A 56,093-nucleotide genomic window follows, 5' to 3' on the forward strand; every position below is an offset into this window, starting at 1 on the left:
TGATGTGTATAAGTGACAGGTTCAAAAAACTACAAGAATCATAACATAAAATACTTGCAAATCTATGCAATCGTTTGCAAAAACGATTAATGCTTTTCATTCTATTTTTTTGTAAGCGCAAACATTTTCATTGACTTATCAATTTAATTAACTTATACTGTTATTAACAGGTATATACTTACATTAATCTTATGATTGTTAAGATTAATATAAAAAATGTTTTAGCTAAAATGTAACTCTTTAGATTGTTTGATTTTCCAAACAATCTAACTTTCCTCAATTTAGAAAGGGGGAGACATTATGCTTTGGGCTATTATCGTAGGAGGCTTTATCGGTCTTATTGCAGGTGGAATCACTAAAAAGGGAGGTTCCATGGGAATAATCGCTAATATCTTTGCAGGTTTAGTAGGTTCATCTGTTGGACAATCACTTTTCGGTGCATGGGGACCTAGTCTAGCAGGAATGGCATTAATTCCATCAATCTTGGGAGCGGTCATTGTTGTTGCAGTAGTATCATTTTTCCTAGGGAAAAAAGAATGAACTTGAATCTTTTTGACAGGAATAGATCACAGTTCAAATTCTGTTGATGAAAGGATTCAATATGTCAAAAACCAAAAAAATACTTTACCTTATTTTATGTATTTTAATCTTGACAATTTTGATTCCTATTTTGCTAGATTATCATAAAGTCAGTGGCTTAGGACTTCATTTAGTTGATTGGAAACAAATTTCCTTTTTAGACTTTTATCTTTCAAGATATATTTTCTGGGGTGCTCTAGTACTTTCAGCTGTAGTGTTGTTTCTAATGCTTGTTATACTCTTTTATCCTAAACAATATTTAGAGATTCAATTACCTGATGTCGATGGTGAACTAAAATTAAAAAATTCAGCTATTGAAGGATTTGTTCGTTGTGTGGTTGCTAATCACAATTTTATAAAGGATCCTACTATTAAGGTAAACAGTCGTAAGAATAAATGTTTAGTTCACGTAGAAGGACAAATGCTTCCATCAGACAACATTATTAAACGAACTCAAATAATTAAAGATGAGATTGCTGATGGATTGACACAGTTTTTTGGAATGAATCATCGTGTAAAACTGTATATTTCTGTAAAAGAATACAAGCCAAAACCACCACGTAAAAAAACTGTTAGTCGTGTAAAGTAAGGAAGTAAAAAATGGAATGGTTTAAAAAATACCAATATCCATTTCTTTCCGGATTAGCGGGTGCTATCTTAGCTTGCTTCATCCTATCCTATGGTTTTTTTAAGACTTTGTTTGTCTTGATTTGCGCCATTCTAGGAGTTGGAATTGGATATTATATTCAACAAAAACAATTATTTAAATAGTAAAGGAGATTCATATGTCAAAAGTAGAAAAAAAAGTAGAAGAAGTAAAAGGCGAATTGACCTACGAAGATAAAGTCATTCAAAAAATTATTGGTCTTTCTTTAGAAAATATTCCAGGTTTGCTGGCTATTGATGGAGGCTTTTTCTCAAACCTAGCTGAAAAACTTGTCAATACTGATAACGTTGCAAGCGGAGTCAATGTTGAAGTTGGTAAAGAGCAAGTTGCTGTTGATTTGAACGTAATTGTCGAATATCAAAAGAATGTTCCTGAACTATACAAGAAAATCAAAGAGGTTGTTGTTTCAGAAATTTCTAAGATGACTGATTTGGAAGTGGTTGAAGTTAATGTAGATGTTGTTGATATCAAGACTAAAGAGCAACATGAAGCAGACTCAGTAAGCCTACAAGATCGAGTAACTGGAGTTGTTGAATCAACAAGTGAATTTACTTCCGATAAGTTTGAAAGCGCAAAACAGGGATTGAGTGATGGCTTCTCGGCTGCAAAGGAAAAAGTTAGTGAAGGCGTTGAAGCTGTCTCAGAAGCGACTGCTAAATCAGAACCAAGAGTTCACTAAATTCTTTTATGCCTAAAAAAGTTTAAAAACGTTCATTTTCAATAATCTAATTTTCCAATGGAGGGTAACACTATGTCAGTAGAAGAAAAACTTAACCAAGCTAAAGGCGCTATTAAAGAAGGTGTCGGAAAAGTAACTGGTGATGAAAAAACTGAAAAAGAAGGAGCTGCTGAAAAAGTAGTTTCAAAAGTTAAAGAAGTTGCCGAAGATGCCAAAGATGCTGTTGAAGGAGCAATCGAAGGCGTTAAAAATATGGTTAAAAAGGACGATAAATAGTTCTAAGATTAATTGATTTTTCACACAAAGTCTTAAAAACTACTGTATGAAAAAGATAGGGATGTCATATCCTATTCCTAATAACTCATTTATACTGATTACATTCAATTTATCTACAAATCAATATCTTTAAAAGATTACTCAAGTGGAAAATCAATCCTCTTTTGAACAATCTAAGTTCTTTACATATTCCTTTCAATATTTAAAACAATTCATTAATGTAGGTTGACACTATGTCAGTAGAAGAAAAACTTAACCAAGCTAAAGGCGCTATTAAAGAAGGTTTCGGAAAAGTAACTGGTGATAAAAAAACAGAAAAAGAGGGTGCTGCTGAAAAAGCAGTCTCAAAAGTGAAAGAAGTTGCCGAAGATGCCAAAGATGCTGTTGAAGGAGCTATCGAAGGTGTGAAAAATATGATTAAAAAGGACGATAAATAGTTCTAAAATCGATTGATTTTTCACTTAAAACATGGAAATTGCTCTACAAGAAATTTAAGGTTGTTTTACTCCTAACTACTCACTTTTAAAACAACACCAAAAACTATGACAAATCCTTAACATTACGATATTACTCAGGTGAAAAATCAGTTTTCTTTAGATTAATTAAAATTCCTTTTTAATTCTATATACATATTCTTTCTCATACATAGTAAAAGCACTCTAATTTCTATAGTTTTATCCAAGCTATAGACGCTAGAGTGTTTTTTATAACATTTTGAAGAATTATTTAATGATTGGGGAGATTTGTATTTATCTAGTGTATATAAAAATCAGCAAAGTATAAGTGCTGACGTCATCCCGAATAGGGAATGGCAAACGTTTGCATTACTTGTGAATGTTTTCACCACCAAAACATCGCATTTTCAGTGAATTACTTGATTTTCATAAGTATTAGTTTTATAATCAAAGTATAGAAAACGCTTTCAAAAATATCTCCGAGTTTTTGTCCTACTTGAAGTGGTTCGGCTAACAGCCGACTTCCATTCTAGAAAGGAGTATTGTTTTGAGTCAATGTGATATTCTCATTATAGGGGCAGGTCCTGGTGGTTATGTTGCTGCTGAAGAAGCTGCCCGTTTAGGTAAAAAGGTAACTGTCATTGAGAAAAACTTCATAGGTGGCACCTGTTTGAACGTTGGATGTATCCCATCCAAAGCCTATCTTGAACATGCCCATTGGCTATTAGCTGCTAAAGAAGCCTCTCAGTATGGAGTGACAGTTTTAAATGATAATCTTGATTTTCAAAAACTTGTTGCTCGCAAAGATCAAGTCGTAGCAACACTACAGTCTGGTATTCAATCAAGTTTTAAACAATTAGGGATCACCTATATTGAAGGTGAGGCAGCTTATATTTCTGATAAAACCTTCCAAGTTAATGGTGAAAGAGTCTCAGGTAAGTCTGTTATTTTGGCGACGGGGAGTCATCCATTTATTCCTCCTATTTCTGGTATTAACGATGTTGACTATTTGACAACAGATAGCTTTTTCAACTTAAAGGAACTTCCTCAACGTTTGGTTATCATTGGTGGGGGTATTATTTCCGTTGAGTTAGCTTTTGCTATGGCTCCACTAGGTGTGGATGTGACAGTAATAGAGGTTGCACCAACAATTTTGGCAACTGAAGATGACGAAGCACGTTCCATTATTAGAGAAAAGATGGAGCAACTTGGAATTACTATACTGGAAGGAGTTAGCATAGATAGAGTTGAAGAAAATGCTGTAATTCTAGCAAATGGCAAGTCCTACTCTTATGATAACTTACTTGTAGCAACAGGGCGTAAGCCAAATATTGAGTTAGCCCAAATGATGGGCTTGGAGCTGACCGAAAAAGGCTTTATTAAGGTAGATAGTTATTACGAGTCATCTCAATCAGGTGTTTATGCGATTGGGGATTTGATTCCTGGATATATGTTAGCTCATGTTGCTAGTAGCGAGGGAATCAAAGCTGTTCGAGCCATTTGTCGTCAGGCTGAGGAACCGGTTGATAATTCAAGTGTTCCACGGTCGCTCTTTACAACGCCAGAGATTGCTTCCTTTGGCTTGTCAGAAGAGGAGGCGGTACAACAAGGATATGATATATCAGTTGGTCAACTTCCTTATGTTTATAATGGTCGAGCCATTGCGTCTAATTCAGCAAAAGGTTTTGTTAAAATTGTCTCTGAAAAACGCTATCACCTACTATTAGGTGCCGTTATCGTTGGCCCACATGCAACTGATATTTTACAATCCTTGATTGTCTTGAAAGATGCTGAAGGAACACTTGATCAGCTTGATAAGACAATTTTTGCACATCCAACAATTTCTGAGTTGGTTCAGGAAGTTGCAAGACTGATTTTAAGGTCCTAAGGTCGATGGATAGGTTTAGCACAGCCATTCTCATTTTTTCAAATCTATATATCTGTCAATAATATTTGTTTTTTATAAAGCTCTCTATAGAAGGAGGAAACAATATGACACATTATCAAGAATTGCCACAAGCCCTAATGAAAGAAAAACATCAGGGACAAACCTTAACCAAGGAAGAAGTTAAGGTTCAGACTGCCCATGATCTTGGTGTGGAAAATGTTTCAAAAGAAGAGGCTAAATCCATGTATAAGACTATGTGGGATATTCGAAATTTTGAAGAAAATGCACGACATTTCTTTTCAATCGGTCAAATTCCAGGATTTGTTCACCTTTACTCAGGTGAGGAAGCTATTGCGACTGGAGTATGTGCTAACTTGACTGATAAAGACTACATTACTAGCACACATCGAGGACATGGACACTGTGTGGCTAAAGGTGGAGACCTTAAAAAAATGATGGCTGAAATCTTTGGTAAGTCTACTGGGCTTGGTAAAGGTAAGGGTGGCTCTATGCATATCGCTGACTTGGATAAAGGAATCCTTGGTGCTAATGGTATGGTAGGAGGAGGCTTTGGTCTTGCGACTGGAGCTGCTATGCGCAACAAATATCTAAAGACTGATGATGTTGCTGTGTGTTTCTTTGGTGACGGAGCTGCCAATGAAGGTAATTTTCATGAGTGCTTAAACATGGCCTCTATTTGGAATCTACCTGTGGTATTTGTAAATGAAAACAACCTTTTTGCAGAATCAACACCACAATGGTATTCATCAGGTTCTCCAACAATTGCTGAACGTGCACAAGCTTACAATATGCCTGGAGTTCGCGTTAATGGTAAGGACTTATTTGCTGTTTATCAAGTGGCTAAAGAGGCCGTTGAACGTGCGCGTCGTGGAGATGGTCCAACGTTAATTGAAGCTATTACTTATCGTAACCATGGCCATTTCGAAGGAGATGAGCAAAAATACAAAGCACCAGATGGAATCGAAAAAGAATGGGCAGATGTGGATGCCTTGGAAGTATTTCGTGACCTGGTAACTGAAAAGGGTATCCTTAGCCAAGATGAATTGGATGAGATTGTTGCCCAATCACAAAAAGATGTTGAAGATGCAATCCACTTTGCTCAAGAGAGCCCAATTCCAAAAGAAGAAGCTCTCTACGAAGACGTATTTGCAGACTGATTGAGGAGGATTCATAATGACTAGAGAAACATTATTTATGAAAGCCATCAATGAAGGGCTCGATCAAGCCATGGAAAGAGACGAGCGAGTTGTTCTCCTAGGAGAGGATATCTCAGGTGGTGTTAATGTTGAACACTTAGAAAATAATAACGAGGATGCCTGGGGCGGTGTCATGGGTATCACACGAGGATTGATGCCGAAATATGGCAGGGAACGTGTTATTGATACTCCGATTTCTGAGCACGGCTATTTATCAGCTTCGGTGGGGATGGCGCTTACGGGACTAAGACCTGTACCAGAGTTGATGTTTAATGATTTTATTGGATTCTGTTTTGATGCCCTATTAGGACAGGCTTCTAAGATGCGTTACATGTTTGGCGGTAAAGCTAAAGTTCCCATGGTTGTTCGTACTATGCACGGGGCAGGAGCTTCAGCTGCTGCGCAACACTCTGGATCCTATTACGGTTTATTTGGATCGATTCCTGGTATTAAGGTGGTCGTTCCTGCTACCCCTTATGATGCCAAAGGATTACTCCTAGCATCAATAGAGGATGATAATGTAGTTATCTTTTCTGAAGACAAGACTTTATATGGACTAAAAGGGGAAGTGCCAGAAGAATACTATACTGTACCAATTGGTAAGGCTGCCGTTCGTAGAGAAGGTAAGGATTTAACAATTGTGACAATTGGTAAGATGTTGTATGTAGCCTATGAGGTCACAGACCGCTTGGCAAAAGACAACATTTCTGTAGAAGTGATTGATCTTCGTACAGTTGCTCCATGGGATGAAGAAACAGTGTTAAATTCCGTGAAGAAAACTGGTCGTTTAATTATTGTGGATGAGGCCAACCCACATAACAATACTGCAACTGACATTGCATCTGTCGTTTCAGATAAAGCTTTTGATTATCTTGATGGACCAGTGAAATGTGTTTGTGCTCCAAATACTCCTGTTCCATTTGCGACAAACTTAGAACAAGCCTATATCCCTGATGCGGATAAGGTTTTGAAAGTAGCTGATGAATTGATTCAGGACTTGAAAGGATAGGAGGGCACTTATGGCAACAGAAATTTTAATGCCCAAGCTCGGCCTAACCATGACTGAAGGACTCATTCAAAAGTGGTTGGTCCAAGTTGGTGATACAGTAACAAGTGGTCAGCCTTTATTGGAAATTAGTTCTGAAAAATTGACTAGTGAAGTCGAATCCCCTGCTTCTGGGGTTGTTCTAGACATTGTGCATGGTGAAGGTGTTACAGTTAAATGTAAGGAAGTCGTTGGATGGGTTGGTCAGGAAGGAGAAGATGTAGGAACCCAAGAGGCTCCTGCACAAGAGGAAGCTCCAACTGAAGTCGCTAAAGATTCAACACCGTCTAGTCCTAAATCTACTACAGCACCTATAGCTCGTACTGGTGGGGAACGAATTTTTATTACACCGGTGGCTCGTAAGATGGCTGCTGAGAAAGGCTATGATATCTCCCTTATTAAAGGGACAGGTGGAAATGGTCGTATTACAAGACGTGATGTAGAAGCTTACCAACCAAGTCTTGTTGTTGATAAGGTCGTTGAACCTCTACCACAAGATATGACCTCAGGTCAATACGGTGAGGGACTCCAAGGCATGCGTAAGATTATTGCCGAACGTATGATGAACAGTCTTCATTCTTCTGCTCAAGTGACACTCCATCGTAAGGCTGATTTAACTGAGCTTTTGAAATTCCGTAAAGAACTTAAGGCCAAGGTCCATACTCCACTTGAAAATGGTGAACTAGGTATCACAACTCTATTAACTAAAGCAGTAACCAAAGCTTTGAGAGATTTTCCAGCTTTGAATGCTTGGTATGGTGGCGGAATTCATAAGATTCACGAACGCATTCATATTGGTATGGCAACAGCTTTGGATGATGGTTTGGTTGTTCCTGTGATTCAAGACGCAGATCGTATGACTTTAGCAGATCTTGGTCAAAGCATTAAGACTTTGGCTAATCAAGCTCGAAAAGGTACACTTGCATCTGACCTATATAGTGGTTCTACTTTCTCAATTACGAACCTAGGGGGGGCAGGTGTAGAATACTTCACACCAATCCTTAATTCCCCAGAGGTGGCAATCCTTGGTGTAGGAACAACTCAACAAGCTTTAGCATTTAATGAGGAGGGAGAGGTTGTTCAAAAAGACTATCTTCCATTGAGTCTGAGCTTCGACCATCAAGTCATCGATGGCCTTCCAGCTGCTGAATTTTTAGCAAGAGTTGTTTCTTATCTTGAAGATCCTTATCTCCTTATCTTCTAACAGAAGTATCCATTTGTAAGATGCAATTGTGGACGAATAGGACTTACTAGAGGTATAAAAGTAAAGTAATTGTTGATGTTCCGCAACCTAGTATGGAGAGAAGACTAAATTAGTCTTCTCTTTTCGTGTTGCTAAGGGGGAGAGCTTTTCTTAAGTCAAGTGGGAATTTGTCTATCAATTTCCTAATGTCTTTTAATAACAATATACAAAACCCATTTGTGATTTTGCCTTTCTTCAATCTTTGAAAAGCCAATACTTGTTAATAACTGACTCAATTCATGGCTTGTCCCATCAGTCCCAATCAGTTGTATATTCTCATGCATGGGTGTAAAATTTACTATATAAAGATAAAGAGGAGCAAGTTATGGAATTAAAAGATTTTACAGAACAAGAACAAAAGCAAATCGAGAAAGGTTTGAGTACGGCTGAGATTTCTGATAAGGAAGCGGCTAAGAAGTTGCTCGCTCTCGTACCACAAGAATGGATTAAACGCATTCCTTTCTTTGTCAGAGGGCATGCGACGACTAAGACAGTCGAGCGTGTAGCCAAGCAATACCCTGAACTCTATGCCGTGGCGAAACGTCAAGGAGACCTTCCTGAAAAAGAAGGAGAAGAGCTCCGCAAGATTATGACAGACATCTTTGAAGAAAAGATGAACAAACACAAGATTAAATAAGATTTTTAAAGACAATGTGTTTATTTCTACAATTACGAATCAACCTTCCATAAAAAAGAGATACTGTCAATTTTACCATCCCGTTACGGAGGAAAAATGAGCAAATTTATTTCAAAAAAATCAGTCGCTATCTGGTATGCACTGACTGCCCTCCTTGCTACATTTATAGTAGGGCAAGTTATCCTTTGGTGTTTCCCAGATGGAAAGAGCACAGGTGACTCTCTACTGTTTATCCTAATGAACTGTATTCCCCTGATTATGGCGGCTATCTTTTCTCTTGTGTTGAGTGAAGTCAAATCTTTGGGCGATTTTTTCAAAAAGGTCTTTCTTCAAAAAGAAAGTCACCTATCCTGGATCCTAGCTTTCATCATCCCCGTCATCTATTATGGGATTTCAATCCTGCTCATGAATGTTCGCTTTACTGGGAACTCCCTCTTAGCCTTCTTCCTATATCTCCCCTGGACCTTTTTATATGGCGGTCTGGAAGAAGTCGGTTGGCGTTGGTTTTTACAAGAACATCTTTACTTTAGTAAGCACTTTATAACTAAAATGATGGTTCTTTCCATTATCTGGTTCCTCTGGCATATCCCTATCTATCAACTACCTTGGATTACAGCAGGCTCGTCCAACTATCTCATCTTTTACCTGATGATTTTAGGGAATACCTTTCTTTTGGGAGCTCTTAAAGAGTACTCGAGAGGAGCTGTTCCTTGTATCCTCGCTCATATGCTGATCGATAGTCTGGCTGTCCTTATGCTGGTTCAGAGTTCACTCACTCAGATTGTCCTTCTTGTTATTTTCGAAATTCTAGTAGCCTTTTGGCTGGTGGCCATGAGAAAATCATAGAAATAGACTTCAAGCTCTCACCTGATTTAGGTGAGAGCTTTTCTTTCCTATCTGTTGACATAATGATATAGTGTCATTTTTAGGAGGTGACTCGTTTGGCTTCATCATCTAAAGACTAAAAAAGAAGGCCAAGAGTTGCGTGAAATCATGACAGCCATCTTTGAAGAAAAAATGAACAAACACAAGATTAAGTAATGTTGTATGAAAAGAGGTATAAGTCCGCAAACTTACACCTCTTTCTTATCTTTACTTCTTATTTGATTTGGATAGGCTGATGGCAACCATTGTCGCACACAGGAAAAATGCAGCTAGTAACCCTTTTGTAGTAGTCGTCATGAAAGGTTTATCAAAGACATAATAGTTATAGACAGCAAATCCCAGTCCAATAAGAGTTACAATAATCGACACAACAAATAGCGTCACCCATAATCTTCTTTGAGTCATCGTCAACCTCCTCTTTGTATCCGTTTTCTTTCTGCCTATAGTATAACATAAAAAACCTTAGCTAAATTCCATAGAGCGGTTCGGCTAAGGTTTTTCATTTTATTTCGTCAAGATAACCGTATCATTTGGATCGTGGTCATCATCTTCAATAGTCAGTTGATTACCATCGAGTTTATAGTGTTTGGTGTCGTCACCGATTGTTAGACTTTGATTGTCAGAGTTAACTGTCACAGGCTTGCTTTCCTTCTCGCCATCTGCCTCGTCCTCTTCCCAAGTTCCAGTATTTCCAGAGATGGTAAGAGTAATGCGATCATTTTCGTCAGTCCCTTTATAGGTGCCATCTAGCCCTTCAGTTTGTTTAGAGGCTTCAGAGCTTTGTGAAGATGAAACCTTACTTGAACTTTGTTGGGTGCTAGCAGAGCTTTCAGGTGTTTGAGCTTTCTGGTTTGAGCAGGCTGCTAAAAGACCAAGAACTGCCATAGAGGCAAGAGAAAGTGTGAGTTTTTTGGACAATGTCATAGGCTTGTCTCCTTTCTTTGATACCTTAAGTATAGCAAACGCTTACAAACAAACCAAGCAAAAAACCTTTTCTGAAAATACTTGAAAATTACTCTTTCGGATTCTTAAAAGCATAATATATTATCCCTATTTAAACTATGCTATACTGATAAAAAAGCAAGAAGGAAGGTTCCTAATGACAATTACCAATCCACGTCGCCAGTGCGAGCGACTTTGGGCAGCCAATAAGTATCTGGTGCTCAGCCATTCGAACAAGATTTACTTGGAAATCCGTAACTATCTCAAGAATGAAGAGGTTAGTTTGGATCAGGTTCAAGCCTACATTGATCAAGCACTTGACCTTCCTGAAAATCCTGGTCAAGTCGTCAATGCCTTCCAACATATCTGGGGGTATTTTAAGAAAAAGGCGACTGCCAGCGAAAAGGAAATGTTTATGTCCCAACTGGATAGCTATGCGGCAGGCCAAATTCCTCAGCATGGTTTGGTGGAATCCGTCAAAGAGCTCCTCAGCAAGTATCCTAATCGCTATCTGGAGGAGTCAACCTTAATTAATGGGGGTTCAAAATGAGACTGTGGCATCAAGACTTGATTGCAAAACTACCCCGTCAGCAATTATTAGGACAACACCGAGAATGTTGTGCCCTTCGTGGCAAGGGATGGCAACGCAAACACGCTACGGTTAACTATGTTTTTGACTATTCTCCATATCGCCTGTTTAAATACCATGAACTTATTATGCAAGAAATGACGAAACGTGGCTATCGTGTCAGCCCTGAGTGGTTAGACAAGGAGTATCGAGGTAAGCAGATGCCAGCCTACGACAAGCTTGAAGCGGAGACATTACCAGCCATCATTTATCCTGAGCATGATACCGCCTATTTACAGGAATGTCTGGACAATCTCAAGCAAAAAGGAATCATCATCTAAAGGAGGAAAACGATGCATTTATTTAAGTGGCTAGCACCTAAAAAGAAAGTAGAAGAAGGCCTTGTCATGCGTATATCGACAGCGGATCAGGTGGACTATGCGACGATTACAGCCCCAAGTGACAGTGATATCTGGGATGCCTTGGTGCAACTTCCAGTATCCTACGATAGTCTCTATCTCACTTATAGCGAAAAAGGGTCAATGAGTTTTATCTTTGTTGAATCCGAGGATGACAAGTATCGCTTGGAACACGACACACCTGAGCTAGGATTAGAATTGACCAATGTCGCACGTGTATCCCAACAAGTTGCCAGAGACATCCTTATTCGCTTTTCTAAAGAGCACACAGTGATTTTGGATGACCATTGGAAACAAGAGAAAGTAAGGTAATCCTATGGCCTACCTCACCCCAGAAACCAGACGAAAACGACGAAAAGCCTTTTGCTTAATCATTGAAATCATTTGTCTGGTTCATTTTGCAATCATTGTCCCGCGAGACCGGATTTTTACTCCTGAAAAATGGGCTCAAACACCAGCTCCTATGCGACACAAACTCATGTGGAGCTTTCACCGTCAGTATCAGCTTGAGGGCATGACGAGAAAAGAAGTTGAGAAACTCTTGGGCAAGGGGAGTAATCTTCAAGGAAGTGTTGAGTACAAGCTGAAGGACGATTGGATTGGTGGTTGGCGTGTTTACCATATTGACTATAAGCAAGACCGTGTGATTCGTGCCAAAGAAACCTGGCAAGACTGGTGAAAATGGGCTTTTTCTTCCCCTAAAAGTAGTATAATCATGGTGTAAAGGTAATCGTTTTCAAAAGAACGAAGCTGTCTTTTGATTAGAAATGGAGGACAAACTCATGACCCTATTTATGTCTAAACTGATGAGCGGTATTATGGAACTGCTCATAGTCTCTGTCATTCCTTTTATCACTTGGTTAATTTGGAGCAGGAAAAAGGTCGGTTTCTTTGACTGGATTGGGTTGAAGAAATTTGAGAGTCAGAAGAAGAGGCAATTACTACTGACCATTTTGGGTATTAGTCTAGTTTTTCTTCTTTTTTCAATTATCGTCTTCGCTTGGTTCGACTCTAGCCAAACGGCCACAGCAGATTTTTCTGGAAAGGGAATTGGAGCTCTTCCTGCTATTCTAGCCTATGCTATCTTAGGGACTGCCTTGCCAGAAGAAATCTTCTTTAGAGGTTTTCTATTAAAAAGGATGCAAGGAAAACTAGGATTTCTAGGAGCAAATCTGGTTCAGTCTCTCTTATTTGGTCTCATCCATGCACTTATGTTTATCCAACTAACTGGTTACCTTAAGGCTTTTGCCATTTTGGTCTTTATCAGTCTCATAGCTTACGTTTTTGGTGCTATCAATGAGATAAAAGCAAGTGGGTCCATTCTTCCTAGTGTCTTTATCCACGCCTTGGCCAATACGGTTGTAGGGTTGCTCTTTGCCTTCTCCCTCATTTAGATAAAATTATATAGAAGAAAGTTAACATGGATGAATTAAAAGATATCAAACTTAAAAACTATCAAACTTAAAAACTATCAGTACCTAAATGAGGTTGCTATCAAGGGGGAAACGCTTTTCACGGGCTCCTCTCTCATGGAGCTTTTTCCCATTTGTGAAATCGCTAGGAGTAGAGGTATCGACGATATCATCTACAATCGGGGCATCAGTGGTTTGAATACGGATGAATTTCTCCAGCATATCCATCCCCTACTTTTGGATCTGCAACCGAGTAAGGTTTTCATCAATATCGGTACCAATGACATGACCGAGGAGCCTTATGGAGATCAGTAGTTCCAACATATGACGGCAAATATCAGCCAAATTCTGGAGCAAACACTTGCTATTTTGCCCCATACCAAGATTTAACTGATGGCTTTTTACCCAGCCAATCTACATCTGCCTTGGCAGACACCGGCATCTATCCAGTGGATGAAACTGCGGACTCCTGAAAATCTTGACCGTTGCAACCAGGCTCTTGAGGAAATTGCCAAAACCTATGGCTGCCACTTCATTAATTGTAATGCTGATTTGGTTGATGATAGAAAAGAGCAGAAGGCTGAGCACACCTATGACGGCGTCCACCTTTATGCCAAAGCTTACTTAAAAGTCTTTGAAGTTCTGGAGCCATATCTCCTGCATTAAGAAAATATGAGAGAATTTCCAGTTCTTACTCGCTTTTTTCCCTTGATTACAGTACAATAGACGTCAAAAGTGAAAAATTGAAATGAGGTATCCCTATGTGGAAATGGTTTAAACGACTCCTTGTCCTCGTCATTGTGCTCTTTTTTGCAGTGGCGGCTCTACTTATTCCGGACAAGATCGATAGTCAGGACCAATTAAAAAATGTATCAACACAAACATCCCTTGCTGATTTAGCCCAGGCTGGTATTGGTGGGGCGTCCCTTTCATCAGGCGGGGTTTCAACTGAGATTAATCTTGACAGTAATCAGTTTCGTCAAATCCTAAAAGCAAGCATGGCTGATTCTAATGACGAGACCTTGCAAAACAGTAGCGTAGAGTTGAATGATTCCTATCTAACAGCTAAGGTTCCCGTATCTCTTGGGCCTATCGGATCAACATTTAGCCTTGATTTTACGGTCAGCACTAACAAGGAAGTCATCCTACTAGATTTGGCAGGTGCCCACCTGGGTCGCCTTCCAGTTCCAAAATCACTGGTTCTGCCTTACCTCAAGAAGAGCATTGCCCAGTCCAGCAGTGGTATTCGCATGGTTAATGACCAAATTCAGCTCAAGCTTCCAGAAATCGGCTATGAAATTGAGCAAGCCTCTGTGACCAATAGCAAGATGAAGGTTAAACTTAACATTCCGATTTCCTTGCCAACAAGTTGGTAATCCATAATGAATCTTTCAAAACAAGTCCAGACTATGGACTTGTTTTTTGATACCTTCACTTCTAAACTAAGAAAGTTAAAAAATTCTTGAAATAATAGCTTTAAATCCCTCAACCCCCTAGAAAATGAGCTTTTCCTATGCTATCATAAGATTGTAAAATTGATAAGCGTCTGACACTCATTGAAAAAGAGTTATTTCACTGAGTTAAAGAGTTTTAGGATAGTAGTTAGGAGGAAAAAATGGACGCTTTAAAATATATCACACCCAAATTTTTCACTACCATCAGGAATTATTCTAAGGGCCAGTTTCTTAAGGACTTAATCGCAGGAGTCATCGTGGCTATCATTGCCCTGCCCTTGTCGATTGCCCTTGCCATTGCCTCTGGTGTCAATCCCGAACAAGGTCTTTACACAGCAGTAGTTGCAGGCTTTTTTATTTCCTTCTTAGGAGGTAGTCGAGTTCAGATTGGTGGACCTACCGCAGCCTTCGTTGTCATCATCTATGGCATCATTGCCCAGTATGGTATGGCTGGTTTGACCCTTGCCACGCTCATGGCGGGACTCATGCTTATTATCATGGGGCTCCTGCGTTTTGGTGACCTGATCAAGTTCATTCCCAAAACCATCACACTTGGTTTTACCTTGGGGATAGCTGTTGGGATTGTGGCTGGACAGGTTAAAGATTTCCTGGGCCTTGAGATGAAGTCCGTGCCAGCTGAGTTCTTAGAAAAACTTCTAGCTTATGGGAAGCATCTTTCAAGTATTAGCTGGCCGACACTTGCAATTGGTATCTTGGCCCTAGTCATTCAAATCTTTTGGCCACGCCTTTCTCAGAAAATTCCGGGGTCTTTGGTTGCAATTATTGTGACTACAGCCATCGTAGCTTTTGGTCATCTGCCAGTCAAAACCATTGGTGATCTTTACACCATCAAAGCAGGACTTCCAAGTTTCACAGTTCCTGACCTATCATTTTCTTTGATTCGTCAAATGATGTCGCCAGCCTTCACCATTGCCATACTAGCAGCCATTGAATCCCTACTTTCTTGCGTTGTTTCAGACGGGATGATTGGTGGTAATCATCGCTCTAATGCTGAATTGATTGGCCAAGGTGTTGGGAATATCATGTCAGCCCTCTTTGGCGGGATTCCTGCAACGGGTGCCATCGCCCGTACCGCAGCCAATGTCAAAAATGGAGGACGGACACCAGTAGCGGGGATGGTTCATGCCCTTACCTTGCTTCTGATTTTACTCTTTCTCATGCCTTATGCCTCATTGATTCCTATGACCTGTTTGGCCTCAATCCTAATGATTGTCTGTTATAACATGAGCGGTTGGCGTACTGTTGTTCGTATGATTCAACGTGCTCCTAAGAGTGACGTAGCAGTCCTTATCGTAACCTTTATCTTAACCGTTTTCTTTGACCTAGTGGTTGCCATCGAATTTGGTATGGTCCTAGCAGCCTTCCTCTTCCTCAAACGCATGTCAGACGTGGCTCAAATTCGTCAGTGGGTGGACAAGGGGAATCTAGAAGATCCTATATTGTCTGAGGACAGCGACTTGAAACAAGTTCCTAAAAATGCAGTCGTATATGAAATCTTCGGTGCCCTCTTCTTTGGTGCAGCCAATAATTTCTTGAATGTTATCAATGACGACGGTAAGAATGTCCTTATCCTACGCATGCGCAACGTTCCAGCCATGGATATCTCTGGTCTGGATGCCCTTGAGGAAACGCTTGCTATCTGCCAAAAACGTGGCATGACCTTGCTTCTTTCTCACGTTAACGCCCAACCCTACCGAGTTCTCGAAAAATCAGGCTTCATCCAGACTATCGGACCAGATAATATCTGTGAGTCGACGGACCAAGCCCTTGAAAAAGCAGTAGCCCTAGCAAAAGAAGGTTAGACAAATCCATTTTGCACAAGAAGAAAAAGCCAGTTCAACTGAACTTGGCTTTTTAAAATAATAACAGTGCTAACAAAATAATGTTGTGAATTTTCAGATATTATTGTAAAATATTAGAAAAAAGCATAAGGAGATTCTTAAATGAGCGACTTAGTTTTAGGACTTGATATCGGTATAGGTTCTGTTGGTGTAGGTATCCTTAATAAGGTGACGGGAGAAATTATCCATAAAAACTCACGCATCTTCCCAGCAGCCCAAGCGGAAAATAATGTAGTACGTAGAACGAATCGTCAAGGAAGACGATTGACACGACGTAAAAAACATCGTAGAGTTCGTTTAAATCATCTATTTGAGGAAAGTGGATTAATCACCGATTTTACGAAGGTTTCAATCAATCTTAACCCATATCAAATACGAGTTAAGGGCTTGATCGATGAATTGTCTAATGAAGAATTATTTATCGCTCTTAAAAATATGGTGAAACACCGTGGGATTAGTTACCTTGATGATGCCAGTGATGACGGAAATTCATCAGTAGGAGACTATGCACAAATTGTTAAGGAAAATAGTAAACAATTAGAAACTAAGACACCGGGACAGATTCAGTTGGAACGTTACCAAAAATATGGTCAATTACGTGGTGATTTTACTGTTGAGGAAGATGGAAAAAAACATCGCTTAATTAATGTCTTTCCAACATCAGCTTATCGTGCAGAAGCGCTAAGAATACTACAAACCCAACAAGAATTTAATCCACAGATTACCGATGAATTTATTAATCGTTATCTCGAAATTTTAACTGGAAAACGTAAATATTATCACGGACCAGGTAATGAAAAGTCTCGGACTGATTATGGTCGTTATAGAACGAGTGGAGAAACTTTAGACAATATTTTTGGTATTCTAATCGGGAAATGTACATTTTATCCAGAAGAGTTTAGAGCAGCAAAAGCATCCTACACGGCTCAAGAATTCAATTTGTTAAATGATTTGAACAATCTAACAGTTCCAACAGAAACCAAGAAGTTGAGCGAAGAACAGAAGAATCAAATCATTAATTATGTCAAAAATGAAAAGGCAATGGGTCCAGCGAAACTCTTTAAATATATCGCTAAGCTACTTTCTTGCGATGTTGCAGATATCAAGGGATACCGTATCGACAAATCAGATAAGGCTGAGATCCATACTTTCGAAGCCTATCGAAAAATGAAGACACTTGAAACCCTTGATGTTAAGAAAATGGTAAGAGAGGAACTTGATAAATTAGCCTATGTCTTAACATTAAATACGGAGAAGGAAGGTATCCAAGAAGCGATAGAGCATGAGTTTGCTGATGGGACCTTTAATCAGGAGCAAGTTGACGAATTGGTTCAATTCCGCAAAGCAAATAGTTCCATTTTTGGAAAAAGCTGGCATAATTTTTCTGTCAAACTGATGATGGAATTAATTCCAGAATTGTATGCGACGTCAGAAGAGCAAATGACTATCCTGAAACGACTAGGAAAACAAAAAACAACTTCGTCTTCAAATAAAACTAAATATATAGATGAGAAACAACTAACTGAAGAAATCTACAATCCTGTTGTTGCTAAGTCTGTTCGCCAAGCTATAAAAATAGTAAATGCAGCAATCAAAGAGTATGGTGATTTTGACAATATTGTCATCGAAATGGCCCGAGAAACGAATGAAGATGATGAAAAGAAAGCTATTCAAAAGATTCAAAAAGCCAACAAAGATGAAAAAGGTGCAGCAATGCTTAAGGCTGCCAACCAATATAATGGAAAGGCTGAATTACCACATAGCGTTTTCCATGGACATAAGCAATTAGCGACTAAAATTCGCCTTTGGCACCAGCAAGGAGAACGTTGCCTTTATACTGGTAAGACAATTTCAATCCATGATTTGATAAATAATCCTAATCAGTTTGAAATAGATCATATTTTACCTCTTTCGATCACCTTCGATGACAGCCTTGCCAATAAGGTTTTGGTTTATGCAACTGCTAACCAAGAAAAAGGACAACGAACACCTTATCAGGCTTTAGATAGCATGGATGATGCATGGTCTTTCCGTGAATTAAAAGCTTTTGTACGTGACTCAAAAGCACTTTCAAACAAGAAAAAAGAATACCTTCTTACAGAAGAGGATATTTCAAAATTTGATGTTCGAAAGAAATTTATCGAACGAAATCTTGTAGATACAAGATACGCTTCAAGAGTTGTCCTCAATGCCCTTCAAGAACACTTTAGAGCTCACAAGACTGATACAAAAGTTTCCGTGGTTCGTGGTCAATTCACATCTCAATTGAGACGCCATTGGGGAATCGAGAAGACTCGTGATACTTATCATCACCATGCTGTCGATGCATTGATTATTGCTGCTTCAAGTCAGTTGAATTTGTGGAAGAAACAAAAGAATACCCTTGTAAGTTATTCAGAAGATCAACTACTTGATATTGAAACAGGTGAACTTATTAGTGACGATGAATACAAGGAATCTGTATTCAAAGCTCCTTATCAACATTTTGTTGATACATTGAAGAGTAAAGAGTTTGAAGACAGTATATTGTTCTCATATCAAGTGGATTCTAAGTTTAATCGTAAAATATCAGATGCCACTATTTACGCAACAAGGCAGGCTAAAGTAGGAAAAGATAAGAAAGACGAAACTTATGTCTTAGGGAAAATTAAAGATATCTATAGCCAGACTGGCTATGATGCTTTTATAAAGATTTATAAGAAAGATAAGTCAAAATTCCTTATGTATCGACACGATCCACAAACCTTTGAGAAAGTTATCGAACCAATTTTAGAGAACTATCCTAACAAGGAGCTGAATGAAAAAGGGAAAGAAGTACCTTGTAATCCTTTCCTAAAATATAAAGAAGACCATGGCTATATTCGTAAATATAGTAAAAAAGGCAATGGTCCTGAAATCAAGAGTCTTAAATACTATGATAGTAAGTTAGGTAATCATATTGATATCACTCCAAAGAATAGTAACAATAAGGTTGTCTTGCAGTCAGTTTCTCCATGGAGAGCGGATGTCTATTTCAATAAGACTACTGGAAAATACGAAATCCTTGGATTGAAATATGCTGATCTAAAATTTGAGAAAGGGACAGGAACATATAAGATTTCCGAAGAAAAATACAATGACATTAAGATAAAAGAGGGTGTAGATTCTGATTCAGAATTTAAGTTCACACTATATAAAAATGATTTGTTGCTTATCAAAGATACGGAAACAAAAGAACAACAGCTTTTTCGTTTTCTTTCTCGAACCATGCCTAATGTGAAACATTATGTAGAATTAAAACCTTATGATAAACAGAAATTTGATGATAATGAAGAGCTTATCAAAATTTTAGGAATTGTTGCTAAAGGAGGACAATGTAAAAAAGGGGTAAGTAAACCCAATATTTCCATTTACAAAATAAGAACGGATGTCCTAGGGAATCAGCATATCATCAAAAATGAGGGTGATAAGCCTAAGCTAGATTTTTAATATTAATTGTTAAAAAGTGTTGCAATTATAGTTATCATATACTATAATTATCGTGTAAGGGACGCCTTACACAGTTACTTAAATCTTGCAGAAGCTACAAAGATAAGGCTTCATGCCGAAATCAACACCCTGTCATTTTATGGCAGGGTGTTTTCGTTATTTAAAAAGGAGAAGAAATGACTTGGAGAGTCGTACATGTTAGTCAAAGTGAGAAGATGCGCTTAAAACTTGATAACTTGTTAGTGCAAAAGATGGGACAAGAGTTTACGGTGCCACTTAGTGATATTTCGATAATTGTTGCTGAAGGTGGGGATACAGTTGTTACCCTTCGATTATTAAGCGCCCTAAGTAAATATAACATTGCCTTAGTTGTTTGTGATAACGATCATCTACCAACAGGGATTTATCATTCACAAAATGGGCATTTTAGAGCTTACAAGCGATTGAAAGAACAGATGGACTGGTCTCAGAAACAAAAGGACAAGGCATGGCAGATTGTGACATACTATAAAATTAATAACCAAGAGGATGTCCTAGCCATGTTTGAAAAAAGTCTGGACAACATTAGACTACTTTCAGACTATAAAGAGCAGATAGAACCCGGTGATAGAACCAATAGAGAGGGCCATGCTGCCAAGGTCTACTTTAATGAACTCTTTGGTAAACAATTTGTCAGAGTAACCCAGCAAGAAGCAGATGTCATAAATGCTGGCTTAAACTATGGCTATGCTATCATGAGGGCTCAGATGGCTAGAATAGTGGCGGGTTATGGTTTAAACGGTTTGTTAGGTATCTTCCATAAAAATGAATACAATCAGTTCAATTTGGTTGATGACTTAATGGAGCCATTTAGACAGATTGTAGATGTTTGGGTTTATGATAATCTACGAGATCAGGAATTCCTTAAGTATGAGTATAGGTTGGGATTGACAGACTTACTCAATGCTAAAATCAAATATGGCAAAGAGACATGCTCAGTGACAGTTGCTATGGATAAGTATGTTAAAGGCTTTATCAAATATATTTCGGAAAAAGATAGCAGTAAATTTCACTGCCCAGTGGTATCAAGTTTAGAGTGGAGAAAATAAGATGAGGTATGAAGCGTTGAGGTTATTATGTTTTTTTGATTTGCCAATGGAATCCAAGGATGAAAAAAGAATCTATCGAAATTTTCGTAAAGAATTAATTTCAAATGGGTTTGAAATGTTACAATTTTCGGTCTATTATCGCACTTGTCCTAATAGAAGCTTTGCAAATAAATTTTATAAGAAGCTAAAGATGAGCAATCTACCTGCTGGAAATGTAAGACTTTTGGCGGTTACTGAAAAGCAATTTTCAGAGATGACATTAATCATAGGTGGCAAAACTAAGCAAGAAGAAATCGTCAGTGATAATAAGTTGGTGGTTATATGAAATTTTTTGTACAACATCCTTACAAGGAACGTATTGAATTGAATATTGGTGCAATCACTCAAATTGTTGGTCAAAATAAAGAACTCAAATATTATATTTGGCAGATTTTGAGCTGGTATTTTGGTGAAAAAAAATACTCAAGTGAGGACTTAAGTATTTTTGATTATGAGGAACCTACTATACTTGATGAGTCTGGAGAAATAGTGAAGCGAAGTAGCTATCACTATATCGACATTTCAAGTTTTAAGGATTTACTTGAGCAGATGGAATATAAGAAAGGGACACTTGCTCAGGGTTACCTTGGTAAAATTGTCAATCAAGTTGATATTGTAGCCCATTTGGAGAAAATTAATGAACAAGTAGAGCTTATAGAAGGGGCAATGAACCAGCATATCAACTTAAACAGTGGTAGGGTGGAATACCATTTAGAGAATCGTCCTCTTACACTAGATCAACTACTTTCAAAAAATTTTAGCCCATTTTTTGCCATTGAGAACAAGAATTTATCTTTTGAATGGGTTTCTAATACTGATAAACTATCCCTCTTTTTAGAAATGTTAGACCGTCTTCTGTCACAAACAACAGAGAAATATCTCATTGTGCTAAAAAATATTGATAGTTTTATTTCAGTGGAAACATATGATAGTTTTTATAAGCAAATTGGTCGACTAGTCAAAAAGTATCCAAACCTAACCTTTATTTTATTTCCAAGTGATCAATGCTATTTAAAGATTGATGAGGAAAATAGTAGGTTTGTCAATATTTTATCTGACCAGGTGGAGCATTTGTATGATGTAGAGTTTATGTATGAAAGTGTGGCGAAACACTATCCAAGCAATAATTTTCCAACGAGAGACGGTTTTAGGATGTCCTTAGAGACTGTGACGCCTTATTTGTTAACAAAAATGACGAGACAACCTAGTCTCTCACTTGTTGATTCAGTAATTTTGAATATCTTAAATCAATTGTTTCATTTTAATTACCGTATAAGATATCCACAAACATCTGATGAAAAACTTTTACAGAAATTTTTAGAAAGTAAGAATTGACAATGACAGTTATTGATTTTATAATCACTATGTGGGTATAAAAACGTCAAAATTTCATTTGAGGTTTTTGTACTCTCAAGATTTAAGTAACTGTACAACAAGATGGTTACTTCAATCCAACTCATCACTGTTTTTGTACTCTCAAGATTTAAGTAACTGTACAACCTTACAGAAACGTGAAGCACCCACACCGGAGTTTTTGTACTCTCAAGATTTAAGTAACTGTACAACCAATCAACCGGACTCAGAGATAAGAATGGCGTTTTTGTACTCTCAAGATTTAAGTAACTGTACAACCTACTTTCAGTTTTCTAGCTTGCACAACTTGTTTTTGTACTCTCAAGATTTAAGTAACTGTACAACGACATGTTTGTCATTATCCCTAAGCCAAGTGTTTTTGTACTCTCAAGATTTAAGTAACTGTACAACAAGCATTCCTAACTGACGACATCCGTTTTGGTTTTTGTACTCTCAAGATTTAAGTAACTGTACAACAATGACAAGCTGGATAAAATAATTCAATTTGTTTTTGTACTCTCAAGATTTAAGTAACTGTACAACGTCAAGCGATTGCTGACCGAGTGAGCAAGGTTTTTGTACTCTCAAGATTTAAGTAACTGTACAACAAAGAATTTTTGGTCACGTATCAGCACTTAGTTTTTGTACTCTCAAGATTTAAGTAACTGTACAACTTGCCAGAATTGCACATCCCAGAGGAACCAGTTTTTGTACTCTCAAGATTTAAGTAACTGTACAACACTAAATCAAAATCAATACTATTTAACTCTGTTTTTGTACTCTCAAGATTTAAGTAACTGTACAACTTTGTTGGCGCAATTGACTTTTTCCAAGGTTTTTTGTACTCTTAAGATTTAAGTAACTGTACAGTTTGATTCAACTTAAAAAGCCAGTTCAACTGAACTTGGCTTTTTAAAATACGCGATAAACATAGGGATTGTCAGGCTGACCGACCTCTTTAACCTCAGTCAAATTGAGGATAGGAAGGCTCTGTTTGAGATTTTGATAGTAATCCACAGTGATGGTACCAGTGACTTTTACCCAGGTATTATCCTTGAAGGTTTGGTCACTTCCTCTCGTCGCCAGTCCGTAAACACCTGAATCGGCGATACAGTGGATAATACCGAAACGGAAGATGAACTGATAACCCTTGGTCTGTGGGTCATTGTAAACAAAGCCGGTATAGGTGACCTTCTTGCCCACGAAATCGTTAGGATAGAGGTAGATGAGCTCCATGACTTCCATGTAATTTTCCGTGGTAATCTGGATGGTCTCACGTCCCTTGTACTTGGCTAGTTCCTTGGTCATCTCCTTCTCATAAGCAGAGGAGGTGAAGTAGGAGCTAGTGTCCGGCTTCAAGTACTGGATGGTCGTTCCCTCTTGGTCGGCCTGATTAGGATCACTCCCTGCCGCCAGTGGAAAATGATAACCCTTAGCTGATACGGTATTGGCATCTAGGGTCACTGTTGGCACCAAGAGCCCCGTAAGGACTGGAAAGGCCAAGAGAACGATGCTGGCTACCTTGGCTACTCGACCTGACAAATGCGAGTGAACCTTCATTTGCTTCATCCAAACAATGAGTTGAACCACAGCGAGGATGAAGGAGAGCACCATGGAAATGTAAGCCAAGTAGGAGTAGTGGATATTAATGTACTGGTTGAGCTTGCCAGAAACTTGTAAGTACATGACCAGCTCAAAATACCCAGATAAGATGAGAAAACGTAACATTAAATCACCCCCAATATCAGACAGTAAATGATTGTTACCAGACTTGCGGTTCCTACGAAGAGACCAACAAAGCGTGTCTTAAACTGGTGTTTCATCATGATTAGGTTCTTGATATCAACCATAGGACCGATGATGAGAAAGGCCACCGTTGGTGCCACTCCAAAACTAGAGAGCAAGGAAGCCCCGATAAAGGCATCCGCCTCTGAACAAAGCGAGAGGATAAAGGCCAAAAGCATCATGATGAGGATGGCTGTCACCGAATTGTGCCCGATTGTCGTAAGAATACGGGTCGGTAGGTAGGTCTGCATCCCTGCGGCCACCAGGCTCCCGAAAATCAGGTAACGCCCAGTGTCGAAAAATTCATCTACCGCATGAATCAAGGCTTGAAAAACTTTCTTACCAGCTGACAAATCACTATAGTCGTGCACATGACTGACCTTACGATTGTCCTTAAGAATCTGGTCATCCACCACAAAGCCGAGCAAAATTCCCAAAATCATGGCAATCAAGAAAGCTCCGAGAAAACGTAAAATTACGTAGTACCAAGAGTTCCCAAAGGCCGTATAGGTCGCAAAGAGAACGACTGGATTGATGATAGGAGCTGTTGCCATGAAAGGAATAGCTGTGTAGCTAGGCACTTTTTTCTCTAAAAAGCGCGTGATAATGGGAACAATCCCACACTCACAAGAAGGGAAAATAAAACCAATTAGAGTTCCAAAGAGAATAGCCAGGACCTTGTTTTTCGGCAGGAAGTTTTGTACCTTTTCAGGGGTCACGAAGACTTCGATAAAGCCAGACAGAATACTTCCCAACAAAACAAAGGGCAGGGCTTCGATAATAATAGATAGAAAAACTGCCAGAAGCTGCAAAACGCTATCTGGTAGTTGATGAAAAATAGCCATAAAAATTATTTCTTCTTATCTTCTTGAAGACGTTTGTCCTTCTTAGGATCAGTTCCCGCCTTTTCAAAATCAGGGATAGCCGCAAAAGATGCCATCATGCTTTCAAGTTCATTTGTTTTTTTCTGAATAACCGCCATAAAAAGCCTCCGAGTTAATTAAGATACTAAGGGCGTTATTTCTGACAGAAAATTAGGGCATCAGACGAAGAAGCTCTACTTCTAGGAAGATGCATCTATTTTCCGAAAGAAATAGCCCGAGTTCAGTTACAAAAGATACTAAGGGCGTTATTTCTGACAGAAAAGAGGGCATCGGCCGAAGAAGCTCTGCTTCTAGGAAGATGCATCTATTTTCCGAAAGAAATAGCCCCTAACAATAGGTTTACCTTTCTATTATACTACCTCTTGCTTAAAAATTCTCGCTTCAGCTACAAGGTTTTCTACCCAAGCAAATCTCCTATCGTGGTATAATAGAACTTATGGAAAATCGTAATTTAGAGACATTGGCTCAGGAATTGGGCCTAAAAAAACAACAAGTTGAAACAGTTTTGGAATTGACCGCAGAAGGCAATACCATTCCTTTCATTGCCCGTTACCGTAAGGAAAAAACAGGCAATCTGGATGAAACGCAAATCAAGGCTATCATTGATATGGACAAGTCCTTGACTACTCTTCAAGACCGTAAGGAAACGGTTCTGGCCAAGATTGAGGCTCAGGGTAAATTGACTGACCAACTCAAGGCAGCCATTGAAGCGGCTGAAAAGTTGGCAGACGTGGAAGAACTCTACCTTCCCTATAAGGAAAAACGCCGCACCAAGGCGACGGTTGCCCGTGAAGCAGGTCTTTTCCCCTTGGCTCGTCTTATCTTGCAAAATAGTCCAAACCTCAAGGCTGAAGCTGAAAAGCTGACATCTGAAGCCTTTCCAACAGCTGATAAGGCTCTTGCGGGTGCTGTGGATATTTTGGTTGAGGCCTTTTCTGAGGACAATAGCTTGCGCTCTTGGACCTACAACGAAATCTGGAACAACAGTGACATCACTTCAACCCTCAAGGATCAATCGCTGGATGAAAAAGAAATTTTCAAGATTTACTATGATTTTGAGGACAAGGTGTCTAAACTTCAAGGTTACCGTACGTTAGCCCTTAACCGTGGGGAGAAACTAGGCGTTATCAAGGTAAGCTTTAAGCACAATCTTGAGAAAATGCACCGTTTCTACAGTGCTCGTTTCAAACAAAAAAATGACTATATCGAGGAAGTTATCAATCAATCTCTCAAGAAGAAAATCATTCCAGCTATGGAGCGTCGTATCCGAAGTGAATTGACTGAAGCAGCAGAAGATGGTGCTATTCAACTTTTCTCTCAAAATCTTCGAAGCCTCCTTCTAGTATCGCCACTTAAAGGCAAGATGGTACTTGGTTTTGACCCAGCCTTTCGTACAGGGGCTAAGTTGGCCGTGGTTGACCAAACTGGTAAGCTCATTACAACGCAAGTTATATATCCAGTAGCTCCAGCAAGTCAGGCTAAAATCGCACAGGCTAAAAAAGACTTGGCTGACCTCATCAAAAAGTATGCCATTGAGATTATTGCGATCGGTAATGGAACAGCAAGCCGTGAAAGTGAAGCTTTTGTGGCAGAAGTCCTCAAGGATTTCCCAGAAACTTCTTATGTCATTGTCAATGAAAGTGGTGCCTCTGTCTACTCTGCATCAGAGTTGGCTCGCCATGAGTTTCCAGATTTGACGGTCGAAAAACGCTCTGCCATTTCTATTGCCCGTCGTCTCCAAGACCCATTGGCCGAGTTGGTTAAGATTGACCCTAAATCAATCGGAGTAGGCCAATACCAGCACGATGTTAGCCAGAAGAAACTGTCTGAAAATCTTGATTTCGTCGTTGATACCGTGGTTAACCAAGTCGGTGTCAATGTCAATACGGCAAGTAGTACCCTCTTGTCACATGTGTCAGGACTCAACAAGACCATCTCTGAAAATATCGTCGCCTACCGTGAGGAAAATGGTGAGATTGCATCACGTGCTGAAATCAAAAAAGTTCCACGTCTCGGTGCCAAAGCCTTCGAACAAGCAGCTGGTTTCCTCCGTATCCCAAATGCCAAGAATATCTTGGATAATACAGGGGTCCACCCAGAGTCTTACCCAGCGGTAAAAGACCTCTTCAAGCAGTTGGATATCACAGATTTGGACGACTCTGCCAAAGAGAAATTGAAGGCTCTTAATCTTAAAGAAACAGCAGAAGAGCTAGGGCTTGGTCAGGAAACCCTTAAAGATATCATCGCTGACCTTTTGAAACCAGGTCGTGACCTCCGTGATGATTTTGAAGCACCAGTGCTTCGTCAGGATGTTCTTGAACTCAAAGACTTGTCAGTCGGACAAAAACTTGAAGGGACAGTCCGAAATGTTGTGGACTTTGGTGCCTTTGTGGATATCGGTGTCCATGAGGATGGACTTATCCATATCTCTGAGATGAGCAAGAGCTTCGTTAACCACCCAAGTCAGGTCGTTTCTGTTGGGGATTTGGTTACCGTGTGGGTATCAAAAGTTGATTTGGAGCATGAAAAACTTAACCTCTCCTTGGTGAATCCACGTGAATCTAACTGATTATGTTAAGACTGTTTCTATAGAAGATTTTGGCTGGGAATTTAAACATCAAGCCTTGTGGAACAAGCGTCTCCGGACCACTGGAGGGCGGTTCTTTCCCAAGGATGGACACTTAGATTTCAATCCAAAACTCTATGAGGAACATGGTCTTGAGACCTTTCGAAAAATCGTCCGCCACGAGCTTTGTCATTATCACCTTTATTTTCAAGGTAAGGGCTACAAGCATGTTGATAGAGATTTTAAGGACTTACTAGCCAAGGTTGAAGGCCTTAGATACGCTCCAAAGATGCAAGGTCAAAAGGAGAAGTACTACCTCTATCAGTGCCAATCTTGTGGTCATATCTACCGTCGCAAACGCCGTGTCAATACACAGAAGTTTGGATGCGGTCTGTGTCGAGGTAAGCTCATTTTTCTAAATCAGTCCTAGGGCTGATTTTTTTAATTTAAAAAAATCATATAATTAAATCAAAGAAATGATGGGAGAAGAAGACCATGTCAAATCGTTTTTATAAAACACGAAAAAATAGACTCGTCGCCGGTGTTGTTGCAGGTTTGGCAGATAAGTTTGGTTGGGACCTAGCTTTGGCTCGTATCTTGGCTATCATTCTCATGGTTTCAACACAGTTTGGAATCTTTCTATACTTGGTTTTAGCCTTTCTCCTTCCTTACAAAGAAGATATTTATCCCGAAATCAAACTCAAGGATGGACGTAAACGTAAAAACGCTGAACCTGTAGAAGACGAGTGGAATTGGTGAGTAAATTATAATAGAAAAGATCTATGATTGGCCTTAGTGCTAGTCATAGGTCTTTTTTGCTTTGAGAACCGCATTGAAAACCTTTTTATGATACAATGAAACTAGTAAATAATCGGAGGAAATAACATGACAGTAACTGTTAAAATGCTGGTTGATAGGCTTAAACTCAAGGTTGTCTATGGAAATAAGGAGCTTTTGGCAAAAGCGATAACAACAGCTGATATCTCTCGTCCTGGTTTAGAAATGACGGGGTATTTTGACTATTATTCACCTGAACGACTTCAGTTGGTTGGGATGAAGGAGTGGTCCTACCTTAAAACCATGACTGATTACAACCGTTATTCTGTTTTTGCGAATATGTTTAAAGCGGAAACTCCAGCTGTTATCGTGGCGCGTGGTCTTGAGATTCCGGAAGAGATGCTTCGAGCTGCTAAGGAAAATGGTGTAGCAGTTCTTCAAGGACGAAACGGCACATCGTCGCTTTCAGGTGACATGTCTTGGTATCTTAACTCGCAATTAGCTGAACGAACTAGTGTCCATGGTGTTTTGGTAGATATCTACGGGATGGGAGTTCTTATTCAAGGAGACTCTGGCATCGGTAAGAGTGAGACAGGGCTTGAGTTGGTGAAACGTGGTCACCGTCTTGTCGCTGACGACCGTGTGGATGTTTATGCTAAGGATGAGGAGACTCTCTGGGGTGAGCCCGCGGAAATCCTCCGCCATCTTCTTGAAATTCGTGGGGTTGGTATCATTGATGTCATGAGTCTCTACGGAGCTAGTGCTGTCCGTAATTCCTCTCAAGTTCAGTTGGCCATTTATCTTGAAAATTTTGAAGACGGTAAGATCTTTGATCGTCTTGGAAACGGAAACGAAGAAATAGAATTGCAAGGCGTTAAGATTCCACGTGTCCGTATTCCTGTTAAGACAGGACGTAACGTATCAGTTGTTATCGAGGCTGCAGCTATGAACTACCGTGCTAAGCAAATGGGATTTGATGCAACCAAAACCTTTGAGGAACGCTTGACCAACCTCATTAGTAAGAATGGTGAAGACTAATGTTAGCTACTATTGATCCTATTGCTCTAAGGATTGGCCCCATTAGTATTCATTGGTATGCCATCTGTATCGTATCTGGTCTTTTACTAGCCGTTTATCTGGCTCAGCGTTGGGCTCCCGAAAAGGGAATTGACCCTGAAAACATCCTAGATTTTATTCTTCTTGCCTTTCCTATAGCCATTGTTGGTGCAAGGCTCTACTATGTGATCTTCCAGTGGTCTTACTACAGTCAGAATCCTTCAGAAATTTTTGCGATTTGGAATGGCGGAATTGCCATTTATGGTGGCTTGATTGCTGGTGCAGCTGTCCTCTATTGGTTTTCGAAACGTCATGCCATTGCTGTCTTGGATTTTCTAGATATCGCGGCACCTGGCGTTATGATTGCTCAGAGTATCGGTCGCTGGGGAAACTTTGTTAACCAAGAGGCTTACGGAAGAGCAGTTAGTCATCTGAATTATGTCCCAGAATTTATTCGCCAGCAGATGTTCATTGATGGGAGTTATCGTGTACCGACCTTTCTTTATGAAAGTCTCTGGAACTTAGTCGGATTTATCACTATCCTAGGACTAAGACGCTTTAATAAGAAACTACGTCAAGGAGATGTGACCTCATTTTACCTTATCTGGTATGGTCTTGGACGTTTTGTCATTGAAGGCATGCGTACCGATAGCCTCATGTTTGCTGGCTTGCGTGTTTCTCAATGGGTCAGCATCGCCATTATCATCTTGGGTGCTATCTTGCTCTATTTACGAAAGCAACGTCCAGAGGCAGATTATAAAATGAAAAACTAGTCATATAGCTCAGACTTTGTTATAATATAATGAAAGTTATCATAACAAAGGTCACTGGAAACTGGAGAGTTTACTTCAGTTTTCTTGTAGCGACCTTTTAAAAAGGTCAAAGGAGTTCTAAACTATGGCAGAAATTGCATTTCTTATTATCGCAATCGCACTTGCTGCGTTCCTCATTGCATTGATCCCTACCCTACTTCGTACACGTCATGTGGTCAAAGAAGTTGAAGAAACAGTTGCTGTGCTTCGTACAGACATTAATGTAACCCTTCATCAAACAAATGAAATCTTGGCTAAGGCAAACGTCTTGGTTGAAGATGTTAATGAAAAAGTTCAAACAATCGATCCTCTCTTTGTAGCAGTGGCTGAGCTTTCAGAAAGTGTTTCTGACTTGAATACTGAAGCTCGTTACCTCGGTGCTAAAGCAAGTGCAGCAGGAGCAAGTGTCGGTAAGGCGGGTTCAGCCTTTACTATCGGTAAAGTTGCTTCAAAACTATTTGGTAAAAAAGACAAGAAAAAATAAGGAGGTCTTTTCATGAGTAAATTTTTAAACATCCTAATCATTGGTGCAGCTTCTGGAGCTGCGGCAGCTTACTTCTTTACAACTGAAAAAGGTAAAGCTGTTAAATCACGTATCGATGAAGAAATCGCTTCATTCAAAGAAGATCCTAAAGCTTATCAAAATCAAGTAGTGGAAAAAGCTAGCGACTACAAAGATTTGGCAGTCGATACTTTCCAAGACTACAAAACAAAATTTGAAAATGGTGAAATCACTGCAGATGATTTGACAAAAACCGTTCAAGAAAAAACAGCTCAAGTTGCTGACTTTGCAAAAGAAAGCTTTGAACTTATCAAGGAGAAAACAGCTCAAGTAACTCCTGAACAAGCGGACGTTGAAGCAGAAACAAAAGCTATCGTTGATGATATCGTCATTGATATTAAAGATATCTCTGAAGAAGCAGCAGAAGTAAAATAATAAAGAAAGCACATGATGCTTTCTTTTTTTAGTACGAAAAAAACGTTGACCAGCAGTCAACGTTTTTGTTCTTTATAATATTCGATTAGGACATAAATGCCTATCTGACCAATGACGCTAATGGTAATAGCCCAGAAGAAGGCCCAGAAGGTAGCCACCTGTGCTACTAAGAAAAGGAAGGCAACTAGGACTGTTGAAACACAGAAGCTTGAGATACGTCCAAAGAAAATCATATCTTGTAGCTTAATACTATTACTATTTAGACCTTGATAATCTTGATAATTCGTCGTTTGAGGATGCTCAGTCTCGAAATCTTCAATGTGATCAAATTGACGGTGTAAGTTGTCAGCCATGTCTGCCTCCTTTCTATATAAAATACCTAAACATACCTAAACCACTTTTTCGTGTAGGTTAAAATACTTAGTCAGTATTTCACTATTTAGAATCTCATTAATAATACCATAAAAATTTTATATTGCAAAGTTTTTTTTGATTTTTGTGAAAATTATAGTATTAAAAAACTATTTTAAAATATTTAGATACTGATATTTGAACCTAAAAATTCTAAAAAAATCAAATCATTTGTGCTATAATGTGAGTTATGGAAAAAATAGTGATTACAGCGACTGCTGAGAGCTACGAGCAGGCACGTGAGCTCCTAGAACTTGGCGTAGATCGTATTTACATCGGCGAAAAAGCTTTTGGCCTTCGTTTGCCTAAGCCTTTTTCATTCGCAGAGATGCGAAAGATTGCAGAGCTGGTACATGAGTCTGGCAAGGAATTGACTGTTGCCGTTAACGCCCTCATGCACCAAGGTATGATGGATGCTCTTCCAGACTACCTTGATTTTCTTGAAGAAATCAAGGCAGATTACATCACGGTTGGTGATGCAGGGGTTTTCTACATCTGTAACCGTGACAAACGTCCCTTCAAAATGATTTATGATGCTTCAACCATGGTAACCTCTAGCCGTCAGATTAATTTCTGGGGCAAACAAGCTGGAGCTTCTGAAGCTGTTTTGGCTCGTGAAATTCCGTCTGCGGAACTCTTCATCATGGCTGAAAATCTGCAAATTCCAGCCGAGGTTTTGGTTTACGGTGCAAGTATCATTCACCACTCTAAACGTCCGCTTCTTCAAAACTACTACAACTTTATCAAAACGGATGAAGCTGTTACCAAAGAACGTGACCTCTTCCTTTCTGAGCCTGGTGACCCAGATTCTCACTACTCAGTTTACGAAGACTTGCATGGAACACATATCTTTGCCAATAATGACTTGGATATGATGACTAAACTTTCAGAGCTCGTTGAACATGGTTTTGACCACTGGAAGTTGGACGGTGTTTATTGCCCAGGTGAAAACTTCGTAAAAATCACTGAGTATTTTGTGAAGGCTCGTGACCTCATCGAGGCTGGCGAATTTTCACAAGATCAAGCCTTCCTCTTTGATGAGGCTATTCATAAATTACACCCAGCCAACCGTGGTTTGGACACAGGTTTCTATGATTATGAACCTGACCGTGTAAAATAATAACCCTTCCTCTTTCGTTTGAGAGTTTTCCATTTTCAGGGAACGAAGGAGACTTCTAAAAACAAAAATCGACAATCTTGCAAATTGGAGAAATTATGACTACAACTAAAAAACGCCCAGAGGTTTTGGTACCTGCTGGGACTTTGGAAAAATTGAAAGTCGCTGTAAATTACGGCGCAGATGCTGTTTTCGTTGGTGGACAAGCCTATGGTTTGCGTAGCCGTGCCGGAAACTTTACCATGGATGAGCTTCGTGAAGGTATCGAATATGCTCACGCACGTGGTGTTGATGTGCACGTCGCTTCAAACATGGTTACCCATGAAGGAAATGAAAAAGGAGCTGGTGAGTGGTTCCGTGAATTGCGTGATATGGGACTCGATGCCGTTATCGTATCTGACCCAGCCTTGATTGAAATCTGTTCAACCTACGCTCCAGGACTTAATATCCACTTGTCAACGCAAGCATCTGCGACAAACGTTGAAACCTTCCATTTTTGGAAACAGTATGGCTTGACCCGTGTTGTTTTGGCACGTGAGGTTACTATGGAGGAATTGGCTGAAATCCGTAAACGTACGGACCTTGAAATTGAGGCCTTTGTCCATGGTGCTATGTGTATCTCATACTCAGGTCGCTGTACCCTTTCTAACCACATGTCAGACCGTGATGCCAACCGTGGAGGTTGCTCACAGTCATGCCGTTGGAAATATGATCTTTACGACATGCCATTCGGCCAAGAGCGAAAGAGTATCCACGGTGAAGTTCCTGAAGAATACTCAATGTCAGCCGTTGACATGTGTATGATTGAAAATATCCCAGACCTTATCGATAATGGCGTTGACAGCCTTAAAATCGAAGGTCGTATGAAATCTGTCCACTATGTATCAACAGTTGCTAACTGCTACAAGGCTGCTTGTGACGCTTACATGGAAAGTGCAGAAGCCTTCTACGCCATCAAAGATGATTTGATTAACGAACTCTGGAAAGTTGCCCAACGTGAATTGGCAACAGGTTTCTACTACAAGACACCAACAGAAAACGAGCAACTCTTTGGTGCTCGTCGTAAGATTCCACAATACAAATTCGTTGGTGAAGTAGTAGACTTTGATCCAGCCACTATGACAGCTACAATCCGTCAACGTAACGTTATTCTCGAAGGTGACCACGTTGAATTCTACGGACCAGGCTTCCGTCATTTTGAATGTGATATTAAAGACCTTCACGATGCTAATGGTAACAAAATTGATCGTGCACCAAACCCAATGGAACTTCTTACAATTACCGTGCCACAAGAAGTTAAACCTGGTGACATGATTCGTTCAACTAAAGAAGGTTTGATTAACCTCTACCAAAAAGACGGTTCAAGCAAAACTGTTCGTGCCTAATGACAAGTCAAATCAATGGGCTCCTGGTAGATGATCAGAGTAGGTGTCAACACTACCATTCTCCACTAGATATAGTTGCCCTAAAATGCTTCGAGTGCCAGAAGTATTATGCCTGTTATCAGTGTCATGATTGCTTAGAGAAACATAGCTTTCGAGCTTATCCTTGTCAATTGAAGCAGGACAAGGTCCTTATCTGTGGCGTTTGTAGGCATGAGATGACAATTGAGGAGTATCAAGATGTAGAAGCTTGTCCCAATTGTCACAGTGCCTTCAACCCAGCTTGTTCAAAGCACTATGATATTTATTTTGAAAAATAAAAAGATTGAAGATTCTGTTCACATGAACAAAGTCTTCAATCTTTTTTAGTTAAAGTAACTATGATTTTTAAGAGCTTTTAAGACTGGCTTAGTCACCAAAGCGACGATGAGACCTTTTAAGAGGTCAGGAATAATAAAGGGTGTCAAGCCAACAGCTACAGCTGCAGACCATCCCATTTTTCCGAGAAAGTGCAGGCTGAGGATACCACCAACAAAGACAAGTGCATCTCCCAAAACAAAAGCCACAAAGATTTTCCAGATAGGAGTCTCAGCATGAGTTAGTTTTGAAGTGACAAAGGCGAAAAATGGATAGGCCAACAAATAGCCAGCTGAAGGTCCAAAGAAGGATTGGAGCCCACCGCCTCCACCTGCAAAAACTGGTAGACCAATGGCGCCTAGAATCAGGTAGAGGGTAGCAGCAAGTGTCGCCTCTCTTGGCTTAAGGATAGCAGCAACAAGTCCGACAGCAAAAGTTTGCAGAGTAATGGGAACTGCACCGATAGGAATAACAATTTGAGCTAGGGCAGCAATGATGGCAGCACCAAAAGCTGGAAGAATAAGTGACAGTGTACGATTTTGTGTCATTTTTAGTTAACCTTTCGTAAATAAATAGTTAACTTATTATAGCAAGTGGTTTCGAAAAAGTCAACCTAATAATAAAACGAGGTTAACTGATAAACTTAACCTCGTTGTGATATGATTTTTAGACGTTTGATTTCATCAAGTTCAATCATGCTGATGATCTTATCCTGCTCGATAAAGATGGCTTGTCGCTCCCTGTCATAACGGTTGATGTAGCCCTTATAGGTCTTCTGATTGGATGTCAGCATGACCATTTGATTATGATCAATAGCATGATAGATATCGTTAATAAGTTGATTCTGCATTAGGTGGACAGGTTTGCTGTGACCTATTTCCACAAACTGATGAAGCTGATGCTTTACGGCTTCTAAAAAGTTTATCATGGTCATTTCCCTCGTTTCTTGATAAAATAATTATAGCATGAAAGGTGAATTTTTGTGGATAACTTCATTCTAAAACAGACAATTTTCACAGAAAAAAACGAATAAAGCTAGTGGAGGTAAGCAAATGGCAGAATTTTCATTTGAAATTGAAGAAAAACTCTTGGTCTTGTCTGAGAATGACAAGGGTTGGACTAAGGAACTCAATCGTGTGAGTTTCAATGGCGCACCAGCTAAGTATGACATCCGTACATGGAGTCCAGACCATACCAAGATGGGCAAGGGGATTACCCTCAGCAACGAAGAATTCCAAGTTCTCGTTGACGCCTTCAAAAACTAAAACAAGGTCAGCATGGCGCTGGCCTTATTTTTTTGTTTAAAACGTATCAAAGATAAGTTTGAGATTGAGAATGGTTAGGACAATAGCGATGGCATAACCAAGGAAGGTATTCCACTTGGCATTGACGTGTTTTCCCATGAGTGATTTCTTAGAAGTGTAGTAAATCAAAGGGAAGATAGAGAATGGCAAGGCAATTGAAAGGAATACTTGTGAATAAACCAAGAGTTGATCCAGGGTCTTTTCTTGATCGCCGTAGAGAATGGCTACAACGATAACAGGAAGCAGTGCAAAGAGACGTGTGAACAAACGAATAACCCACTGAGGTAACCTCATGTGGAGGAAGCCTTCCATGACAATTTGACCAGTTAGGGTACCAGTAATGGTAGAGTTTTGACCACTAGCCAAGAGTGCCAAGGCAAAGAGGGTTGAAAGTGTTGAACTAGCAACCGCACCAGCAATCTTAGAGTCCTGAAGGGCATTGTACATTTGTGAGAAAGCTGAAATATCAGAAGCGTGGCCAAAGAAGAGAGCTGCACCCAAAATCAAGAGGAGGGAGTTAACCACAAAGGCCAAAGTCAACTGAATGTTGGAGTCCCAGGTCATGAAACGGACAGCCTTTGTCACATCTTTACCATCAGAATAGTCAACCTTACGAGTCTGTGACAAGGATGAGTGCAAGTAGAGGTTATGTGGCATAACGGTTGCACCCACAATCCCAAGTGCCAAAGTCAACTGGTTGGTGTGCCCAGCAGCATGTGGCTCAAAGAGCGCTGGCGTAGGGAGATAACCCTCGAGGATTCCCGTAATACTAGGCTCAGACAAGGCTACCAGGTAGACAAAGATAACCAAGATGGTCAAAATCAAGGTTGAAACAATAGCCTCGATTTTCTTGAATCCCAGCTTCATGATGAGTAGGAGTAGGAAGACATCTAGGACTGTCACCAGAATGGCAACCATAATTGGAATACCAAAGAGCAGGTTCAGTGCGATGGCAGAACCAAGCACCTCAGCCAAATCCGTCGCCATTAAGGCAAGCTCCAGAATCACCCAAAGCGTGTATCGCAACCATTTGGGCGAGTGGTAGGCAGTCGCTTGGGCCAGGTCCATTTGGGTCACAATCCCTAATTTCCCGGCCATTTGTTGCAACTGCATAGCTATTAAAGATGAAATTAAGATGACAAAAAGAAGACTGTACTTGTAGGTCGCCCCACCGACGACACTGGTAATCCAGTTCCCTGGATCCATGTAACCCACGGCCACAAGAGCCCCAGGTCCCAAGAAAGCCTTAAGATTTTGCCAAAAGCGATTATTATTTGGTGTATCTATGGATTGGTTTACCTCAGAAAGGGAAACCTTTTTTGAATATGTCATAAACACCTCTTTCTAAGTCTTATCTGAATGGAAGCATCACCATTACCACTCAGCCAGACAACCTAATTATAACACTATGAGAAAGATGTGCAAGGTTTTGACTTATCTTACATTGGTGTCATAGAGGACTTTTCAGAATTGCCTTTTTATACTAAACTATATGAGTAGATTATTTCATAAATGAGGGAGAAAAATAATTGAAAACATTTCAACTAACAGCTAAGAAAAAGATTACCCTGGCACTCCTAGTTGTCATTGCGCTTGCTTTGCTTATCTTTATCATTAACGTGCAGATGAATCAGCCTGATAACCTACCTGCCAATTACATGGAGCGCCTTAAAAATCCTGGAATGACGGGCGATTACATCGGCCTTTGGAAGTCTCGCTGGCATGAAGAAAACAAAGCCTGGCTTTATCCTGCGAAACAATACGCTATCTATGCAGTAGTAGCACTAGCTTGTCTATCAGCTTGGGTTGTTGCTTCAAAAGCAAAATTTTGGAAATAAGAAAATGCTTCTCTCGACTTGAGGGAAGCGTTTTTAAATATTATCCAGCAATATCGATTTCTACAATAAATTCACCGATTTTTCTTACAATGTCTGTCACTAATGCATTTCCCATAAAGAACATTCGCATCTTATCAGAAACCTCGGTAACAGTACCGTCAGATAATCTTTTTAGAGCTGTCCAGTTATCAGGGAAATCTTGTAAACGTTCTGCCTCGACAGGAGTAATAAGCCTATATTTTCCATTAACATTCAAGAAATGAGTAGAGCGATTAACTGTCCCTTCTGAAGTTAGCATGGTACGACCGGGAAGGTTTAAGTCGTCGGTTGGTGACATTCCTCCCTCAGAGTAAATATAGGTGTGTCCATCCGCAGAGGTACGTTCGATTCGTTTAGGCCCTCGCAAATACTGGAACTTTTCGAGTTTGGCTGGATCATTAATAAAGAACTTTTCAGGGACTTCCTCTTCATTTTGAAGAATCTCACCTAATGTAATTGGTTCACCATCATAGTTAGGTGCAGTATCAATAGAATAGTACCTACCATGACGCATAACACCAGTATTCCAAACAGTTCCTGAGAAGTTATCAGAAACCTCAACGATATCCTCAGGGAGTTCATAGTAGACATGGCGTTTTTTGACTGGTGTATTCAAAATAGGAAATTGGGTTGCAAACAGTCCTTCATGAAAAATATAATCGTCGTATCTATTTTCATCAAAAACTTGTTCTTGTTCTTCAAATCGTTGATCCATTTGATGTGCGAATGGAATATCATTTCGATAGATAAAGAAAAACACACGACGACGTCTTTGACTGCGACCGTAATCAGCAGCGTTGATTACACGCCATTCAACAGAATATCCAAGATTATTAAACGCAGTCAACATAATAGCAAAGTCTCGACCACGCTGTTTTGAAGGAGCTTTTAGAAGTCTGTCAACATTTTCTAGAATAAGAAATCTCGGTCTAATAATCCTAGTCGCTCGAATGATTTCCCAGAAAAGGACACCCTTTTGTCCTTCAATACCTTGTTCGTTCTTTTTGCTACGAGCCACAGAGTAGTCTTGACAGGGAAAACCACCGACAATCATATCCGCATTCATTTCAGCAAACTGTTCATCCGTAATATCAGCGATGCTAACATTAATATTTTCACTGTCTGGAAAATGATAATTGTATACTTCAAAAGCATCCTGAGACTTCCTCGAAGGTTCCCATTGGTTGCTCCATAATGTTTCGAAATAATCAGGGTGAGCATTTTCGAGTCCTATACGGAACCCCCCAACACCCGCAAATAATTCTAAAACGTTCATTCTATTCTCCTTTTCAGTATGTTAATTATATCTTATTATTCGTAATTGATCAAGTTTTAAAATCGAAATATTAAGAACAATGTAAGTGATGTAATTTATATAAAGTTGCTTAATTTTTACTGTAGATTGCTAATAATAAACATTCTTAATTGTATTTTGTTAGAATATAGGTAATATCCTATTTATATACAGAGGGCGTAAAATGACAAAATGGAATTCAGTAGAAGAAGTTCATAAGCATGCAAAAAAAGCAGTGGGACAAAAAATTCGTAATCTAGTTTCAGAAGAAACAGTTGAAAAATATTATGCATCGCCAAATAATAAAGGTTGGTTAGGTAATGCGATAGAAAGTGATTGGTTTCATATTCCTAATAATTCAAGGGCAGAGGCAGATATTCCTTATTTAAATTTAGAGATTAAGGTAACTCCTATAATAGAAACAAAAAAAGGTTGGAGTGCAAAGGAAAGGCTGACATTAAATATTTTTGACTTTAATGATGAATACAAAAGGTCTTTTGAAAATGCTTCTTTTCTCGAAAAGGCAAATCTCACGGAATTATTATACTATCAATACTTAAATAATATTGATTATCCAGATATGTGTATTGTTAATGCACATTTATTTGATATTATGAAAGATATATCTGAAGAGGATTTATTAATCATTAAGTCTGACTGGGAAAAAATTGTAGATAAGATAAAGGAAGGAAAAGCAGAAGAATTATCAGATAAACTGACGAAATATTTAGCTGCGACAACAAAAGGTTCGAAAACTGAAAGAAACATGACTTCCCAGCCTTTTAGTGATGTTAAAGCACACAGAAGGGCATTTACATTTAAACCTTCATATATGACGCAGTTTGCTAGAAGGTTAATGGGGGATAAAACTAGTGAAACAATATTTAAAGATATTAATGAATTAAAAGAAAAATCATTTGAAGAAATTATTGTTGATAGATTTGCTCCATTTATTGGAAAAACGAAGAGAGAATTGGCATCTCAATTTGATGTAACTATAAAAGACAAAAATGATAAATCAAGCTCAGCTCTTCTAGCAAGAAAAATGTTGAATATATCATCAGATATCCAAGAAACCGATGAGTTCAAAAAATCAGGTATTGCTGTAAAAATTGTAACTTACGATTCTACAAAAAAACATACCTATCCAAAGTTGAAAGAAGGATTAAAGTTACAATTACCAGATGGAAATTACAATGTGGATCCAAATGAAATGCTTGCCGTTGATTGGGAAGAATCAGATGTATATAACTATCTATCGACTTATAAGTTCCTGTTAGTAGTTTTTGAGAAGAAAAATGAAGAAACTATCTTTAAGGGTGCTAAGTTTTGGTATGTACCCGATGAAGATTTGATTACAGTGGGGCAAATATGGACAAAAGCTAAGCAGATATTTGAGAAGGGGGTTGAACTCTCCTATAAAAGTAGTAATCTAAAAAAAGGTTATATTATTGAAAATAATTTACCATCTGAAAGTGGTAAAGGTACTGTTTTTCATATTAGACCATCGAGTAAAAAATCCTGTTACATTCCTAATAAAAAGTTGGCAATGAGACTCCCACACAAAAGTACATGGATTAATGTCCCGGATGATAAAATTAATGAATTTCATGATTATTACATGACGAAACAGTCGTGGTGGTTTAGTCCTGGATATATGTATGAGCAGGTTAAAGAATTCTTTGAATAACATTATCAAGACCCTCTACTGTGAAAAAGCGATTGAAACAATGTCTCGCAGCATCAAAAGCAAAATTTTGGAAATAAGAAAATGCTTCTCTCGAGATGAGAGAAGCGTTTTTTCATATTATCCGATGTGAGTTTTATATTGACTGAATATTTCGTCGATATCCTCTTCAACCAAGTGATAGATTTTCCAATCAAATTCAGTTTTAGCAACATCATCAACCAAGACTGTATAACAGAAATCCATGTAATCTTCATAAAAATCAGAGATGAAGGGGAGGAGTGTGTCACTAATATCAGATGAATAGAGTTTTTCATCAAGATGTTTAAAGAGATAGTCTGTACCCATAATCGTTTCATTCTTGAGTTTTTGTGCATCCTCAAGGTTAAATCCATCACTTTGGGGATTCAGAAAATCATGTTTTGCTAGCCAAACTACGAAGACACTGAGATGAAAGGCAGCTCTTTTGCTAATCTCTAGCATATCTGATTTGCTTAGTTTTTCTGACGGTATATCATTTTCTTCACAATAAAATACAAGTGCATGATCGAAAAAATAATCTGCGCGGTCTATGGGAAAGTCTAATTGGCTTTCTTCTCTCTTTGTCTCAGGCTGTTCAATTACAGTTGATTTTTTCTTAAAAAGGGACTTCAGTTTTCTAAACATCTTTATACCTCATATAAAAATATCCCATTATTCAAATAATGGGATATGATTATTATTTCATCGTTGGGAACAACAAGACATCACGGATAGTTGTTGTATCAGTGAGGAGCATGCAGAGACGGTCGATACCGATTCCGAGTCCACCTGTTGGCGGCATACCGTATTCGAGGGCTTCAACGTAGTCGTAGTCGATGCCTGTTGCTTCGTCATCACCGAGTTCTTTAGCAGCAGCTTGTGCTTCGAAACGTGACAATTGATCGATTGGGTCGTTCAATTCGGTGAAGGCATTTCCGTACTCTTTAGTCATGATGAAGAGTTCGAAACGGTCAGTGAAGCGTGGGTCTTCTGGGTTTTTCTTAGCCAATGGAGACACAGCAACTGGGTGACCGTAAACGAATGTTGGTTGAATCAATGTTTCTTCAACGAATTCTTCGAAGAAGGCGTTGATGATGTGACCAACTTCAGTGTAGTGCTTTTCAACTGGAACATTCTTTTCAGCAGCGATAGCTTTGGCTTCATCCAAAGTCATGTCTTGCCAGAAGTCAACGCCAGTGATTTCCTTGATAGCGTCAACCATGTGGATGCGTTTGAATGGTTCGTTGATCTTGATTTCAGTTCCTTGGTAGTTGATAGGTCCGTCACCTTTAACAGCTTTAGCAGCGTGTTGGATGATACCTTCAGTCAAGTTCATGATATCGTGGAAGTCAGCGTATGCTTGGTAAACTTCAATAGATGTGAACTCAGGGTTGTGAGTAGCATCCATACCTTCGTTACGGAAGATACGTCCGATTTCATAAACGCGTTCCATACCACCAACGATGAGGCGTTTGAGGTGGAGCTCAGTCGCAATACGAAGCACCATGTCGATGTTTTGTGCATTGTGGTGAGTGATGAAAGGTTTAGCAGCAGCACCACCAGCTTCATTGTGAAGGACAGGTGTTTCTACTTCAAGGAAACCTTGAGCATCGAGGTAGCGACGGATTTCAGAAATGATTTTTGAACGTGTGACAAAGCGGTCAAAGCTTTCACGGTTAGAAATCAAATCGAGGTAACGTTTACGGTAGATTGTTTCAACGTCTGAAAGTCCGTGGAATTTCTCAGGCAATGGACGAAGGGCTTTAGACAAGTGTGTGATATGAGTAGCTTTAATAGAAAGTTCTCCCATATCTGTACGCATAACTTCACCTTCGATACCGAGGAAGTCACCAAGGTCAGCTTTCTTGAAGATTTCGTAGTTTTCTTCACCGACAGCATCTTTACGCACGTAGATTTGGATTTGACCATCGCGGTCTTGGATGTGGGCGAAGCCAACTTTACCTTTACCACGTTTAGTCATCAAACGACCTGCGATAGTAGCAGTTTCGTTGATTTCGTGCAATTCTTCTTTTGTTTTGTCAGCGTATTTTTCTTTTAATTGACCAGATGTAGCTGTGCGTTCGAATCGCTTACCAAAAGGATCGATTCCTTGTTCAGCCAAGGCCGTCATTTTTTCACGACGGACAATCTGTTGATCGTTCAATTCTTCCATGTGTTGATTTGACATGTTAGTCCTCCATAAAATAGTCGTAATTATTGTATCATAAATCATCTTCTAAAGATAGGACAAATGATTAAATGTCAGATAAATAAAGCTAGGATTTGTCTATTTTTAGGACAAATCGCTAACTAGCATTAACCTTTGATTAGAAAGTTATAGAATTTATTGACAAATATAATAAAAAGGGTGTACAATAGCAAAGTAAGTTTCGTATGATATAAGGAGGAAATGCGATGAAAAAGAAAAATTATGTTAGTAAAGCCGTGATGCTTGGCGCTTTACTAGCACCCATTGGGATGCCTACGGTATCTGTGTTAGCAGATAGCTTTTATCAAAATCAAACAAGTGCTCACGCTGCTGATATTACAAACTGGATTGCCAGCACACCTGAACAAATTACAAATAATTTGACAACTCAGAACATCAATCCACAGCAGTTAGATGGCCAACAATACGTGATTCAATGGGGAGATACCTTGTGGGGAATCTCTCAAGCAACTGGAATTTCTATTGAAAAATTAGCCTACGATAACAATATTCAGAATATTGATCTTATCTTCGCAGGTGATGTCCTCATCTTGAAACGTGATGGTGATGTCCCAGCAGGTTACCATGTGACTGGTAATGGTTACCGTTGTGCACATTCTAAGATTGTTATCAACAACTACTACGGTGATAACAACCGAGTAATTATCAATAACAGCACTTTTGTCTCTGATGACCATTCTAAGAATACAGTGATTTACGCTCCAGATAATTCTGACAATAGCGTTTCATTCTCAAATAATACGACTAACAACGACAAAGACAAAGACACTAAAGATTCTAAAGATGGCAAGGAATCATCTTCAACATCATCAGAATCTAAAGATGCTTCATCAAGCTCAACAGCAAGCAGTAGTGAAAGTAAAGCAAGCACAGAAAGTTCTAAGGAAAAAGAACTGACTGATGATGCTTTCCAAGACAAGGTTCAAAGTGAATTCAAACAAGTCTATCAACAAAACCACTCAGGTAGTCCTGCATGGACTTTCTTCTCACATGCAGATGATAAGACTGGTGTAAATGCTACAGCTAAGAAGGACACTGAAAGCACAGCTCTCTACCTTCAAGGTGAAACGCCAAAGGCTAAAGACATTGAAAACGGACCTAAAGATGGTGCTAAAACTGAAGCCAATGCTAAAGCCCTCGCTGAAAAGATTTATGACGCTCTTAACAGGGATAGTAAGATCTCAGATCTTATCAAGTCAAAATATGCTCAAATTCAGGTAAGTTATAAGGGTGATAAGTGGGCTTTCAACGTTGATGTTTACAAAGAAAAAGAAAGTTCATCATCAAGTACTGAAAAATCTTCAGAATCTAAGGCGTCATCAAGTGATGATTCTCAAACAGAAACACGCATGAGTTCAAGCTCATCAAGTGTTGAACGTTCATCATCAAGTTCTTCAAGCCACACTGAAACAGATTCAGAGGCAACTTTCTCTGACCTAACTGGTGACGAATAGAGAGGGGCAAGACATGTCAAAGAGAAATATCATTATTAGTGTTGTTCTTGCTTGTCTCTTGGTTACGGGAGCTGGATTTGGTGCTTTCTATTACTGGGGAACGCACCATTTAGATAGTGTTGTACCTGGTAAGGTTTACCAATACTCAAGTACTCTAAACGGTGAGGTCAATAATCGTGTCATGTATGTAGCCTTCCAAGAAGGTGGGAACAAGGCGCTTGTGAGTCAGGACCGTACGACAGTGGTTAATGCTGCTAAGAGCCAGACTGATTTTGACAAGGCCTATAATGACCAAACAGCTAAGTGGGAATACAGTGTGACAAAAACTACTTTGACTCTTGGTAAAAAAGAGGATGATCAATTGTCACAATGGCAGTACAACAAGGTCTTTGCTTATGGCGACCACTTCACATCAAAAGATTTCTATTACCAGATTGCCAAAGGTGGTCAGGGTGAAGTCAAACAAAAAATGACCTTCAAAGAAATTAAATAAGTATCTGAATATGACAAGATGCTTTAGGTTTGGGACAAATTGTTCCAAACCTTTTTCTATCTTCAAAACACGAATAATCTTTCCTTAAGTGGGGTCGAAAATTGAAAAGAAAGGGCAAAAACGGTATAATAAGACTGTTTGGGCAATTGCATTCTGAAAAAAACAGACGAGTAAGATTGCCCCAAGACAGTTGACTTAAAGCTTACTTTTGCAAGACTGAAGATTAAATTAAGAGCTGACTCATGTAGTAGTTTAGTTGTTAGTTTCCTAATTTATTTAAGTCTCTGACAAGAGAATGATATAAGAAAGAACGGACAGATGATTACTTCTATTGTTTTTGACGTTGACGATACTATTTATGACCAACAGGCACCTTATCGTATTGCCATGGAAAAATGTTTCCCTGACTTTGATATGAGCCACATGAATCAAGCCTACATTCGTTTCCGCCACTATTCTGACGTTGGTTTTCCACGTGTAATGGCCGGTGAGTGGACAACTGAGTATTTCCGTTTTTGGCGCTGTAAAGAGACCCTTTTGGAGTTTGGCTACCGTGAAATTGATGAAGAAACAGGTAACCATTTCCAAGAGGTTTACGAGCATGAGTTGGAGAATATCACCATGCTTGATGAGATGCGCATGACCCTTGATTTCCTCAAGGAAAAAAATGTTCCTATGGGTATTATTACCAATGGACCAACAGAGCACCAACTTAAGAAAGTCAAGAAATTGGGGCTTTATGATTATGTGGACCCTAAGCGTGTCATCGTCAGTCAGGCGACAGGTTTCCAAAAGCCTGAGAAGGAAATCTTCAACCTCGCAGCTGAGCAATTTGATATGAATCCATCGACGACGCTCTACGTTGGAGATTCTTATGACAATGATGTCATGGGTGCCTTCAATGGTGGCTGGCATTCTATGTGGTTTAACCACCGTGGACGTAGCCTCAAACCAGGTACTAAGCCAGTCTTCGACTTGGAAATCGACAATTTTGAGCAACTCTTTGGAGCGGTAAAAGTTCTTTTCGATCTTCCAAATAACAAATATATCTTTGATATCAATGATAATGAAAATCCAGTACTTCAACTAGGTATCAATAATGGTCTTATGATGGCGGCTGAACGTCTTCTTGAGAGCAATATGAGTATTGATAAAGTGGTTATCCTTCTTCGTTTGAATGCGAACCAGGAAAAAATCCTTCGTATGAAATATGGAAGATAATAGAGCGGCCTCGTATGGCCGTTTTATTGTCTAGAACGTGAGATAAGGAGTTTTAAAATGGTAGAAATCAACAACTTGAAACATGATATTGAAGCACTAAGTGCTGAACGTGATGCTTTGAGAAAAGAGGTAGAAGCACTCGAAGCCAAACGTGACGATCTCTTCGAAGGTATTAGAGATGCAGAGCAGATGAAGGGCGTTGCTTGGGATTCCTATTATGCATTAGTAGACCACCTTAATGCTGAGGAAAAGCAAAGAGGGTTTGCTAACAACTATTGGGAACATGTCCATAGAACTGCCAAAATAGACGTGGAATTTATCTTGAGTCGTGGTCTTCGTTTTAAGCGTTTATTGTCTGAAGGACAGTATGATCTTGTCTCACAGGAACTAGACGATTTTGAAAATGAACTAGAAGACTTGGCTCGAGACTTTGGTGTCGAATTAAATCGTTTGCCAGATGAACCGAGTTGGAAATAATGGAAGTGAAGCTCTTGAAGTAGTAGGCTTTAAGGGCTTTTTGAGTGCAAAAAAGCGACCCTTGTTCAGGATCGCTTGTCTTATGAAGTCAGTCGATGATTTAGCTGATCTTGTTTTGTTCATCCATATAAGATGTATCATTCCAACATTTAAGAGTGAAGTGCTCGAAATCATTGGTTTCGAGAATAGTGACAGAAGCATTGTCAAGACCTCCTGCCTTACGAAGAAGACCAGGTTCAAAACCAAGGAGTGTACGGATAGAAGCCGTTAAGTTAGCTCCGTGACCGACGATGAGGACATTTTTAGCATCACTATCTTTAAGTGTTTTAATAAATTCGGCCACACGTTTGGTTGTCTGGTAGACAGACTCAGCTTGGAAGTCATTAGCACGGAAGTTGGCTAGGTTATGACGGAAAGCATCCATTTCTTTTGGATAGATGGCCTGAACGAGTGCAATTTTTTGCCCTTCCAGTTTACCAAGTTGCCATTCACGCAGAGCTTTAGTGTAGGTAACTTTAGCTTTAGGCTTTTGAGACTCCATGATGAGTTCAGTGGTTTTTTTAGCACGTGGTAGGTCACTTGAGAAGATCAAGTCAAAATGTGTGTCACTGAGATAGTGACCTAACTCACGTACTTGTTCGATAGATTCTTTAAGCAAAGGCGAGTCTCCCTTTGCGCCTTGAAGTCGGCCTTCCAAGTTCCACTCGGTTTTACCGTGACGTACAAAATACAGTTTCATGATTACTCCTTAATATCAGCAAATTCAGCATTAACAAAATCAGCAAGATCTTGACTATTGATACGGATAGAACGCCCAATTTCCCCCGCTGAGACAATAAGGAAACCAGCTTCTTGGGCAGACTGATCGATGTAAATAGGGAAATTGTGTTTTTGGCGAATTCCCACTGGGTTGTTGGCTCCGTGAACATAGCCAGTCGTTTTTTGGAGATCCTTTTGTGGAATCATTTGAACTTTCTTGTTCCCTGAAATTTTAGCTAATTTCTTTTCAGACAGGTGCTCGGTGATAGGGACGATGCCGATGACTGGTCCTGTCTTATCTCCCTTAAGGGCGAGGGTTTTATAAATGCTCTCACGTGCCACATCTTCTGGAAGCTCTCCTTCTAAACCATTGAAGGATAAGCTATCATGGTCAATTTTAGCTTTATCAAGAATTTGGTCAACCAAGGTTTTCTTGACTTTGCCTTTCTTAGCCATTGTCATATCTCCTTTTAAAGTTATACATTTCTACCATCCATTATAACACATTCGTCCGAACACGCCTAAACCAATTTGACAAGAAGAAAACCAGTGCCTTAGACACTGGTTTTTACTGACTACTAGATGAACTTGTCGAAGTAGTCTTCTTATTTTTAGTTGGTTTTTGCTTAATCTTACCAAAGAGTTTTTCAAAGGTTTTACGTTTGTTTTTCTCTGGATTGATTTGGTTAAGATCTAGGATGTTGTCGAAACCTGGAAGGCTTCCTTGAGACGTATACTGGTGAAGGTCATAGTCGATTTCAGTGTTTGGTAAAGCCTCGTAATAACCAGAATCGGTACCGTAGGCTGGAATCCAAACAGCGTCGAAGTTTTTAGTTGAAACTTCTTGCTCGAGCATGAAATAAGCACCAATATAGAGACCAACATTTTCAGCTCCAAGTCGTTTGAGCTCAGCGAGAAAGGCTTGGACACCTTGCTCCATGTTAGACATGGTTTCCTCTTCGACGTCAATCCAGTAATAAGTCGGTTTGTATGGAGAAGCATTTTTGTAGAAAATACGAGCTTCTTCCTTCATCTCCTTGACAGAAGTACCTTGAGCGTAGGAATAGACGGCAACTGGAACGTCACGTTTTTTGAGTTCTTTAATATGTGTTTTAAAAGATTTGTCGACCCCATTCGAACTAGCGGCATTGCTATCCTTACTAATCAGTGATCCACCGAAGACGCGGACGATAGCACCAGAAATATGATTTGACAAGACATCGTAATCGATATCCTGAGGTAGTTGCCACCCTGAAAGGTCGATAATGGGATTGAGTATCAGCTCCTCGTCGGAACTGCTAGATGTACTACTGGTTGTTGTTTTTGGTGTAGTAGCATAAGGAATAGCAGATTTCACGTTTTGAAGATGCGCCTGTTGTTTGGACGTATTGTGAATATTTGCAATAACTAATGCTAATCCTAAAAGAGCTAGAACCACGTAAACAACGATCGGTTTTATTCTTTTTCTCATTACTCCCATTCTACCTTAAATAGCGCAAAAATGCAAAATAGAATGTTTATAAATTCTGTGAGAGATATTAAAGTGACTGATTTCCAAAAAGCCTTTGTAGTGCTGACTTAGGCACATTTTATGAATAAAGGTGTTTTGAGCTATCCTTGAATTAAGTGAATTTTTCATTTATTAAAGCAAGAAATTTAGCTTAAAAGTCAGTTTCCTCCTTGAAACTAGCGCCACTAGTGGCATCAGACCAGGCGACAAGAGCTTGAGCAGAGTTATCCAGATAGGTCTTGAGAGGTTGCTTCAAATCATAAATGGTTTCCCAAAATCCTAGTACCTTTCCTTCGTTGTCGATAGCAGCTTGGTAGGTTTGGATGAGGACTTGATCAAAACTGTCTGTTGGAATCTGATAACTTCTTTCTTTGGTAGGAGAGGCTAGCACTTCAGACATGATCCAATCAGGCAGATTTTCAGACTCACGGGGGAAGAAACTACCGTCAGCGCCACCATTGTCATAGAGAAAGTTTCCTTGGGCATCATAGGCTGCTAATTTATAGGGCAGGTGATTCAGTAGTGTTTTTAAATCATTCATACTTTCATCATAGCTTCTTTCATGCAAAATGGCAATGCATTGGATTGGAGACAATACTATCGTAGGATAGTATCAGTTTGTCCAAGGATAGTAGTATCTCCTGTAGCAGTATCAGGGTATAATAAAGTAAAAGAAGACTCGAGGTGAAAACATGTCAAAACTTATTTTTTTAGATGTTGATGGGACCTTGGTGGATTATCATAACCGCATTCCAGAATCAGCAATCAAGGCTATTCGTCAGGCCCGTGAAAAGGGCAATCTGGTCTATGTTTGTACTGGTCGTAGTAAGGCAGAAATGCAGCCAGAATTATGGGAAATTGGCTTGGATAGGATGATTGGTGGTAATGGCTCTTATGTAGAGCATCATGGCCAAGTCCTCATGCATGAGCTGATTTCTAAGGAAGATGCGGCTAAGATTGTGGATTGGTTGACCCAACGTCATCTAGCTTTTTATCTTGAGAGTAATAACGGTCTCTTTGCCAGTCCTGATTTTCGGGAGCGGGCACGTGAGACGCTTAAGACTTACGCTATTCAAAAGGGGCAATCTGTAGCGTCTGTTGAGGGGAAAGAACCAGAAGATTTTCTTCATGGCCTTCAGTATGGTAGAGAACTCTACCGTGATGACCTAAACAAGGTCAGTTTCGTTTTAGAATCCTATCAGGACCATTTAGATTCAAAAGAAGCTTTTCCACAGCTTGAAGCCCATACTTGGGGAGGTCGAGGTGAAACAGCCTTGTTTGGTGATCTAGGTGTTAAGGATATTAACAAGGCCAATGCCATCGATGTCCTTTTGGAACATTTGGGGGCTGAGCGTTCGGAGACCATTGCTTTTGGTGATGCCAAGATTGATATCCCTATGTTGGAATACTGTGAGATTGGTGTTGCCATGGGAAATGGTGGTCCAGAAATCTTGGCTATGGCAGACCTAGTCACAGACGATGTTGAAGCTGATGGCTTGTACAAAGCTTTTGATAAATTGGGCTTGTTGCAATAGAAAAAACTGAGTTCCTTTTTGGAGCCCAGTTTGTATTTTATGCTGGTTTACGACCGATAAATTTTTTCAAGAGATATAAGAGATAGCCAACAGCGATATACCCAGCACTGATGACCAGGACGTTTACCAAGACCTTGTTCCAACCAAATTTATTAACATTGATAAAGAAGTAGGCGAAGGGGCTATCTTTGGCACCTGGAATTGGGAGTTTTAGCACCAAGCCATTTAGAAGGGCAAAGGCAAAGTAAGACAGAGGGACCACGGACCAGTAAATTGGCTCACGTAGACGGTAGGCTTTCTTAGCATCGAAAATAAGGGTATCAAGCACCAACCCCCAAGGGACAATATAGTGGACCAAGAAGTTGCGGAGGGTCCAGAATTTCTCAGGTTCCGTAATAGGTGCCAAGAGGATATGATAGATGACTCCAGTGATGAGGATGGCCATGGTTACGCCACCCTTGTAGCGGAGGAGTTTGGTGTTAGTTGTAGCATCTCCTTTTTTGAAGTCATAGATGATAAAGAAAATCAAACTAGAAAAGACGAGGATATTGGACAAAACGGTGTAATAGAGTAGCATGCCCCAACCATCATCATGGATTTGGATAGAGACTCCTACCAGTCCACAAAGAGCTAGTAAAATACGGTAAAATCGTGAAATAGTCATAAGCTTCCTTTTCCTAATAAATAATCTCTCTTATCATATCACATTTTTCACTAACAATTTTTTGAAAATTCTAGTAAAATCAAAGTAAGAAAGACTTCAAGGAGATTACTATGTCCAATCTAATCGATTATCTTGAAAAGGTAAAGGAACTTACCTTTGATCAAGAGCCTCTAAATATCTTGGATAAGGTTTGCATCAATGAGATTGGCTACCTGACTTATGAAAAATGGCTCTCAGCAAGTGATTTGAAGGAAACCATCAATTTACATGACTATGCTGAAGGGAAGGACTTAAATCTAGACTACAGCTTCATGGTGACTAAGGAACGGGTAGATTTGGCTGAAGCCATGGTCAGGTCTAGGCGTTTCGCTGGACTTAATCTAAGTGACTACTGTAGTGTCTTGGACAAGGAAGTCGAAAAACAGTTTGCGGCTATGATTTTCAGTCTGCCTGAATTGGACTACCAGCAGATTGTCTTTCGTGGTACCGATGATAGCGTCATTGGTTGGAAGGAGGATTTTCAGTTGACCTACAGTCGGGAAATTCCTGCGCATCGCTCAGCCATGGCCTTTCTGGAGAAGCACTTGCCAAACCTCAGTGGCCATATCGCTGTTTCCGGACACTCCAAGGGTGGCAATCTTGCCCTCTATTCGGCTGTTCAGAGTTCGACTGTCTTGCGTGAGCAAATAGCAGAGCTCTTGCTTCTTGATTCTCCGGGCTTGATGAAGCCCCTCTTAGAGAAGCCTTCTTACCAAGAGTTGAAAGCCAGGATGACAGTTATTAGACCTCAAGATTCTGTTGTGGGGGTTATGCTCTATTGGGATAGGCCTGCCCAGCTAGTCGCAGCAGAAGGCATTGGATTTGCTCAACATAACGCCTTGACTTGGGAGGTTGATTTAGTGGCAAATGATTTTGTTTATGAGGACCAGCCAACAGAGTTGAGTCAACGTTTGGAAGAAACCTTCCAAGAGTGGATTGAGACCTTGCCAAATCAAGAACTCAAGCAGGTCTGTGATTTATTCTTTGATACCATTCTTGATTCTGGAATTGAGAGTCTAGACGATATTAGTATCAAAACTCTCCCTAAGATAGGTCAGTTGTTGCAAGAATTTGGCAACCTTACTGACCAACAAAAAAAGGTTCTTCAAGATGGTTTCAACCAATTACTCTCGATATTTTGGAAGTCAGGGGACAAGAAATCTAGCCTGCCCAAGCTAGAACTTCCTGATTTTATCAAGAAGTTGGGTGAATTGACAAATAACGATTAGGGGCAGCTGGACTATAGGAGTGGAGGATATCATGCCTAAAAACGTACTTATTACAGGAGCAACATCAGGAATTGGCGAAGCAACGGCGCGTGCCTTTGCTAAAGAGGGAGAAAATCTCATCCTAACAGGTCGCCGTGTGGAGCGTCTTCAAGCCTTGAAAGAAGAGCTCCAAGCAACCTATCCAGACCAAAAAGTTTGGACTTTTGCACTGGATGTTACCGATATGGACATGGTCAAGGATGTTTGCCAAGCCATTCTCAAAAGTGTGGGGCAAGTCCATGTTTTGGTCAATAATGCAGGCCTGGCACTAGGCCTAACAGCCTATCAAGACTATGAAGAGTGGGATCTGCTGACCATGCTCGACACCAATGTCAAGGGCTTAATGATGGTGACACGTCAGATTTTGCCAAGCATGGTAGCTGCCAATGAGGGCCATATCATCAATATGGGCTCTACAGCAGGCATCTATGCTTATGCAGGTGCAGCTGTGTATTCAGCTACAAAGGCCGCAGTGAAAACTTTCAGCGATGGTTTGCGTATTGATACCATTGCCACAGATATCAAGGTGACAACCATTCAGCCCGGTATCGTTGAGACCGACTTTTCACAAGTTCGCTTTCACGGTGACAAGGACAAGGCAGCCAAGGTCTATCAAGGTTTGGAAGCCCTCCAAGCCCAAGATATTGCGGATGCTGTCCTCTATGTCACCAAGCAACCACGACGCGTCCAGGTTTCAGACATGACCATCATGGCTAACCAACAAGCCACAGGGTTTACGATTCATAGGGGGGATAAACAGATGATAAAAACATGACCTTCGGGCCGTGTTTTTTTGTTTGAATTTTCCCAAAACTATGAAAGAAACCGTGAAAATGCTATAATGTAAGGGATTACGACAGTGTTGAAAGGATAAGTCATGCCACCTGTTACTCCAGAACTTGAGATAGAACGTCAATTAATCGAGCAATTAACCTCTGGTGAGAGCCAGTGGACCTATCGCCCAGATTTAAAAAACGAAGGTCAATTATGGGACAACTTTTTTGAGAAGTTAGCGCAAAATAATGTTGCCCTACTTGCTGACCATCCCTTGACTGAGCAGGAGAAGCGCCAAATCAAGAACCAGCTTGACTTCATTAACTATTATGAAGCTGCTAAGTGGTTGGCGGGTGAAAATGGTATTGCTAAAGTCGAGGTACAGCGTGAAGATGCTAGCCTTGGGACTATCCGACTTTCTGTCATCTGGCGTGATAATATTGCTGCTGGAAAATCCAGTTACGAAGTAGTCAATCAAGTAGAACGTGACAAGGCTTATCCACAAGATCAGGACCGTCGATTAGATACAACTCTGATGATTAATGGCCTTCCTCTTATCCACATCGAGCTCAAGAGTCCTCGTGTGGCCTTTTTGGATGCCTTTCATCAAATCAAAAAGTATGACCGTGAAGGAAAGTTACGTGGCATCTATTCTGCCCTTCAGATGTTTGTTGTGACTAATAAGGTGGATACACGTTATATCGCAGCTGCACGAGAGGATAAACTCAATAAACAATTCTTGACATCTTGGGTGGATAAAGATAATAAACCCATGACCAGTCTCATGGACTTTGCCCATGAGGTCCTGTCTATTCCACGTGCCCATCAGATGGTGATGCAGTACTCCGTTATTGATGATAGTAAAAAAGCCCTCATCCTCTTACGTCCCTATCAAATTCATGCCATCGAGTCTGTTCAAGATGCCTCTCGCCGACAGGAATCAGGATATATCTGGCATACCACAGGTTCTGGTAAGACCCTAACCTCCTACAAGGTGGCTCGCAACCTCTTGCAGATTCCAGCCATTCAGAAGACGATTTTCGTCGTGGACCGTAGGGATCTTGACCAGCAGACGACATCATCTTTTCTTTCTTACGCTGCTAATGATGTCATCGATATCGATGAAACGGACAATACCCATGACTTGGTCAAGCGTTTGGCAGGAAATGATAAGCGTGTGATTGTGACGACTATCCAGAAAATCACAACCATGATGCGCAAGTTTGGGGAAGGTAAATACCAAAAGGATTCGGAAAAAATCAAGGACCTCCGTGTAGCTTTCGTTGTGGATGAATGTCACCGTGCGGTCACGCCTCAGACGCAAAAAGATATCAAGGGCTTTTTCCACAATTCGCTCTGGTATGGCTTTACAGGCACACCGATTTTCAAGGAAAATAAACGCAAGCAATTAGGCGATTTGGCACAAACCACCCACCAACAATATGGGGAACGCCTACACGAGTATACGGTCAAAGAAGCCATCCATGACGGGGCTGTTCTTGGTTTTAAGGTGGATTATCGAAATACCATTATTTCGCCGATTCCTGAAAAAGACCTTCCTGACTCTGTTTATGAAGATAAAGAGCACATGCTAGAAGTCTTGGATGCTATCCTAAACAAAAGTTATCAACAGTTGGGCTTTCCAAATGGTGTGGGCAAGACCTACGAGGCTATCTTAACGGTTAAGTCCATTCCACAAGCTCAGGCTTATTACAATCTGCTCAAGAGTATCAAGGCAGGACAGGAACGTGTCAAGGTGTCAGAGCGAGCTAAGCGCGTGCTACCCGACTTTCCAAAGATGACGGTCACTTACTCAGTGTCGGAAAATGAAGAAGAGTCTATCGACTACCAAGACCACATGAAACAGGTCATGGACGACTACAATCAGGAGTTCGGTACCCATTTTACTATGGCTGATTTGCGTGGCTTTAACACGGATATCAATAATCGTTTAGCCAGAAAGTTAGATAAATACATTCCTCGCAATGAGCAGTTGGATTTGGTCATCGTCGTTGACCGTCTTTTGACCGGTTTTGATGCCCCCTGTCTATCAACTCTCTTTATCGACCGTAAGCCCATGCGTCCACAGGATTTGATTCAAGCCTTTAGTCGCACCAACCGCATCTTTGACAGCAAAAAGCGCTATGGCCATATCATCACCTTCCAAAGACCAGAAGCCTTTAAAGAGGCTGTGGATAACGCCCTTAGACTCTACTCAAACGGTGGTGAAAATGATGTTACTGCCCCAGACTGGGCAGAAGAAAAAGCCAATTTCATCCAAGCCTGGATAGACTTCCAAGTAAAAGTGGAAGATGTGGAAAACTATGTCATCACGATTGAGCAGGCCACTAGCCCACAACTCCGTCGCATTGCCAAGGCTTATCAAACTTTTGACAAGTATCTGGCGTCTATCCGTGTCTATAGTGAATACGATGAAGCGGCTATCTATGCGGAAACAGGACTATCAGATGAAAAGCTCGAAACCTATCTAGGAATCTATCAAAATATCCTAGCAGAGCTCAAAAGCAGAGCAGAAGACGATGGTGATGATAATCTCTTTGATATCCACTACGAACTGGAATCCGTCCAAGTCGATGAGATTAACTATGCTTACATCCTGACACTGATTCAAAGTATGATTCAGCAGGAAGAGGATAGTCCACAGGCCCTCAGTGACAGGGATATCGAAACGGTTGATAACTACATCCAGAGCCTGGAACGCACCAATCCTAAACTAGCCGAAATCATCCAAAACCTGTGGAAAGAAGTCCAAGCCAATCCTAAAGATTACCAAGGACAATCTATCACTGGTGTCTTAGACACTATGATTGAAGCCATTATTGACGACCATCTCAAACGCTTTGCTAGAAAATGGTATGTCGGACTCGATGAACTTCGTTACTATGTCCAACACTATCGCAAGGGTGCTAAGAAGCAATCTGGAGAAAGCCAGCTCACCAAGAGCCAACGCTACAAAGACTACAAAGCAGAAACAGCTGATGCCCTCAACCCGCTCAGCTACAAAAAACACATCAAAGAAGCCTACACCAAACTCATCGAAGAGGTCATTGAACCATTGAGAGTGGGGAGGTAGGAGGAGGAAATATTATGGAAACAATCAACACAATTTTAGGTATTATTGCTTCAATTTTTGCAATAATTTCAACTATTATTTCTATAAAAAATTATAATGAAATTAAGGTTATTAAAAATAACCAAATAGAAA

Annotated in this window: 64 protein-coding genes and 1 CRISPR repeat array (1 of these 65 running past the window's edge); of the genes, 46 read left to right on the forward strand and 18 right to left on the reverse strand. The window is 39.9% G+C overall.

Translation table 11 applies throughout. The annotated features are described in order from the left end of the window. Positions 1-300: 300 nt before the first annotated feature. From H7T98_RS08695 to H7T98_RS08750, 12 genes are all read left to right on the forward strand, one after another. Positions 301-540, forward strand: coding sequence for a GlsB/YeaQ/YmgE family stress response membrane protein (locus tag H7T98_RS08695; RefSeq protein WP_049545819.1), 240 nt, complete (start codon positions 301-303; stop codon positions 538-540). 61 nt (positions 541-601) lie between these two features. After that, complete coding sequence (gene amaP / locus H7T98_RS08700; RefSeq protein ID WP_004182832.1) at positions 602-1,168, forward strand: alkaline shock response membrane anchor protein AmaP; 567 nt, start codon at positions 602-604, stop codon at positions 1,166-1,168. Positions 1,169-1,179: 11 nt separating this feature from the next. Beyond that, entirely contained in the window at positions 1,180-1,350 is a 171-nt protein-coding gene (locus tag H7T98_RS08705) for a DUF2273 domain-containing protein (protein WP_004182830.1), read from the forward strand. A gap of 14 nt (positions 1,351-1,364) precedes the next feature. Continuing rightward, on the forward strand, positions 1,365-1,925 hold the full coding sequence (locus H7T98_RS08710; protein WP_004182828.1) for an Asp23/Gls24 family envelope stress response protein: 561 nt from the start codon (positions 1,365-1,367) through the stop codon (positions 1,923-1,925). A 72-nt stretch (positions 1,926-1,997) separates the two neighbouring features. Then, the gene (locus H7T98_RS08715; protein ID WP_004182827.1) at positions 1,998-2,201 is read left to right on the forward strand and encodes a CsbD family protein; all 204 of its coding nucleotides are present in this window, start codon (positions 1,998-2,000) and stop codon (positions 2,199-2,201) included. Between the two features lie 233 nt (positions 2,202-2,434). Further along, positions 2,435-2,638: a CsbD family protein gene (locus H7T98_RS08720; protein WP_004182825.1), complete on the forward strand. Its 204-nt coding sequence runs from the start codon at positions 2,435-2,437 to the stop codon at positions 2,636-2,638. Positions 2,639-3,203: 565 nt separating this feature from the next. Continuing rightward, positions 3,204-4,544, forward strand: coding sequence for a dihydrolipoyl dehydrogenase (gene lpdA, locus H7T98_RS08725; protein WP_148512767.1), 1,341 nt, complete (start codon positions 3,204-3,206; stop codon positions 4,542-4,544). Between the two features lie 104 nt (positions 4,545-4,648). Further along, positions 4,649-5,722: a thiamine pyrophosphate-dependent dehydrogenase E1 component subunit alpha gene (locus tag H7T98_RS08730; protein ID WP_049545232.1), complete on the forward strand. Its 1,074-nt coding sequence runs from the start codon at positions 4,649-4,651 to the stop codon at positions 5,720-5,722. Positions 5,723-5,738: 16 nt separating this feature from the next. Continuing rightward, positions 5,739-6,770 (forward strand): alpha-ketoacid dehydrogenase subunit beta, encoded by a 1,032-nt coding sequence (locus H7T98_RS08735; protein ID WP_155198132.1) that lies wholly within the window; start codon positions 5,739-5,741, stop codon positions 6,768-6,770. A 10-nt stretch (positions 6,771-6,780) separates the two neighbouring features. Then, the gene (locus H7T98_RS08740) at positions 6,781-8,010 is read left to right on the forward strand and encodes a dihydrolipoamide acetyltransferase family protein (protein ID WP_195435599.1); all 1,230 of its coding nucleotides are present in this window, start codon (positions 6,781-6,783) and stop codon (positions 8,008-8,010) included. A gap of 364 nt (positions 8,011-8,374) precedes the next feature. After that, entirely contained in the window at positions 8,375-8,686 is a 312-nt protein-coding gene (locus tag H7T98_RS08745; RefSeq protein ID WP_002890543.1) for a hypothetical protein, read from the forward strand. Between the two features lie 96 nt (positions 8,687-8,782). Continuing rightward, a complete protein-coding gene (locus tag H7T98_RS08750) occupies positions 8,783-9,532 on the forward strand; it encodes a CPBP family intramembrane glutamic endopeptidase (RefSeq protein WP_048674351.1) in 750 nt (249 codons plus the stop codon). A gap of 246 nt (positions 9,533-9,778) precedes the next feature. Here the strand turns inward: H7T98_RS08750 and H7T98_RS08755 are convergent, their stop codons facing one another. Together H7T98_RS08755 and H7T98_RS08760 are read right to left on the reverse strand one after the other, a co-directional pair. Continuing rightward, positions 9,779-9,976, reverse strand: coding sequence for a hypothetical protein (locus tag H7T98_RS08755; protein WP_002886034.1), 198 nt, complete (start codon positions 9,974-9,976; stop codon positions 9,779-9,781). A gap of 99 nt (positions 9,977-10,075) precedes the next feature. Beyond that, positions 10,076-10,495 (reverse strand): SP_0198 family lipoprotein, encoded by a 420-nt coding sequence (locus H7T98_RS08760; RefSeq protein ID WP_002885897.1) that lies wholly within the window; start codon positions 10,493-10,495, stop codon positions 10,076-10,078. A 175-nt stretch (positions 10,496-10,670) separates the two neighbouring features. Here H7T98_RS08760 and H7T98_RS08765 point away from each other — a divergent pair, with 175 nt between their 5' ends. The 5 genes from H7T98_RS08765 to H7T98_RS08785 all read left to right on the forward strand — a co-directional run bounded on the left by H7T98_RS08765 (position 10,671) and on the right by H7T98_RS08785 (position 12,894). Next, positions 10,671-11,063, forward strand: coding sequence for a YbgA family protein (locus H7T98_RS08765; protein WP_084914757.1), 393 nt, complete (start codon positions 10,671-10,673; stop codon positions 11,061-11,063). Continuing rightward, positions 11,060-11,422 (forward strand): TIGR02328 family protein, encoded by a 363-nt coding sequence (locus tag H7T98_RS08770; RefSeq protein WP_037603926.1) that lies wholly within the window; start codon positions 11,060-11,062, stop codon positions 11,420-11,422. The genes H7T98_RS08765 and H7T98_RS08770 overlap by 4 nt, the downstream gene beginning before the upstream one ends. Positions 11,423-11,434: 12 nt before the next feature. Next, on the forward strand, positions 11,435-11,812 hold the full coding sequence (locus H7T98_RS08775; protein ID WP_201061684.1) for a hypothetical protein: 378 nt from the start codon (positions 11,435-11,437) through the stop codon (positions 11,810-11,812). A 4-nt stretch (positions 11,813-11,816) separates the two neighbouring features. Then, the gene (locus tag H7T98_RS08780; protein ID WP_201061686.1) at positions 11,817-12,179 is read left to right on the forward strand and encodes a hypothetical protein; all 363 of its coding nucleotides are present in this window, start codon (positions 11,817-11,819) and stop codon (positions 12,177-12,179) included. 103 nt (positions 12,180-12,282) lie between these two features. Then, complete coding sequence (locus H7T98_RS08785; protein ID WP_201061688.1) at positions 12,283-12,894, forward strand: CPBP family intramembrane glutamic endopeptidase; 612 nt, start codon at positions 12,283-12,285, stop codon at positions 12,892-12,894. Between the two features lie 84 nt (positions 12,895-12,978). On the opposite strand, the gene H7T98_RS10140 is transcribed toward H7T98_RS08785, so the two are convergent. Further along, positions 12,979-13,134, reverse strand: a complete 156-nt coding sequence (locus H7T98_RS10140) for a hypothetical protein (RefSeq protein ID WP_207185596.1) — start codon at positions 13,132-13,134, stop codon at positions 12,979-12,981. A 171-nt stretch (positions 13,135-13,305) separates the two neighbouring features. Between H7T98_RS10140 and H7T98_RS10145 the strand changes: the two genes are divergently transcribed. The 7 genes from H7T98_RS10145 to csn2-St all read left to right on the forward strand — a co-directional run bounded on the left by H7T98_RS10145 (position 13,306) and on the right by csn2-St (position 22,158). Then, complete coding sequence (locus tag H7T98_RS10145; RefSeq protein ID WP_227039472.1) at positions 13,306-13,578, forward strand: hypothetical protein; 273 nt, start codon at positions 13,306-13,308, stop codon at positions 13,576-13,578. 95 nt (positions 13,579-13,673) lie between these two features. Then, positions 13,674-14,288 (forward strand): DUF2140 domain-containing protein, encoded by a 615-nt coding sequence (locus tag H7T98_RS08795; RefSeq protein WP_145516282.1) that lies wholly within the window; start codon positions 13,674-13,676, stop codon positions 14,286-14,288. A gap of 239 nt (positions 14,289-14,527) precedes the next feature. Beyond that, a complete protein-coding gene (locus H7T98_RS08800) occupies positions 14,528-16,189 on the forward strand; it encodes a SulP family inorganic anion transporter (protein WP_145516280.1) in 1,662 nt (553 codons plus the stop codon). A gap of 141 nt (positions 16,190-16,330) precedes the next feature. Further along, positions 16,331-19,696: a type II CRISPR RNA-guided endonuclease Cas9 gene (gene cas9 / locus H7T98_RS08805; RefSeq protein ID WP_175057495.1), complete on the forward strand. Its 3,366-nt coding sequence runs from the start codon at positions 16,331-16,333 to the stop codon at positions 19,694-19,696. 176 nt (positions 19,697-19,872) lie between these two features. Next, positions 19,873-20,784 carry a type II CRISPR-associated endonuclease Cas1 gene (gene cas1, locus H7T98_RS08810; RefSeq protein WP_014634196.1) on the forward strand — a complete coding sequence of 304 codons (912 nt, stop codon included), beginning with the start codon at positions 19,873-19,875 and terminating at the stop codon, positions 20,782-20,784. Between the two features lies 1 nt (position 20,785). Continuing rightward, positions 20,786-21,109, forward strand: a complete 324-nt coding sequence (cas2, locus tag H7T98_RS08815) for a CRISPR-associated endonuclease Cas2 (protein ID WP_002946754.1) — start codon at positions 20,786-20,788, stop codon at positions 21,107-21,109. Next, entirely contained in the window at positions 21,106-22,158 is a 1,053-nt protein-coding gene (csn2-St, locus tag H7T98_RS08820) for a CRISPR-associated protein Csn2-St (RefSeq protein ID WP_014634197.1), read from the forward strand. The genes cas2 and csn2-St overlap by 4 nt, the downstream gene beginning before the upstream one ends. 63 nt (positions 22,159-22,221) lie before the next feature. Further along, a CRISPR array of direct repeats spans positions 22,222-23,047; the repeat unit is 36 nt; unit sequence GTTTTTGTACTCTCAAGATTTAAGTAACTGTACAAC. Between the two features lie 41 nt (positions 23,048-23,088). On the opposite strand, the gene H7T98_RS08825 is transcribed toward csn2-St, so the two are convergent. From H7T98_RS08825 to H7T98_RS10215, 3 genes are read right to left on the reverse strand one after another with little or no spacing between them, the layout of a single operon-like run. Beyond that, positions 23,089-23,904: a TIGR03943 family putative permease subunit gene (locus tag H7T98_RS08825; RefSeq protein WP_014634199.1), complete on the reverse strand. Its 816-nt coding sequence runs from the start codon at positions 23,902-23,904 to the stop codon at positions 23,089-23,091. After that, entirely contained in the window at positions 23,904-24,806 is a 903-nt protein-coding gene (locus H7T98_RS08830) for a permease (RefSeq protein ID WP_070850391.1), read from the reverse strand. The genes H7T98_RS08825 and H7T98_RS08830 overlap by 1 nt, the downstream gene beginning before the upstream one ends. 5 nt (positions 24,807-24,811) lie before the next feature. After that, positions 24,812-24,943, reverse strand: a complete 132-nt coding sequence (locus tag H7T98_RS10215) for an SPJ_0845 family protein (RefSeq protein WP_002885949.1) — start codon at positions 24,941-24,943, stop codon at positions 24,812-24,814. Between the two features lie 338 nt (positions 24,944-25,281). Here H7T98_RS10215 and H7T98_RS08835 point away from each other — a divergent pair, with 338 nt between their 5' ends. The 7 genes from H7T98_RS08835 to H7T98_RS08865 all read left to right on the forward strand — a co-directional run bounded on the left by H7T98_RS08835 (position 25,282) and on the right by H7T98_RS08865 (position 30,993). Then, positions 25,282-27,414: a Tex family protein gene (locus tag H7T98_RS08835; protein WP_014634201.1), complete on the forward strand. Its 2,133-nt coding sequence runs from the start codon at positions 25,282-25,284 to the stop codon at positions 27,412-27,414. Next, positions 27,401-27,841, forward strand: a complete 441-nt coding sequence (locus tag H7T98_RS08840) for a SprT family protein (protein WP_002890560.1) — start codon at positions 27,401-27,403, stop codon at positions 27,839-27,841. Before H7T98_RS08835 ends, H7T98_RS08840 begins: the two co-directional genes overlap by 14 nt. A 65-nt stretch (positions 27,842-27,906) precedes the next feature. Beyond that, a complete protein-coding gene (locus H7T98_RS08845) occupies positions 27,907-28,170 on the forward strand; it encodes a PspC domain-containing protein (protein WP_002885986.1) in 264 nt (87 codons plus the stop codon). A gap of 126 nt (positions 28,171-28,296) precedes the next feature. Further along, a complete protein-coding gene (gene hprK, locus H7T98_RS08850; RefSeq protein ID WP_155198148.1) occupies positions 28,297-29,226 on the forward strand; it encodes an HPr(Ser) kinase/phosphatase in 930 nt (309 codons plus the stop codon). After that, positions 29,226-30,017 carry a prolipoprotein diacylglyceryl transferase gene (gene lgt / locus H7T98_RS08855; RefSeq protein WP_155198149.1) on the forward strand — a complete coding sequence of 264 codons (792 nt, stop codon included), beginning with the start codon at positions 29,226-29,228 and terminating at the stop codon, positions 30,015-30,017. Before hprK ends, lgt begins: the two co-directional genes overlap by 1 nt. A gap of 124 nt (positions 30,018-30,141) precedes the next feature. Next, positions 30,142-30,540, forward strand: coding sequence for a DUF948 domain-containing protein (locus H7T98_RS08860; RefSeq protein WP_179968731.1), 399 nt, complete (start codon positions 30,142-30,144; stop codon positions 30,538-30,540). Positions 30,541-30,552: 12 nt separating this feature from the next. Continuing rightward, the gene (locus tag H7T98_RS08865; protein WP_179968732.1) at positions 30,553-30,993 is read left to right on the forward strand and encodes a YtxH domain-containing protein; all 441 of its coding nucleotides are present in this window, start codon (positions 30,553-30,555) and stop codon (positions 30,991-30,993) included. 56 nt (positions 30,994-31,049) lie between these two features. On the opposite strand, the gene H7T98_RS08870 is transcribed toward H7T98_RS08865, so the two are convergent. Then, positions 31,050-31,346 (reverse strand): DUF3270 domain-containing protein, encoded by a 297-nt coding sequence (locus tag H7T98_RS08870; protein WP_179968733.1) that lies wholly within the window; start codon positions 31,344-31,346, stop codon positions 31,050-31,052. Positions 31,347-31,594: 248 nt separating this feature from the next. Between H7T98_RS08870 and H7T98_RS08875 the strand changes: the two genes are divergently transcribed. The 3 genes from H7T98_RS08875 (at position 31,595) to H7T98_RS08885 (ending at position 34,223) form a co-directional block, all read left to right on the forward strand. Beyond that, positions 31,595-32,524, forward strand: a complete 930-nt coding sequence (locus H7T98_RS08875) for a peptidase U32 family protein (RefSeq protein ID WP_041826657.1) — start codon at positions 31,595-31,597, stop codon at positions 32,522-32,524. 95 nt (positions 32,525-32,619) lie between these two features. After that, the gene (locus H7T98_RS08880) at positions 32,620-33,906 is read left to right on the forward strand and encodes a peptidase U32 family protein (RefSeq protein ID WP_004182776.1); all 1,287 of its coding nucleotides are present in this window, start codon (positions 32,620-32,622) and stop codon (positions 33,904-33,906) included. After that, positions 33,906-34,223 carry a CHY zinc finger protein gene (locus H7T98_RS08885; RefSeq protein ID WP_014634209.1) on the forward strand — a complete coding sequence of 106 codons (318 nt, stop codon included), beginning with the start codon at positions 33,906-33,908 and terminating at the stop codon, positions 34,221-34,223. Before H7T98_RS08880 ends, H7T98_RS08885 begins: the two co-directional genes overlap by 1 nt. Positions 34,224-34,268: 45 nt before the next feature. Here the strand turns inward: H7T98_RS08885 and H7T98_RS08890 are convergent, their stop codons facing one another. Both H7T98_RS08890 and H7T98_RS08895 read right to left on the reverse strand, forming a co-directional pair. Then, positions 34,269-34,808 carry a biotin transporter BioY gene (locus tag H7T98_RS08890; RefSeq protein WP_014634210.1) on the reverse strand — a complete coding sequence of 180 codons (540 nt, stop codon included), beginning with the start codon at positions 34,806-34,808 and terminating at the stop codon, positions 34,269-34,271. A gap of 95 nt (positions 34,809-34,903) precedes the next feature. Beyond that, positions 34,904-35,188 carry a hypothetical protein gene (locus H7T98_RS08895; protein ID WP_037603900.1) on the reverse strand — a complete coding sequence of 95 codons (285 nt, stop codon included), beginning with the start codon at positions 35,186-35,188 and terminating at the stop codon, positions 34,904-34,906. 124 nt (positions 35,189-35,312) lie between these two features. Here H7T98_RS08895 and H7T98_RS08900 point away from each other — a divergent pair, with 124 nt between their 5' ends. Next, a complete protein-coding gene (locus tag H7T98_RS08900) occupies positions 35,313-35,525 on the forward strand; it encodes a YdbC family protein (protein ID WP_002886106.1) in 213 nt (70 codons plus the stop codon). 36 nt (positions 35,526-35,561) lie between these two features. On the opposite strand, the gene H7T98_RS08905 is transcribed toward H7T98_RS08900, so the two are convergent. Next, positions 35,562-36,896 carry an Nramp family divalent metal transporter gene (locus tag H7T98_RS08905; RefSeq protein WP_037603898.1) on the reverse strand — a complete coding sequence of 445 codons (1,335 nt, stop codon included), beginning with the start codon at positions 36,894-36,896 and terminating at the stop codon, positions 35,562-35,564. A gap of 197 nt (positions 36,897-37,093) precedes the next feature. On the opposite strand from H7T98_RS08905, the gene H7T98_RS08910 reads away from it, so the two are divergent. Next, positions 37,094-37,402, forward strand: a complete 309-nt coding sequence (locus tag H7T98_RS08910) for a hypothetical protein (RefSeq protein ID WP_138261750.1) — start codon at positions 37,094-37,096, stop codon at positions 37,400-37,402. A 40-nt stretch (positions 37,403-37,442) separates the two neighbouring features. Here the strand turns inward: H7T98_RS08910 and dcm are convergent, their stop codons facing one another. Continuing rightward, entirely contained in the window at positions 37,443-38,717 is a 1,275-nt protein-coding gene (gene dcm / locus H7T98_RS08915) for a DNA (cytosine-5-)-methyltransferase (RefSeq protein WP_038675708.1), read from the reverse strand. Positions 38,718-38,919: 202 nt separating this feature from the next. Here dcm and H7T98_RS08920 point away from each other — a divergent pair, with 202 nt between their 5' ends. Continuing rightward, complete coding sequence (locus H7T98_RS08920; protein WP_038675709.1) at positions 38,920-40,425, forward strand: Sau3AI family type II restriction endonuclease; 1,506 nt, start codon at positions 38,920-38,922, stop codon at positions 40,423-40,425. A 117-nt stretch (positions 40,426-40,542) separates the two neighbouring features. On the opposite strand, the gene H7T98_RS08925 is transcribed toward H7T98_RS08920, so the two are convergent. Next, positions 40,543-41,088: a hypothetical protein gene (locus tag H7T98_RS08925; protein WP_201061690.1), complete on the reverse strand. Its 546-nt coding sequence runs from the start codon at positions 41,086-41,088 to the stop codon at positions 40,543-40,545. Between the two features lie 52 nt (positions 41,089-41,140). Continuing rightward, complete coding sequence (gene lysS, locus H7T98_RS08930; RefSeq protein WP_070476419.1) at positions 41,141-42,631, reverse strand: lysine--tRNA ligase; 1,491 nt, start codon at positions 42,629-42,631, stop codon at positions 41,141-41,143. A 227-nt stretch (positions 42,632-42,858) separates the two neighbouring features. On the opposite strand from lysS, the gene H7T98_RS08935 reads away from it, so the two are divergent. From H7T98_RS08935 to H7T98_RS08950, 4 genes are all read left to right on the forward strand, one after another. Then, a complete protein-coding gene (locus tag H7T98_RS08935) occupies positions 42,859-44,127 on the forward strand; it encodes a LysM peptidoglycan-binding domain-containing protein (RefSeq protein ID WP_201061693.1) in 1,269 nt (422 codons plus the stop codon). A gap of 13 nt (positions 44,128-44,140) precedes the next feature. Further along, positions 44,141-44,620, forward strand: coding sequence for a hypothetical protein (locus H7T98_RS08940; protein ID WP_002885961.1), 480 nt, complete (start codon positions 44,141-44,143; stop codon positions 44,618-44,620). Positions 44,621-44,938: 318 nt separating this feature from the next. After that, positions 44,939-45,841 carry an HAD family hydrolase gene (locus tag H7T98_RS08945; RefSeq protein WP_037600396.1) on the forward strand — a complete coding sequence of 301 codons (903 nt, stop codon included), beginning with the start codon at positions 44,939-44,941 and terminating at the stop codon, positions 45,839-45,841. A gap of 57 nt (positions 45,842-45,898) precedes the next feature. Further along, positions 45,899-46,318 (forward strand): hypothetical protein, encoded by a 420-nt coding sequence (locus H7T98_RS08950; RefSeq protein WP_110980988.1) that lies wholly within the window; start codon positions 45,899-45,901, stop codon positions 46,316-46,318. A 100-nt stretch (positions 46,319-46,418) separates the two neighbouring features. Here H7T98_RS08950 and H7T98_RS08955 read toward each other — a convergent pair whose 3' ends face one another. The 4 genes from H7T98_RS08955 to H7T98_RS08970 all read right to left on the reverse strand — a co-directional run bounded on the left by H7T98_RS08955 (position 46,419) and on the right by H7T98_RS08970 (position 49,128). Then, a complete protein-coding gene (locus H7T98_RS08955; RefSeq protein ID WP_049545946.1) occupies positions 46,419-47,057 on the reverse strand; it encodes a histidine phosphatase family protein in 639 nt (212 codons plus the stop codon). A 2-nt stretch (positions 47,058-47,059) separates the two neighbouring features. Continuing rightward, positions 47,060-47,533 carry an aminoacyl-tRNA deacylase gene (locus tag H7T98_RS08960; RefSeq protein ID WP_139723923.1) on the reverse strand — a complete coding sequence of 158 codons (474 nt, stop codon included), beginning with the start codon at positions 47,531-47,533 and terminating at the stop codon, positions 47,060-47,062. A gap of 112 nt (positions 47,534-47,645) precedes the next feature. After that, positions 47,646-48,548, reverse strand: coding sequence for a glycoside hydrolase family 25 protein (locus tag H7T98_RS08965; protein ID WP_037600402.1), 903 nt, complete (start codon positions 48,546-48,548; stop codon positions 47,646-47,648). 190 nt (positions 48,549-48,738) lie between these two features. Beyond that, entirely contained in the window at positions 48,739-49,128 is a 390-nt protein-coding gene (locus H7T98_RS08970) for a hypothetical protein (RefSeq protein ID WP_021144402.1), read from the reverse strand. 151 nt (positions 49,129-49,279) lie between these two features. Here H7T98_RS08970 and H7T98_RS08975 point away from each other — a divergent pair, with 151 nt between their 5' ends. Next, positions 49,280-50,122, forward strand: coding sequence for a Cof-type HAD-IIB family hydrolase (locus H7T98_RS08975; protein WP_037603860.1), 843 nt, complete (start codon positions 49,280-49,282; stop codon positions 50,120-50,122). A 37-nt stretch (positions 50,123-50,159) separates the two neighbouring features. On the opposite strand, the gene H7T98_RS08980 is transcribed toward H7T98_RS08975, so the two are convergent. Then, positions 50,160-50,786 carry a Pr6Pr family membrane protein gene (locus H7T98_RS08980; protein WP_002890606.1) on the reverse strand — a complete coding sequence of 209 codons (627 nt, stop codon included), beginning with the start codon at positions 50,784-50,786 and terminating at the stop codon, positions 50,160-50,162. 110 nt (positions 50,787-50,896) lie between these two features. On the opposite strand from H7T98_RS08980, the gene H7T98_RS08985 reads away from it, so the two are divergent. The 4 genes from H7T98_RS08985 to H7T98_RS09000 form a co-directional block, all read left to right on the forward strand. Further along, positions 50,897-52,054, forward strand: a complete 1,158-nt coding sequence (locus H7T98_RS08985) for an Mbeg1-like protein (protein ID WP_175061735.1) — start codon at positions 50,897-50,899, stop codon at positions 52,052-52,054. Between the two features lie 31 nt (positions 52,055-52,085). Further along, positions 52,086-52,868, forward strand: coding sequence for an SDR family NAD(P)-dependent oxidoreductase (locus H7T98_RS08990; RefSeq protein ID WP_175061736.1), 783 nt, complete (start codon positions 52,086-52,088; stop codon positions 52,866-52,868). A 102-nt stretch (positions 52,869-52,970) separates the two neighbouring features. Continuing rightward, positions 52,971-55,961 carry a type I restriction endonuclease subunit R gene (locus H7T98_RS08995; RefSeq protein ID WP_201061695.1) on the forward strand — a complete coding sequence of 997 codons (2,991 nt, stop codon included), beginning with the start codon at positions 52,971-52,973 and terminating at the stop codon, positions 55,959-55,961. A gap of 14 nt (positions 55,962-55,975) precedes the next feature. After that, positions 55,976-56,093: the 5' portion of a hypothetical protein gene (locus tag H7T98_RS09000; RefSeq protein WP_037603851.1), read on the forward strand. The gene runs 65 nt beyond the window's last position; 118 of the gene's 183 nt are visible here — the first part of the coding sequence; it begins with the start codon at positions 55,976-55,978; the stop codon falls past the right edge of the window.

Origin of the sequence: Streptococcus sp. 23.2, from assembly GCF_016648665.1 — a bacterium.
Classification (GTDB): Bacteria; Bacillota; Bacilli; order Lactobacillales; family Streptococcaceae; genus Streptococcus; species Streptococcus salivarius_E.

Coding starts and splice junctions, on each gene's coding strand:
- H7T98_RS08695 (WP_049545819.1), top strand. CDS start 301: ATGCTTTGGGCTATTATCGTAGGAGGCTTTATCGGTCTTATTGCAGGT.
- amaP (WP_004182832.1), top strand. CDS start 602: ATGTCAAAAACCAAAAAAATACTTTACCTTATTTTATGTATTTTAATC.
- H7T98_RS08705 (WP_004182830.1), top strand. CDS start 1,180: ATGGAATGGTTTAAAAAATACCAATATCCATTTCTTTCCGGATTAGCG.
- H7T98_RS08710 (WP_004182828.1), top strand. CDS start 1,365: ATGTCAAAAGTAGAAAAAAAAGTAGAAGAAGTAAAAGGCGAATTGACC.
- H7T98_RS08715 (WP_004182827.1), top strand. CDS start 1,998: ATGTCAGTAGAAGAAAAACTTAACCAAGCTAAAGGCGCTATTAAAGAA.
- H7T98_RS08720 (WP_004182825.1), top strand. CDS start 2,435: ATGTCAGTAGAAGAAAAACTTAACCAAGCTAAAGGCGCTATTAAAGAA.
- H7T98_RS08730 (WP_049545232.1), top strand. CDS start 4,649: ATGACACATTATCAAGAATTGCCACAAGCCCTAATGAAAGAAAAACAT.
- H7T98_RS08735 (WP_155198132.1), top strand. CDS start 5,739: ATGACTAGAGAAACATTATTTATGAAAGCCATCAATGAAGGGCTCGAT.
- H7T98_RS08740 (WP_195435599.1), top strand. CDS start 6,781: ATGGCAACAGAAATTTTAATGCCCAAGCTCGGCCTAACCATGACTGAA.
- H7T98_RS08745 (WP_002890543.1), top strand. CDS start 8,375: ATGGAATTAAAAGATTTTACAGAACAAGAACAAAAGCAAATCGAGAAA.
- H7T98_RS08750 (WP_048674351.1), top strand. CDS start 8,783: ATGAGCAAATTTATTTCAAAAAAATCAGTCGCTATCTGGTATGCACTG.
- H7T98_RS08755 (WP_002886034.1), bottom strand. CDS start 9,976: ATGACTCAAAGAAGATTATGGGTGACGCTATTTGTTGTGTCGATTATT.
- H7T98_RS08760 (WP_002885897.1), bottom strand. CDS start 10,495: ATGACATTGTCCAAAAAACTCACACTTTCTCTTGCCTCTATGGCAGTT.
- H7T98_RS08765 (WP_084914757.1), top strand. CDS start 10,671: ATGACAATTACCAATCCACGTCGCCAGTGCGAGCGACTTTGGGCAGCC.
- H7T98_RS08770 (WP_037603926.1), top strand. CDS start 11,060: ATGAGACTGTGGCATCAAGACTTGATTGCAAAACTACCCCGTCAGCAA.
- H7T98_RS08775 (WP_201061684.1), top strand. CDS start 11,435: ATGCATTTATTTAAGTGGCTAGCACCTAAAAAGAAAGTAGAAGAAGGC.
- H7T98_RS08780 (WP_201061686.1), top strand. CDS start 11,817: ATGGCCTACCTCACCCCAGAAACCAGACGAAAACGACGAAAAGCCTTT.
- H7T98_RS08785 (WP_201061688.1), top strand. CDS start 12,283: ATGACCCTATTTATGTCTAAACTGATGAGCGGTATTATGGAACTGCTC.
- H7T98_RS10140 (WP_207185596.1), bottom strand. CDS start 13,134: ATGCTGGAGAAATTCATCCGTATTCAAACCACTGATGCCCCGATTGTA.
- H7T98_RS10145 (WP_227039472.1), top strand. CDS start 13,306: ATGGCTTTTTACCCAGCCAATCTACATCTGCCTTGGCAGACACCGGCA.
- H7T98_RS08795 (WP_145516282.1), top strand. CDS start 13,674: ATGTGGAAATGGTTTAAACGACTCCTTGTCCTCGTCATTGTGCTCTTT.
- H7T98_RS08800 (WP_145516280.1), top strand. CDS start 14,528: ATGGACGCTTTAAAATATATCACACCCAAATTTTTCACTACCATCAGG.
- cas9 (WP_175057495.1), top strand. CDS start 16,331: ATGAGCGACTTAGTTTTAGGACTTGATATCGGTATAGGTTCTGTTGGT.
- cas1 (WP_014634196.1), top strand. CDS start 19,873: ATGACTTGGAGAGTCGTACATGTTAGTCAAAGTGAGAAGATGCGCTTA.
- cas2 (WP_002946754.1), top strand. CDS start 20,786: ATGAGGTATGAAGCGTTGAGGTTATTATGTTTTTTTGATTTGCCAATG.
- csn2-St (WP_014634197.1), top strand. CDS start 21,106: ATGAAATTTTTTGTACAACATCCTTACAAGGAACGTATTGAATTGAAT.
- H7T98_RS08825 (WP_014634199.1), bottom strand. CDS start 23,904: ATGTTACGTTTTCTCATCTTATCTGGGTATTTTGAGCTGGTCATGTAC.
- H7T98_RS08830 (WP_070850391.1), bottom strand. CDS start 24,806: ATGGCTATTTTTCATCAACTACCAGATAGCGTTTTGCAGCTTCTGGCA.
- H7T98_RS10215 (WP_002885949.1), bottom strand. CDS start 24,943: ATGGCGGTTATTCAGAAAAAAACAAATGAACTTGAAAGCATGATGGCA.
- H7T98_RS08835 (WP_014634201.1), top strand. CDS start 25,282: ATGGAAAATCGTAATTTAGAGACATTGGCTCAGGAATTGGGCCTAAAA.
- H7T98_RS08845 (WP_002885986.1), top strand. CDS start 27,907: ATGTCAAATCGTTTTTATAAAACACGAAAAAATAGACTCGTCGCCGGT.
- hprK (WP_155198148.1), top strand. CDS start 28,297: ATGACAGTAACTGTTAAAATGCTGGTTGATAGGCTTAAACTCAAGGTT.
- lgt (WP_155198149.1), top strand. CDS start 29,226: ATGTTAGCTACTATTGATCCTATTGCTCTAAGGATTGGCCCCATTAGT.
- H7T98_RS08860 (WP_179968731.1), top strand. CDS start 30,142: ATGGCAGAAATTGCATTTCTTATTATCGCAATCGCACTTGCTGCGTTC.
- H7T98_RS08865 (WP_179968732.1), top strand. CDS start 30,553: ATGAGTAAATTTTTAAACATCCTAATCATTGGTGCAGCTTCTGGAGCT.
- H7T98_RS08870 (WP_179968733.1), bottom strand. CDS start 31,346: ATGGCTGACAACTTACACCGTCAATTTGATCACATTGAAGATTTCGAG.
- H7T98_RS08875 (WP_041826657.1), top strand. CDS start 31,595: ATGGAAAAAATAGTGATTACAGCGACTGCTGAGAGCTACGAGCAGGCA.
- H7T98_RS08880 (WP_004182776.1), top strand. CDS start 32,620: ATGACTACAACTAAAAAACGCCCAGAGGTTTTGGTACCTGCTGGGACT.
- H7T98_RS08885 (WP_014634209.1), top strand. CDS start 33,906: ATGACAAGTCAAATCAATGGGCTCCTGGTAGATGATCAGAGTAGGTGT.
- H7T98_RS08890 (WP_014634210.1), bottom strand. CDS start 34,808: ATGACACAAAATCGTACACTGTCACTTATTCTTCCAGCTTTTGGTGCT.
- H7T98_RS08895 (WP_037603900.1), bottom strand. CDS start 35,188: ATGATAAACTTTTTAGAAGCCGTAAAGCATCAGCTTCATCAGTTTGTG.
- H7T98_RS08900 (WP_002886106.1), top strand. CDS start 35,313: ATGGCAGAATTTTCATTTGAAATTGAAGAAAAACTCTTGGTCTTGTCT.
- H7T98_RS08905 (WP_037603898.1), bottom strand. CDS start 36,896: ATGACATATTCAAAAAAGGTTTCCCTTTCTGAGGTAAACCAATCCATA.
- dcm (WP_038675708.1), bottom strand. CDS start 38,717: ATGAACGTTTTAGAATTATTTGCGGGTGTTGGGGGGTTCCGTATAGGA.
- H7T98_RS08920 (WP_038675709.1), top strand. CDS start 38,920: ATGACAAAATGGAATTCAGTAGAAGAAGTTCATAAGCATGCAAAAAAA.
- H7T98_RS08925 (WP_201061690.1), bottom strand. CDS start 41,088: ATGTTTAGAAAACTGAAGTCCCTTTTTAAGAAAAAATCAACTGTAATT.
- lysS (WP_070476419.1), bottom strand. CDS start 42,631: ATGTCAAATCAACACATGGAAGAATTGAACGATCAACAGATTGTCCGT.
- H7T98_RS08935 (WP_201061693.1), top strand. CDS start 42,859: ATGAAAAAGAAAAATTATGTTAGTAAAGCCGTGATGCTTGGCGCTTTA.
- H7T98_RS08940 (WP_002885961.1), top strand. CDS start 44,141: ATGTCAAAGAGAAATATCATTATTAGTGTTGTTCTTGCTTGTCTCTTG.
- H7T98_RS08945 (WP_037600396.1), top strand. CDS start 44,939: ATGATTACTTCTATTGTTTTTGACGTTGACGATACTATTTATGACCAA.
- H7T98_RS08950 (WP_110980988.1), top strand. CDS start 45,899: ATGGTAGAAATCAACAACTTGAAACATGATATTGAAGCACTAAGTGCT.
- H7T98_RS08955 (WP_049545946.1), bottom strand. CDS start 47,057: ATGAAACTGTATTTTGTACGTCACGGTAAAACCGAGTGGAACTTGGAA.
- H7T98_RS08960 (WP_139723923.1), bottom strand. CDS start 47,533: ATGGCTAAGAAAGGCAAAGTCAAGAAAACCTTGGTTGACCAAATTCTT.
- H7T98_RS08965 (WP_037600402.1), bottom strand. CDS start 48,548: ATGAGAAAAAGAATAAAACCGATCGTTGTTTACGTGGTTCTAGCTCTT.
- H7T98_RS08970 (WP_021144402.1), bottom strand. CDS start 49,128: ATGAATGATTTAAAAACACTACTGAATCACCTGCCCTATAAATTAGCA.
- H7T98_RS08975 (WP_037603860.1), top strand. CDS start 49,280: ATGTCAAAACTTATTTTTTTAGATGTTGATGGGACCTTGGTGGATTAT.
- H7T98_RS08980 (WP_002890606.1), bottom strand. CDS start 50,786: ATGACTATTTCACGATTTTACCGTATTTTACTAGCTCTTTGTGGACTG.
- H7T98_RS08985 (WP_175061735.1), top strand. CDS start 50,897: ATGTCCAATCTAATCGATTATCTTGAAAAGGTAAAGGAACTTACCTTT.
- H7T98_RS08990 (WP_175061736.1), top strand. CDS start 52,086: ATGCCTAAAAACGTACTTATTACAGGAGCAACATCAGGAATTGGCGAA.
- H7T98_RS08995 (WP_201061695.1), top strand. CDS start 52,971: ATGCCACCTGTTACTCCAGAACTTGAGATAGAACGTCAATTAATCGAG.